Source organism: Roseomonas acroporae, from assembly GCF_023223525.1.
Taxonomy (GTDB): domain Bacteria; phylum Pseudomonadota; class Alphaproteobacteria; order Acetobacterales; family Acetobacteraceae; genus Roseomonas_E; species Roseomonas_E acroporae.
Map to the genome: position 1 here is coordinate 1 of NZ_JALPRX010000001.1, position 56213 is coordinate 56213.

Annotated in this window: 54 protein-coding genes and 3 tRNA genes (1 of these 57 running past the window's edge); 46 read left to right on the top strand and 11 right to left on the bottom strand. The window is 71.1% G+C overall.

Features of this window, described 5'->3' with window-relative positions; genetic code table 11:
* Positions 1-117 precede the first annotated feature (117 nt).
* On the top strand, positions 118-987 hold the full coding sequence (speE, locus tag M0638_RS00005; protein WP_248664892.1) for a polyamine aminopropyltransferase: 870 nt from the start codon (positions 118-120) through the stop codon (positions 985-987).
* A gap of 208 nt (positions 988-1195) precedes the next feature.
* Here the strand turns inward: speE and fliP are convergent, their stop codons facing one another.
* From fliP to M0638_RS00020, 3 genes are read right to left on the bottom strand one after another with little or no spacing between them, the layout of a single operon-like run.
* Positions 1196-1924 (bottom strand): flagellar type III secretion system pore protein FliP, encoded by a 729-nt coding sequence (gene fliP / locus M0638_RS00010; protein WP_248664893.1) that lies wholly within the window; start codon positions 1922-1924, stop codon positions 1196-1198.
* Positions 1921-2211: a flagellar biosynthetic protein FliO gene (locus M0638_RS00015; RefSeq protein ID WP_248664894.1), complete on the bottom strand. Its 291-nt coding sequence runs from the start codon at positions 2209-2211 to the stop codon at positions 1921-1923. Before M0638_RS00015 ends, fliP begins: the two co-directional genes overlap by 4 nt.
* A gap of 30 nt (positions 2212-2241) precedes the next feature.
* Positions 2242-2484 (bottom strand): hypothetical protein, encoded by a 243-nt coding sequence (locus M0638_RS00020; RefSeq protein ID WP_248664895.1) that lies wholly within the window; start codon positions 2482-2484, stop codon positions 2242-2244.
* A gap of 98 nt (positions 2485-2582) precedes the next feature.
* On the opposite strand from M0638_RS00020, the gene flgB reads away from it, so the two are divergent.
* The 18 genes from flgB to M0638_RS00110 all read left to right on the top strand — a co-directional run bounded on the left by flgB (position 2583) and on the right by M0638_RS00110 (position 19864).
* The gene (flgB, locus tag M0638_RS00025) at positions 2583-2990 is read left to right on the top strand and encodes a flagellar basal body rod protein FlgB (RefSeq protein WP_248664896.1); all 408 of its coding nucleotides are present in this window, start codon (positions 2583-2585) and stop codon (positions 2988-2990) included.
* A 31-nt stretch (positions 2991-3021) separates the two neighbouring features.
* A complete protein-coding gene (flgC, locus tag M0638_RS00030) occupies positions 3022-3432 on the top strand; it encodes a flagellar basal body rod protein FlgC (protein ID WP_248664897.1) in 411 nt (136 codons plus the stop codon).
* The gene (gene fliE, locus M0638_RS00035; RefSeq protein WP_248664898.1) at positions 3429-3734 is read left to right on the top strand and encodes a flagellar hook-basal body complex protein FliE; all 306 of its coding nucleotides are present in this window, start codon (positions 3429-3431) and stop codon (positions 3732-3734) included. The genes flgC and fliE overlap by 4 nt, the downstream gene beginning before the upstream one ends.
* A 45-nt stretch (positions 3735-3779) precedes the next feature.
* The gene (locus tag M0638_RS00040; RefSeq protein ID WP_248664899.1) at positions 3780-4055 is read left to right on the top strand and encodes a flagellar biosynthetic protein FliQ; all 276 of its coding nucleotides are present in this window, start codon (positions 3780-3782) and stop codon (positions 4053-4055) included.
* A gap of 22 nt (positions 4056-4077) precedes the next feature.
* Entirely contained in the window at positions 4078-4854 is a 777-nt protein-coding gene (locus tag M0638_RS00045; protein ID WP_248664900.1) for a flagellar biosynthetic protein FliR, read from the top strand.
* A gap of 3 nt (positions 4855-4857) precedes the next feature.
* The gene (locus M0638_RS00050; protein ID WP_248664901.1) at positions 4858-5916 is read left to right on the top strand and encodes an EscU/YscU/HrcU family type III secretion system export apparatus switch protein; all 1059 of its coding nucleotides are present in this window, start codon (positions 4858-4860) and stop codon (positions 5914-5916) included.
* Between the two features lie 88 nt (positions 5917-6004).
* Positions 6005-7765 carry a PAS domain-containing sensor histidine kinase gene (locus M0638_RS00055; protein ID WP_248664902.1) on the top strand — a complete coding sequence of 587 codons (1761 nt, stop codon included), beginning with the start codon at positions 6005-6007 and terminating at the stop codon, positions 7763-7765.
* A 174-nt stretch (positions 7766-7939) separates the two neighbouring features.
* Entirely contained in the window at positions 7940-8977 is a 1038-nt protein-coding gene (recA, locus tag M0638_RS00060) for a recombinase RecA (protein WP_248664903.1), read from the top strand.
* Between the two features lie 227 nt (positions 8978-9204).
* Positions 9205-9411, top strand: coding sequence for a cold-shock protein (locus M0638_RS00065; protein WP_248664904.1), 207 nt, complete (start codon positions 9205-9207; stop codon positions 9409-9411).
* Positions 9412-9667: 256 nt separating this feature from the next.
* Positions 9668-9823 (top strand): hypothetical protein, encoded by a 156-nt coding sequence (locus tag M0638_RS00070; protein ID WP_248664905.1) that lies wholly within the window; start codon positions 9668-9670, stop codon positions 9821-9823.
* A gap of 639 nt (positions 9824-10462) precedes the next feature.
* Positions 10463-13111, top strand: a complete 2649-nt coding sequence (gene alaS, locus M0638_RS00075; protein ID WP_248664906.1) for an alanine--tRNA ligase — start codon at positions 10463-10465, stop codon at positions 13109-13111.
* A gap of 337 nt (positions 13112-13448) precedes the next feature.
* A complete protein-coding gene (locus M0638_RS00080; RefSeq protein ID WP_248664907.1) occupies positions 13449-14210 on the top strand; it encodes an ABC transporter ATP-binding protein in 762 nt (253 codons plus the stop codon).
* A 43-nt stretch (positions 14211-14253) separates the two neighbouring features.
* Positions 14254-14946: an ABC transporter ATP-binding protein gene (locus M0638_RS00085; protein ID WP_248664985.1), complete on the top strand. Its 693-nt coding sequence runs from the start codon at positions 14254-14256 to the stop codon at positions 14944-14946.
* Between the two features lie 32 nt (positions 14947-14978).
* Entirely contained in the window at positions 14979-16223 is a 1245-nt protein-coding gene (locus M0638_RS00090; RefSeq protein ID WP_248664986.1) for an ABC transporter substrate-binding protein, read from the top strand.
* A gap of 146 nt (positions 16224-16369) precedes the next feature.
* The gene (locus tag M0638_RS00095) at positions 16370-17602 is read left to right on the top strand and encodes an ABC transporter substrate-binding protein (RefSeq protein ID WP_248664908.1); all 1233 of its coding nucleotides are present in this window, start codon (positions 16370-16372) and stop codon (positions 17600-17602) included.
* A 5-nt stretch (positions 17603-17607) separates the two neighbouring features.
* Positions 17608-17934 (top strand): hypothetical protein, encoded by a 327-nt coding sequence (locus tag M0638_RS00100; protein ID WP_248664909.1) that lies wholly within the window; start codon positions 17608-17610, stop codon positions 17932-17934.
* Between the two features lie 40 nt (positions 17935-17974).
* Positions 17975-18859: a branched-chain amino acid ABC transporter permease gene (locus M0638_RS00105; RefSeq protein WP_248664910.1), complete on the top strand. Its 885-nt coding sequence runs from the start codon at positions 17975-17977 to the stop codon at positions 18857-18859.
* 3 nt (positions 18860-18862) lie between these two features.
* Complete coding sequence (locus M0638_RS00110) at positions 18863-19864, top strand: branched-chain amino acid ABC transporter permease (RefSeq protein ID WP_456316017.1); 1002 nt, start codon at positions 18863-18865, stop codon at positions 19862-19864.
* A 144-nt stretch (positions 19865-20008) separates the two neighbouring features.
* Here the strand turns inward: M0638_RS00110 and M0638_RS00115 are convergent, their stop codons facing one another.
* Positions 20009-20620, bottom strand: a complete 612-nt coding sequence (locus tag M0638_RS00115) for an HAD family hydrolase (RefSeq protein WP_248664911.1) — start codon at positions 20618-20620, stop codon at positions 20009-20011.
* 210 nt (positions 20621-20830) lie between these two features.
* Here M0638_RS00115 and M0638_RS00120 point away from each other — a divergent pair, with 210 nt between their 5' ends.
* The 5 genes from M0638_RS00120 (at position 20831) to M0638_RS00140 (ending at position 26341) form a co-directional block, all read left to right on the top strand.
* Positions 20831-23026: a VTT domain-containing protein gene (locus M0638_RS00120; protein WP_248664912.1), complete on the top strand. Its 2196-nt coding sequence runs from the start codon at positions 20831-20833 to the stop codon at positions 23024-23026.
* A gap of 168 nt (positions 23027-23194) precedes the next feature.
* Positions 23195-23935 carry an endonuclease/exonuclease/phosphatase family protein gene (locus M0638_RS00125; protein ID WP_248664913.1) on the top strand — a complete coding sequence of 247 codons (741 nt, stop codon included), beginning with the start codon at positions 23195-23197 and terminating at the stop codon, positions 23933-23935.
* 212 nt (positions 23936-24147) lie between these two features.
* Positions 24148-24285: a hypothetical protein gene (locus M0638_RS00130; RefSeq protein ID WP_248664914.1), complete on the top strand. Its 138-nt coding sequence runs from the start codon at positions 24148-24150 to the stop codon at positions 24283-24285.
* Positions 24285-25106 (top strand): hypothetical protein, encoded by an 822-nt coding sequence (locus tag M0638_RS00135; RefSeq protein ID WP_248664915.1) that lies wholly within the window; start codon positions 24285-24287, stop codon positions 25104-25106. Before M0638_RS00130 ends, M0638_RS00135 begins: the two co-directional genes overlap by 1 nt.
* Complete coding sequence (locus tag M0638_RS00140; protein WP_248664916.1) at positions 25103-26341, top strand: toxic anion resistance protein; 1239 nt, start codon at positions 25103-25105, stop codon at positions 26339-26341. The genes M0638_RS00135 and M0638_RS00140 overlap by 4 nt, the downstream gene beginning before the upstream one ends.
* A gap of 168 nt (positions 26342-26509) precedes the next feature.
* On the opposite strand, the gene M0638_RS00145 is transcribed toward M0638_RS00140, so the two are convergent.
* Complete coding sequence (locus tag M0638_RS00145; protein ID WP_248664917.1) at positions 26510-27430, bottom strand: LysR substrate-binding domain-containing protein; 921 nt, start codon at positions 27428-27430, stop codon at positions 26510-26512.
* Between the two features lie 80 nt (positions 27431-27510).
* Between M0638_RS00145 and M0638_RS00150 the strand changes: the two genes are divergently transcribed.
* Positions 27511-27753 carry a DUF1127 domain-containing protein gene (locus M0638_RS00150; protein WP_248664918.1) on the top strand — a complete coding sequence of 81 codons (243 nt, stop codon included), beginning with the start codon at positions 27511-27513 and terminating at the stop codon, positions 27751-27753.
* A 97-nt stretch (positions 27754-27850) separates the two neighbouring features.
* Here M0638_RS00150 and M0638_RS00155 read toward each other — a convergent pair whose 3' ends face one another.
* Positions 27851-28606, bottom strand: a complete 756-nt coding sequence (locus M0638_RS00155; RefSeq protein WP_248664919.1) for an SDR family oxidoreductase — start codon at positions 28604-28606, stop codon at positions 27851-27853.
* A 356-nt stretch (positions 28607-28962) separates the two neighbouring features.
* Between M0638_RS00155 and M0638_RS00160 the strand changes: the two genes are divergently transcribed.
* Positions 28963-29727 carry an SDR family oxidoreductase gene (locus tag M0638_RS00160; RefSeq protein WP_248664920.1) on the top strand — a complete coding sequence of 255 codons (765 nt, stop codon included), beginning with the start codon at positions 28963-28965 and terminating at the stop codon, positions 29725-29727.
* 72 nt (positions 29728-29799) lie between these two features.
* Here the strand turns inward: M0638_RS00160 and M0638_RS00165 are convergent, their stop codons facing one another.
* From M0638_RS00165 to M0638_RS00185, 5 genes are all read right to left on the bottom strand, one after another.
* Positions 29800-31692 (bottom strand): nidogen-like domain-containing protein, encoded by a 1893-nt coding sequence (locus tag M0638_RS00165; RefSeq protein WP_248664921.1) that lies wholly within the window; start codon positions 31690-31692, stop codon positions 29800-29802.
* A 187-nt stretch (positions 31693-31879) separates the two neighbouring features.
* The gene (locus M0638_RS00170; protein WP_248664922.1) at positions 31880-32788 is read right to left on the bottom strand and encodes a carbohydrate ABC transporter permease; all 909 of its coding nucleotides are present in this window, start codon (positions 32786-32788) and stop codon (positions 31880-31882) included.
* On the bottom strand, positions 32781-33740 hold the full coding sequence (locus tag M0638_RS00175; RefSeq protein WP_248664923.1) for a carbohydrate ABC transporter permease: 960 nt from the start codon (positions 33738-33740) through the stop codon (positions 32781-32783). Before M0638_RS00175 ends, M0638_RS00170 begins: the two co-directional genes overlap by 8 nt.
* A 22-nt stretch (positions 33741-33762) precedes the next feature.
* Entirely contained in the window at positions 33763-35094 is a 1332-nt protein-coding gene (locus tag M0638_RS00180) for an ABC transporter substrate-binding protein (RefSeq protein WP_248664924.1), read from the bottom strand.
* A 72-nt stretch (positions 35095-35166) separates the two neighbouring features.
* Complete coding sequence (locus M0638_RS00185) at positions 35167-36234, bottom strand: ABC transporter ATP-binding protein (RefSeq protein WP_282571746.1); 1068 nt, start codon at positions 36232-36234, stop codon at positions 35167-35169.
* Positions 36235-36724: 490 nt separating this feature from the next.
* Here M0638_RS00185 and M0638_RS00190 point away from each other — a divergent pair.
* The 20 genes from M0638_RS00190 to nuoL form a co-directional block, all read left to right on the top strand.
* A tRNA-Leu gene (locus M0638_RS00190) sits at positions 36725-36809 on the top strand.
* 84 nt (positions 36810-36893) lie between these two features.
* On the top strand, positions 36894-38228 hold the full coding sequence (gene tig, locus M0638_RS00195) for a trigger factor (protein ID WP_248664989.1): 1335 nt from the start codon (positions 36894-36896) through the stop codon (positions 38226-38228).
* 381 nt (positions 38229-38609) lie between these two features.
* Positions 38610-39263 carry an ATP-dependent Clp endopeptidase proteolytic subunit ClpP gene (gene clpP / locus M0638_RS00200; protein ID WP_282571747.1) on the top strand — a complete coding sequence of 218 codons (654 nt, stop codon included), beginning with the start codon at positions 38610-38612 and terminating at the stop codon, positions 39261-39263.
* A gap of 193 nt (positions 39264-39456) precedes the next feature.
* Complete coding sequence (clpX, locus tag M0638_RS00205) at positions 39457-40713, top strand: ATP-dependent Clp protease ATP-binding subunit ClpX (protein WP_248664925.1); 1257 nt, start codon at positions 39457-39459, stop codon at positions 40711-40713.
* Positions 40714-40874: 161 nt separating this feature from the next.
* The gene (gene lon / locus M0638_RS00210; protein ID WP_248664926.1) at positions 40875-43289 is read left to right on the top strand and encodes an endopeptidase La; all 2415 of its coding nucleotides are present in this window, start codon (positions 40875-40877) and stop codon (positions 43287-43289) included.
* A gap of 369 nt (positions 43290-43658) precedes the next feature.
* On the top strand, positions 43659-43931 hold the full coding sequence (locus M0638_RS00215) for an HU family DNA-binding protein (protein WP_248664927.1): 273 nt from the start codon (positions 43659-43661) through the stop codon (positions 43929-43931).
* Positions 43932-44150: 219 nt separating this feature from the next.
* A tRNA-Val gene (locus tag M0638_RS00220) sits at positions 44151-44222 on the top strand.
* 115 nt (positions 44223-44337) lie between these two features.
* Positions 44338-44414: transfer RNA gene (locus tag M0638_RS00225), tRNA-Asp, on the top strand.
* 346 nt (positions 44415-44760) lie between these two features.
* Entirely contained in the window at positions 44761-45129 is a 369-nt protein-coding gene (locus tag M0638_RS00230) for an NADH-quinone oxidoreductase subunit A (RefSeq protein WP_282571748.1), read from the top strand.
* A 94-nt stretch (positions 45130-45223) separates the two neighbouring features.
* Entirely contained in the window at positions 45224-45781 is a 558-nt protein-coding gene (locus M0638_RS00235; RefSeq protein ID WP_248664928.1) for a NuoB/complex I 20 kDa subunit family protein, read from the top strand.
* Positions 45774-46463: an NADH-quinone oxidoreductase subunit C gene (locus tag M0638_RS00240; protein WP_408902659.1), complete on the top strand. Its 690-nt coding sequence runs from the start codon at positions 45774-45776 to the stop codon at positions 46461-46463. The genes M0638_RS00235 and M0638_RS00240 overlap by 8 nt, the downstream gene beginning before the upstream one ends.
* Before the next feature lie 107 nt (positions 46464-46570).
* Positions 46571-47743, top strand: a complete 1173-nt coding sequence (locus M0638_RS00245) for an NADH-quinone oxidoreductase subunit D (RefSeq protein WP_248664993.1) — start codon at positions 46571-46573, stop codon at positions 47741-47743.
* 107 nt (positions 47744-47850) lie between these two features.
* Positions 47851-48447, top strand: a complete 597-nt coding sequence (locus tag M0638_RS00250; protein ID WP_248664994.1) for a complex I 24 kDa subunit family protein — start codon at positions 47851-47853, stop codon at positions 48445-48447.
* Between the two features lie 4 nt (positions 48448-48451).
* Entirely contained in the window at positions 48452-49765 is a 1314-nt protein-coding gene (gene nuoF / locus M0638_RS00255) for an NADH-quinone oxidoreductase subunit NuoF (RefSeq protein ID WP_248664929.1), read from the top strand.
* A 7-nt stretch (positions 49766-49772) separates the two neighbouring features.
* The gene (gene nuoG, locus M0638_RS00260) at positions 49773-51833 is read left to right on the top strand and encodes an NADH-quinone oxidoreductase subunit NuoG (protein WP_248664930.1); all 2061 of its coding nucleotides are present in this window, start codon (positions 49773-49775) and stop codon (positions 51831-51833) included.
* 6 nt (positions 51834-51839) lie between these two features.
* Positions 51840-52850: an NADH-quinone oxidoreductase subunit NuoH gene (gene nuoH / locus M0638_RS00265; protein WP_248664931.1), complete on the top strand. Its 1011-nt coding sequence runs from the start codon at positions 51840-51842 to the stop codon at positions 52848-52850.
* An 80-nt stretch (positions 52851-52930) separates the two neighbouring features.
* Positions 52931-53419: an NADH-quinone oxidoreductase subunit NuoI gene (nuoI, locus tag M0638_RS00270; protein ID WP_248664932.1), complete on the top strand. Its 489-nt coding sequence runs from the start codon at positions 52931-52933 to the stop codon at positions 53417-53419.
* A gap of 77 nt (positions 53420-53496) precedes the next feature.
* Positions 53497-54249 (top strand): NADH-quinone oxidoreductase subunit J, encoded by a 753-nt coding sequence (locus M0638_RS00275; RefSeq protein ID WP_248664933.1) that lies wholly within the window; start codon positions 53497-53499, stop codon positions 54247-54249.
* A gap of 1 nt (position 54250) precedes the next feature.
* Entirely contained in the window at positions 54251-54559 is a 309-nt protein-coding gene (gene nuoK, locus M0638_RS00280; protein WP_248664934.1) for an NADH-quinone oxidoreductase subunit NuoK, read from the top strand.
* Positions 54560-54564: 5 nt separating this feature from the next.
* Positions 54565-56213, top strand: the 5' portion of a protein-coding gene (gene nuoL, locus M0638_RS00285; protein ID WP_248664935.1) for an NADH-quinone oxidoreductase subunit L. It continues 268 nt past the right edge of the window; 1649 of the gene's 1917 nt are visible here — the first part of the coding sequence; it begins with the start codon at positions 54565-54567; its stop codon lies off the right edge, out of view.

Below are 56213 nucleotides of genomic sequence, written 5' to 3' on the forward strand. Positions count from 1 at the left end.
AGCGCGTGCAGCTCGCCGAGCACAAGCGCGGCATGGTCGGCTGAGACGCCGCCACACGCGGTGCTGAGCGGAGCCGGCCCCCGGGGGCCGGCTCTCCTTCGTGCAAGGAGATTTCGGATGGCGACGGATTCCTGGGTCAACGAGACCCTGTACCCGGACTGGGGCCAGCGCTTCCGCGTCGTGCGCGAGCTGGCCCGCGTGCAGAGCGACTTCCAGGACATCATGGTGTTCGAGAGCGCCTCGCACGGCCGTGTGATGCTGCTCGACGGCGTGACTCAGATCACCGAAGGCGACGAGTTCGTCTACCAGGAGATGCTGACGCACGTACCGCTGCTGGCGCATGGTGAGGCGAAGCGGGTGCTGATCATCGGCGCTGGCGATGGCGGCGTGTTGCGCCGCGTGCTGCAGCACCGCGGCGTCGAGCGCGCCGTGATGGTGGAGATCGACGGCGAGGTGATCCGGCTCGCCAAGGAATTCCTGCCGGGGATCGGCGGCGATGCGTGGCACGATCCGCGCGCCGAGGTGATCGTGGGCGACGGCATCGACTATGTCCGGCGGGCCGAGCCCGCTTCCTTCGACGTGGTGATCGTGGACAGCACCGACCCGATCGGCGTCGGCGAGGTGCTCTTCACCGACGAATTCTACGCCGGCTGTGCCCGGCTGCTGACGCCGCGCGGCCTGGTGGTGAACCAGTGCGGCGTGCCGTTCATGCAGTCCGACGAGCTGCGCGAGACCTCGGTGCGCCGCGGCAAGTCCTTCCCCGACGTGTGGGCCTACGTCGCCGCCGTGCCGACCTATGTCGGCGGCTTCATGACGCTGGGCTGGGCCGCGAAGGACGGTGCCGCCCGCCTTGCCGACGTCGCGACGATCCGCACGCGGGCGGAGGCGGCCGGCATCCTGGGCGCCACGCGCTACTGGACGCCCGAGATCCATGTCGGCGCGTTCAACCTGCCGCCCTACATCGCCGAGGCACTGCCCAAGGCGTAGGGCGAGCAGCGCTTCGTCCGGGCGGAGGCTCCGGGAGCACGCCGCCCCGTTGAGGGCCGGCGTGGCTCTTCCGGTCGCCGTTGGCTTCGGCGCCGCATCCCACCGACTCCCGCGCGGTCGCCGCAAGGCGGCCTGGGGAAGGCCCCGTTGGAGCACGGGGGATGCGGCGCCGCTTCCCGATGCGAGCCGAGGCGCTTCGCCGCCGGCCTCAGGTCGCGAAGCCCTGTACCAGGCTGCCGGCGATCAGCCGCCAGCCATCGACCAGCACGAAGAAGATCAGCTTGAAGGGCAGCGCCACCACCGAGGGCGGCAGCATCATCATGCCCAGCGACATGAGCAGCGACGCCACCACCATGTCGATCACCAGGAAGGGCAGGAAGAGCAGGAACCCGATCTCGAAGGCGCGCCGCAGTTCACTGACCATGAAGCCGGGAACGAGGGCGCGCCAGGGGGCCTGATCCGCGGTCGGCGGGGCGGCGAGGTGGCCGAGGTCGAGGAAAAGCGTCAGGTCGCTCTCGCGGACGTTGGCGGCCATGAATTTGCGGAACGGCTCGGCCGCGGCCTGCAGTCCGGCGATCTCGCCGATCCGCCCCTCGGCCAGCGGCGCGAGGCCCTGTGCCCAGCTCTGCTCCATCACCGGCTGCATGACGAAGGCGGTCAGGAACAGCGCCAGGCCGATCAGCACCGCATTGGGCGGCACGCCCTGGGCACCGATCGCGGTGCGCAGCAGCGACAGCACGATGGCGATGCGTGCGAAGGCGGTCGCCATCACCAGCAGCGACGGTGCCAGCGAGAGCAGCCCGATCAGCGCGGTGAGCTGCACCAGGCGCGAGGTGGCGCCGGCCTGCCCGGCGGTGCCGAGGTCGATGCTGACGCTCTGTGCCAGGGCGAGGCCGGGGCAGAGCAGCAGGACGACGACGAGGACGAAGCGCCTCATGTCAGGACGGCCGCGGCGCCGTCATCCGGCCGCCCCGCCTCCAGCCAGCCCAGCATCGCGTCCTGCGTGCCGCCGGTCAGCAGCAGCAGCTCGCGCCCGTCGCAGCGGATCAGCAGCAGCCGGCGGCGGGCGTCGAGCGGCAGCATGTCCTGCACGGAAAGCCGCCTGGCACCGGGCCGTGCGGCGATCCCGACGCCGCGCAGCAGCCGGGCCAGCAGCCAGAGCAGCGCCAGGACAGCCAGGAGCGCGCCTCCTGCCATCCAGGGAGAGATGATCTCGGTCGTCATCGCGGCCTCTTGCCGGCGGTGGGTGCGGCGTCATGCCGCGAGCAGCAATCCGAGTTGTTCGACCTGGAGCAGCAGGTGCTCCAGGGAAGGTCGCAGCGGAGCGGCCATGCCTTTCGGCAGACGCATCGCCGCGTCGCAGATCGACGCCATCTCCGCATCGAGCCCGGCGAGGTCGATGCGGCGGCCGCCCTGTGCCAGTCCGCCCGCCATCGCCAGCGTGCGTGCCATCGCCTCGATGGCGTCCTGGACTGCCTGAAGCTGGGGTACCGACATGCTGCAAGGACAGCATGGGAACGGTTACCGAAGCGTTGCCGCGTGGTGTCGCGCCGCGCTTAAGGGTTCGTTCGCTCTCCTCGGGCAGTATCGGCGGCATGAGCTCTTCCCCGACCGCCGCCGATCCGATCGCGCTGGCCGAGCGCCGGCTGCAATACCTGGACCGCCGCCAGCAGGTGCTCGCCCGCAACGTCGCCAATGCGGACACGCCCGGCTATCGCGCGCAGGATCTGCAACCCTTCGCGGCGCTGCTGGCAGCCTCCGGCCGGAGCGGCGGCGCCACGTTGACGCGCACCAGCGCGCGTCACCTCGAGGGCGGTCGGGACGGGGAGCCGCTCGCGGTGAATGATGCCGACGCCGCCGAGCGTTCGCCCGACGGCAACACCGTCACGCTCGACCGGCAGGCGATCAAGGTCGCCGAGACCGATTCGGCCCACGCGCTCGCGACCAGCCTGCGGACCAAGTATCTCGGCCTGTTCCGCGCGGCGCTGGGACGCGGTGCCTGACCGTCAGCCAAGGGAAGCGAGGAGCAGCGGGATGGATATCGAACGGGCGTTGCGGATCTCCGCCGCCGGCATGCAGGCGCAGACGACGCGGCTGCGCGTCGTCGCCGAGAACCTGGCCAACGCCGACTCCACCGGCGGTTCGGCCGGTGCCGATCCCTATCGGCGCAAGACCGTCACCTTCGAGAACCGGCTGGACCGCGCCATCGGCGCCAGCACGGTACGCGTGCGCCGCGTCGGCGTCGACCGCAGCGAGTTCCCGACCCGCTACGATCCGTCGCATCCGGCCGCCGACGCCCGCGGCTACGTGCGGATGCCGAACCTCGACACCGTGTCCGAGACGATGGACATGCGCGAGGCGCAGGATACCTACAGCGCCAATCTCGCGGTGCTGGAGACCTCGCGCGGCATGCTGACCCGCACCATCGAGGCGCTGCGCGGATGACCGCGCCGGTCCTCGCGCCCGCCGGCGCCGCCGCCTACCGGGCGACCCAGGCGATCGGTGCCGGCACCGAGGCATCCTCCTCGTCCGGCGGCTTCGGCGCCGTGCTTCAGCGGGCCGTGGAGGGCGCCATCGATGTCGGCCATGCGGCCGACACCGCCTCCACCAGGGCGCTGGTCGGGCAGGGCAGCGTGAACGACGTGGTGGTGGCGGTCTCGCGTGCCGAACTCGCCCTGCAGACGGCCGTCGCGGTGCGGGACCGCGTCGTCTCCGCCTACCAGGAAATCATGCGGATGCCGATCTGACGGCGCGTCGCGCCGTCCGTTCCTTGCCGCAGGAGGCGGCGGGCCATGACCAGTGACGCGGTGCCGCTGGCGGCACAGGAATCCCTCTGGCTCGCGCTGCAGCTCGCCGGGCCGCTGCTGCTGGCGCTGCTGCTGGTCGGCCTCGCCGTCGCCGTGTTCCAGGCGCTGACCCAGATCAACGAGCAGACCGTCTCGTTCCTGCCGAAGCTCGGCGTGCTGCTCGCCTTGCTGCTGCTGCTCGGCCCGAACATGGCGGGTTCGCTACGCGCCTACGCGACGACGCTGTTCGACCGGATCGTGTCGGTCGGTGGCGCCCCGTGATCGGGCCATCCAGGAACGGGCCATGACCGAGGCGGCGCTGCTGGCGATGCTGCCGGCCTTCGCCTTCCACGGCATGCTGGTCTTCGCCCGTCTCGGCGCGGCGGTGATGCTGCTGCCGGGGCTGGGCGAGGCCGAGATCCCGGCGCGGATCCGGCTGGGCCTCGGCCTCGGCCTCGTCGTGCTGCTGCTGCCGGTGTTGCAGCCCACCCTGCCGGCCCCCGCCGATTCGGTGCCGGAGTCGGCGCGGCTGCTGGTGCTGGAGGCCGCGGTCGGGCTCTGGCTCGGCGGGCTGGCGCGTCTGGTGGCGGCGGCGCTCAGCGGGGCGGGGCAGGTCGCGGCGCTGATGCTGGGGCTCGCCAGCGTGCTTCAGCCGGACGCCACCTTCGGCGGGCAGCAGGCCGTCACCGCGCGCCTGTTCGGTCTGGCGGGCACGGTGCTGGTGCTGTCCACGGGCCTCTACGCCCTGCCGCTGCGGGCGCTGGCGGAGAGCTATGCCGTGCTGCCGGTGGGCGATCCCTGGCCGGCGGGCGCCGCGGCCGAGGCGCTGTCGCAGGCCGTCGCCGACAGCCTGGCGCTTGCCCTGCGGCTCGCCGCGCCGTTCGTCCTCGGCTCGGTGGTGCTTCAGGGAGCGCTCGGGATGATGGCGCGCGTGGCGCCGCAGTTGCAGATCTATTTCCTGGCCGTGCCCGGGCAGATCCTGGGGGGGCTGCTGCTGCTCGGCCTGCTGCTGCCGCCGCTGCTGGGCGACTGGTCCGATGCGGCGCGTGCCGCCTTTTCCCTGCTGCCGGGGCAGCGCTGAGCCGTGGCCGAGGGCGGCGAGGCCGAGGACAGGACGGAATCCCCGACCGCACGCCGGCTGGAGCAGGCGCGCGAGGAGGGACAGGTGCCGCTCTCGCGTGAGGCGGTGAGCTGCGCCGTGCTGCTCGCCGCCAGCCTGGCCGCGCTCATATCGCTGCCCACGGCCGGGCAGTCGCTGCTGCGCGAACTGCGTGGCGTGCTGGAGCGGTCGCACGAACTGGACTGGCGCTCGGGCGCGGTGGAGGCGCTGTTCCTGCTGCTGCGCATCACCCTGCCGGTGCTGGGTGCCGCCGCGTTGGGGGCCGTGGCCTCGACGCTGCTCCAGACCGGCATGCTGGTCTCGGCGCGTGGCCTGAAGCCCGATTTCGGCCGCCTCAACCCGTTGGCCGGGCTGAAACGCCTGCTCGGGCCCGACCATCTGGTGGAGTTCGGCCGTACCCTGCTGAAGCTCGCCATGGTGGCCGGGGCCGTCTGGCAGGCGCTCGGCAGCCCCGGCGTGCTGCAGTCGGTGCTGCACCAGTCGCCGGGCGGGCTGCTGGGGGCGCTCGGCGAGGAGGCGCGGCGCCTGCTGCTCGCGGTGCTCGGGGCCTTCCTCGTCCTCGCCGGCATCGATGTCTTCTGGGTGCGCCTGCGCCTGCTGCGCCGGCTGCGCATGAGCCGCGAGGATCTGCGCCAGGAGATGCGCGACAGCGAGGGCGACCCGCACATCAAGGCGCGGCTGAAGCGGCTGCGCCTCAGCCGTGCCCGTCGGCGCATGCTGGCCGCGGTGCCCAAGGCGACCGTCGTGGTCACCAACCCGACCCATTATGCCGTGGCGCTGCTCTACGAGCAGGGCAGGGCGGCGGCGCCGAAGGTGGTGGCCAAGGGCGTGGACGCGATGGCCGCGCGCATCCGTGCCGTGGCGGAGGAGCATGGCGTGCCGCTGGTCGCCAACCCGCCGCTGGCGCGCGCCCTGTACCGGCTGGAGCCGGACACCGAGATCCCGGCCGAGCATTACCAGGCGGTGGCGGACATCATCGCCTATGTCTGGCGCCTGCGACGGCGCGCCCCCGGCCGGCTGTGACCGATGCGCCCTGGCGGACAGGAAGCTGTGGCCGATCGGGCAAATTCCCTCTAAGATAGAATTATATCGGCGAATAAGTGATCGCAGGTTGTCATACACCGATCCTCCCGCTCAGTCGGCCGGCCTGTGGCATCGCCTGGCCACGTGGCTGGCGGGTCTTTGGCCGCCCGGCCCGCGGCGCGGCGACCGGCTGGCCGAGGCCGAGGCGCTCCGCCTCGTCTTCGACCGAGCCCCGGCCGGCCTGGCGCTGCTCGATGCCGACGGTACCGTCCTGGCCGCCAACCCGACGCTGCGCCGCTTCGCGGGACCCGCCGTGCTGCTGCGTGGCGGCGTCGCGGTCACTGCGCTGGTGCCGCCGGAGGAGCGGGGGGAGGTGCTGGACCGCATCGCCGCCGCGCGTCTCGGCCTGCCGGTCCCGCCGCTGGAGAGCGGGCTGAGCAACCCTGCCGCCCCTCCCGATGCCTGCTACGCGCTCACCTGCGAGCCGCTCCTGCCGGACCGTGACCCGCGCTTCCTGCTGCGGGTGGTGGAGCTGACGGCGCGGCGGCGGCTGGAGGCGCAGCTCGGCCGGGGGCGGCAGTTGCAGGCGGTGGGACAGCTCGCCGGCGGTGTCGCCCACGACTTCAACAACCTCCTGACCGCGGTGATCGGCAGTGCCGAGTCCGCTCTGCAGCGCCCGCAGGACCCGGACAGCGCCGCCGACCTGCGGCAGATCCTCGACAGCGCCGAGCGCGGCGCCGCGCTGGTGCGCCAGCTCCTCGCCTTCGCCCGGCAGCAGGCGCTGCAGCCGCGCGTGGTGGCGGTGAACGAGCGCATCGCCGGCATCGCCGGGCTGCTGCGTCGCCTTCTGGGCGAGCGGGTGCGGCTGGAACTCGAGCTGGAGCAGCCCGGCCGCGCGGTGCGGGTCGATCCCACCCAGCTCGACCAGGTGATCGTCAACCTGGCGGCCAATGCCCGCAACGCCATGCCGCATGGCGGGCGGCTCACCCTGCGCACCCATCACGAGGTGGTGCTGTCGCCCCGCGCGATCGGCCACGACACCGTGCCGCCCGGCCGCTACGTGGTGCTGGAGGTGGCCGACACCGGCTGCGGCATCCCGCCCGAGGTGCTGCCGCGGCTGTTCGAGCCCTTCTTCACCACGCGGCGGGAGAGCGGCGGCACCGGGCTCGGCCTGTCCACCGTGCACGGCATCGTCCGGCAGTCCGGTGGCTATCTCGGCGTGGAGAGCGAGGTCGGGCGAGGCACCGCCTTCCGCGTCTACCTGCCCCGGCACGAGGGAGCGGCCGAGCCGGAGGTCGCCGCCGCGCCGCTCGCCACGTCTCCCGCCGCCCCCTCCTCTGGCCCCCCCTCTGGCTCCCCCTCTGGCCCCTCCTTTGGCCCCCCCACCGCCGTCCCGTCCGCCGCGCCGCCCATCGCCGCGTCCGCCGTGCCTTCCGTCGCCCGGGCCGCCGCGCCGGCGGCCGGGGAGGGGCGGACCGTGCTGCTGGTGGAAGACGAGTCGCCGGTCAGGCGACTCGCCGAGCGGAGCCTGCAGGCAAGCGGCTGGTCCGTCGTCCCGGCCGATTGCGGCGAGACGGCGCTGGACCTGCTGCCGGAGGGCGCGCCGGCGCCCGCCATCCTGGTCTCGGACGTGGTGATGCCGGGCGAGGTGGACGGGCTCGACCTTGCCCGCGCCCTGCGCCGGCGCTGGCCGGGCCTGCCGGTGGTGCTGGTTTCCGGATACGCGGAGACTACCTTGGGGCAGGATCTCGGCGGCGAAGGCCTGCGACTCCTGGCCAAGCCCTACACCCAGAAGGAACTGGCCGGGATCGTGGCCGAACTCGCGGGCAACGATGTTCACGTTCGCTAAATGTTCTTGTGTTCCGGCATGCCCGCGCCGATATTGCCTGCATCGCACCGCCCACCGCGGGAGGGTGCCGACCCCGGGTTCCGGCAGGGCCCGACCCGGGCGGCACCGCCCGGCCTAGATCGAGCGGACATCACGACGGCCCGGCCGGGCCGGCGCAGCATCGGGGATACCAGGATGGAAAAGGGAAAGGCGCTCGACGCCGCGCTCAGCCAGATCGAGCGGGCCTTCGGCAAGGGCTCCATCATGCGCCTCGGCGCCCGGCAGCAGCAGGACGGCGAGATCGAGGTGGTCTCCACCGGCTCGCTCGGCCTCGACCTCGCGCTCGGCATCGGCGGCGTGCCCAAGGGCCGGATCATCGAGATCTACGGGCCGGAAAGCTCGGGCAAGACCACGCTGGCGCTGCACGCCATCGCCGAGGCGCAGAAGAAGGGCGGCACCTGCGCCTTCATCGACGCCGAGCACGCGCTGGACCCCGGCTATGCCCGCAAGCTCGGCGTCGACGTGGACAACCTGCTGATCTCGCAGCCGGATGCGGGCGAGCAGGCGCTGGAGATCGCCGACACGCTGGTCCGCTCGGGCGCCATCGACGTGCTGGTGGTGGACAGCGTGGCCGCGCTGGTGCCGCGCGCCGAACTGGAGGGCGAGATGGGCGACAGCCATGTCGGCCTGCACGCCCGGCTGATGTCCCAGGCGCTGCGCAAGCTGACCGGCTCGGTCAGCCGCTCCAACTGCCTGCTGGTCTTCCTCAACCAGATCCGCCTCAAGATCGGCGTGATGTTCGGCAACCCGGAGACCACCACGGGCGGCAACGCGCTGAAATTCTACGCCTCGGTCCGCATGGAGATCCGCCGCATCGGCGCCATCAAGGAGCGCGACGAGGTGGTGGGCAACCAGACCCGCGTGAAGGTGGTGAAGAACAAGATGGCGCCGCCCTTCCGGGTGGTCGACTTCGACATCATGTACGGCGAGGGCATCTCCAAGGTCGGCGAGCTGATCGACCTCGGCGTGAAGGCCGGCATCGTCGAGAAGTCGGGCGCCTGGTTCTCCTGCGACAGCCAGCGCATCGGCCAGGGGCGCGAGAACGCCAAGCAGTTCCTGCGTGACAACCCGGCCATGGCCGAGAGCATCGAGAAGCGCATCCGCGGCCAGGCCACCGCCGTCACCAACCAGATGATGGAGGCCGGGGAGTCGGAGGAGGCCGCCGCCGAGTGAGTTGATGGCCCGGCCGGGCCGCGACCCCGTCGGTCGGGGGTTGCGGCGCGGTGCGGGTGCGTCCATATGGGTGGTGTCAACGCCGTCTGTTGGTCCGCTCCGTTCTCCGTGCCTTCCCCCGAGGGTTTTCCCCCGGATGGTTGCCGAGCTGGTGTCGCTCCTCACGTCGATTGGTTGATCCGGCGACCATTCCCGGCCGTCGGTTCTTTGTTAGCAGGAGCGATGCCATGGCGATCGGCACCGTGAAGTGGTTCAACGCAACCAAGGGCTACGGCTTCATCCAGCCCGAGGATGGTTCGAAGGACGTGTTCGTGCACATCTCCGACGTCCAGCAGGCCGGTCTCGGCGGCCTGGACGAGGGGCAGCGCGTGCAGTTCGAGGTCCAGGCCGGCCGCCAGGGCAAGAGCTCGGCCACCAACCTCAAGCTCGTCTGAGCCGGGCGGCGCGGTCGGTTCCGGCGGTCTGCCGCGAACCGACCGCGCCGGCCCTGTCCGGCCGCGGCGCCCTCCAGGCGCACCGGCCGGCCAGCGAATTCTTCCGGCGCGGTGCCGGGTCGGGGTCGGGATGTCGACGCCGCCGAGGCCGATGCCGTCGAACCGGCGTGGCCGCCAATCCGCGGCCATTGTCCCAACGAACAACGAACGAAAGGCACGCGCCCCGCTTCGGCGCCAGGCCGTGTGATCGCACATCATGATTTCTCACCAAATTCCCGCCCACCATGCCGCCCCCGACCCTCTGGCCGAGGTTGACGGCAAGGTGCCCACGCCTCTCGCCGGTCCCGTGACCGAGCTGCCCGGCTTCTCCCAGGAGGAGTTGCGCCGCCTCGTCATGGAAGTGGTCGGCTAGCGCGTTCCCAGGCTGGGCGCACGCGCCCGGCGGTTCCGGGAAACGCGCCAGGTCAGAAGGCTCCAGGATGCTGCCGGGCCGGGCGCGGCAGCCCGGCATCCCGAAGAGTGCACTAGAGCGGAACGCAGACCAGTTGGGACTGCATGCCGCCCCATCCATTGTTTCCCGAGCGGATTCACGCCTCCGGGCGTAGCCGCCCTCCGGCGATCCGCTCTGGAAACGATGGCCGGAGCGGATCGCCGGCGGGCCGAGAGGCCTGCGGGCGTTCAGCGGTGCCGGCCACGATGGACCGAAGGCGGCATGCGGCCGCAGCCGGTCTGGCCCCGGCCGAGGAAGGCACCGGGCCGCCCACGGTCTCCGGCGTCGATGCCACCCGGGGCATGGCAGGTGTCCCCCGCCGCCGTCGGATGTCCATTCCTTCGCCCGCCCCCGCTGCCCCGCGTTCCGCCGCCGACCCCGCGTCGCCGCACCATGCCGCCTCTCGACGTCATCAGGCGCAGCGGCTACGAGACTCGGCCGCTTCGGCCGGGGCAGGCCGGGTCCGGGGATGGCCCGGGGAATACGGTCCAGGGGTGTCTCCCAGGGGCAGGGCCCGGGGGACGGGAAGCGGGCGGCAGAGCGGGGCACACGCAGCGGACCATGACCAGCAGCAACGACATTCGCGCCACCTACCTCGACTTCTTCGCCCGCAACGGCCACCAGGTGGTCGAAAGCTCGCCGCTGGTGCCGCGCAACGACCCGACGCTGATGTTCGCGAACTCCGGCATGGTCCAGTTCAAGAACGTCTTCACCGGGCAGGAGCGGCGCCCCTACAACCGCGCCACCACGGCCCAGAAATGCGTCCGCGCCGGCGGCAAGCACAACGACCTCGACAATGTCGGCTACACCGCCCGGCACCATACCTTCTTCGAGATGCTGGGGAATTTCTCCTTCGGCGACTACTTCAAGGAACAGGCCATCGCCTATGCCTGGGATCTGGTGACGAAGGACTTCTCGCTGCCCGCGGAGAAGCTGCTCGTCACCGTGTTCTCCGAGGATGACGACGCGGCCGCCTACTGGAAGAAGATCGCCGGGCTGCCGGACAGCCGGATCATCCGCATCCCGACATCCGACAATTTCTGGCGCATGGGCGATACCGGCCCGTGCGGCCCCTGCTCCGAGATCTTCTACGACCACGGCCCCTCCATCCCGGGCGGCCCGCCCGGCTCGCCGGACGAGGACGGGGACCGCTTCATCGAGATCTGGAACCTCGTCTTCATGCAGTACGAGGAGGGGCCGCCCGGCGTCCGCGCGCCGCTGCCGCGCCCCTCGATCGACACCGGCATGGGGCTGGAGCGCTTCGCCGCCATCCTCCAGGGCGTGCACGACAATTACGACACGGACACGCTGCGCGCCCTGATCCTGGCCAGCGCCGAGGCCACCGGGCAGGACCCGGACGGGCCGTTCAAGGTCAGCCACCGCGTCGTCGCCGACCACCTCCGCGCCTCCGCCTTCCTGATCGCCGACGGGGTGCTGCCCTCCAACGAGGGCCGCGGCTACGTGCTGCGCCGCATCATGCGCCGTGCCATGCGCCACGCGCACCTGATGGGCACGAAGGAGCCGCTGCTCTACCGCCTGGTGCCGGCGCTGGTGCGGCAGATGGGCGTCGCCTATCCCGAGTTGGGCCGTGCCGAGGCGCTGATCGTCGAGACTCTGCGGCTGGAGGAGACGCGCTTCCGCTCGCTGCTGGAGCGCGGCCTCGGCCTGCTGGCCGAGGAGACCGGGCGGCTCGGCGGCGGGCAGACCCTGCCCGGCGAGGTGGCGTTCCGCCTCTACGACACCTACGGCTTCCCGCTCGACCTGACCCAGGACGCGCTGCGCGCCGAGGGCCGCGCCGTGGACGTGGAGGGCTTCAACGCCGCCATGGCCGAGCAGCGCCGCCGCGCCCGCGCCGCCTGGGCCGGCTCCGGCGAGGCCGCCACCGAGACGGTGTGGTTCGACCTCAAGGAGAAGCTCGGCGCCACCGAATTCCTCGGCTACTCGACCGAGACGGCCGAGGCCGAGATCACCGGCCTGGTCGTCGCCGGCCAAGTGACGGACCGCGCCTCGGTCGGGCAGGAGGTCGCCGTCATCCTGAACCAGACGCCCTTCTACGCGGAGAGCGGCGGCCAGGTGGGGGATACCGGCACCATCACCGCCGGCGATTCGCTGTGCATCGCCGTGCGCGACACGCAGAAGAAGCTGGGCGGGCTGTTCGTGCATCTCGGCTTCGTCGAGCAGGGCGAGGCGACGGTCGGCATGGCGGTGCAGGCCGAGGTGGACCATGGGCGGCGCACCGCGATCCGCGCGCACCACTCCGCCACCCACCTGCTGCACGAGGCGCTGCGCCGCCGGCTCGGCGAGCACGTGACGCAGAAGGGCAGCCTGAACGCGCCGGACCGGCTGCGCTTCGACGTCTCCCACCCCGCGCCGATGTCGGCCGAGGACCTCGCCTGGGTGGAGAACGAGGTGAACGCCCGCGTGCGCGAGAACGCCGAGGTGACGACCCGGCTGATGACGCCCGAGGCGGCGGTCGAGGCCGGCGCCATGGCGCTGTTCGGCGAGAAGTACGGCGATGAGGTCCGCGTGGTCGGCATGGGCCAGGACCCGGCGGCGACGGCCAAGCACGGCATCTATTCGCTGGAGCTGTGCGGCGGCACGCATGTGCGGCGCACCGGCGATATCGGCCTGTTCAAGATCGTCTCGGAAGGCGCCGTGGCTGCCGGCGTTCGGCGCGTGGAGGCGGTGACCGGCGATTCGGCGCTGCGCCGCATCGAGGAGGGCGACCGTCGGATGCAGGAGGTGGCGGCCGCGCTGCGCGTCTCGCCCGCCGAGGTGCCGGGGCGCGTCGCCGCGCTGGTCGAGGAGCGGCGCAGGCTGGAGCGCGAGCTGGGCGAGCTGCGGCGCAAGCTCGCCACGGGCGGCGGCGCGGCCGAGGTGGAGCAGGTGGCCGGGCTGCGCCTCGCCGCGCGCGACCTGGGCGAGACGCCGGCGCGCGACCTCAAGGGGCTGGCGGAAACCATCCTGAAGGGCGGCACCGCCGACGTGGTCGCGCTGGTCTCCAGCGCCGAGGGCAAGGCGAGCATCGTGGTCGGCGTCGCACCCGAGGCGAAGGGCAAGGCGGACGCGGTGGCGCTGGTGCGCGCGGCGAGCGCCGCGGTCGGCGGCAAGGGCGGCGGCGGCCGGCCGGACATGGCGCAGGCGGGCGGGCCGGACGGGGCGCGCACGGCCGAGGCGCTGGACGCGGTGCGCGCGGCGCTGGCGGGCTGAAAAGGCGGGGAGGGCGTTGCCCTCCCTGCGACCCTCTCACCAAAGGGCGAAGCCCCTTTGGAAACCCCGTTCGGATTCAGGCCTCGACGGCTGAACCGTCGGGCCGGAAAACGCCGGCGGAGGTCCAGGAACCTGAGGTTCCTGGCGGAAGGGTCCAGGGAAGGCGGCGCCTTCCCTGGCGGGGTCCGGGGCGGAGCCCCGAACGGCGCGCGCCCGCTCCCGATGTCATCGCAAAGCCACGGATAACCCAAAGTAATTTCCTTGCGCTGCACTGCACCGCTCGGCATACCTGCGTCACCAGACCTGCATGGGTCGCAAAAAGGGGAGCGCGTCCGGGTTGTCAGACTGCATCCTGGAAACGGAAGGGCTGACCAAGGAATTCCGGGGCTTCGTCGCGGTGAGCGACGTGGCGCTGCGGGTTCGCCGCGGCTCGATCCATGGGTTGATCGGCCCGAACGGCGCCGGCAAGACCACCTGTTTCAACCTGCTGACCAAGTTCCTGCAGCCGACGCGCGGCACCATCCGCTACGACGGGCGCGACATCACCTCCATGAAGCCGGCCGAGGTGGCGCGGCTCGGGCTGGTGCGCTCCTTCCAGATCTCGGCGGTGTTCCCGCACCTGACGGTGCTGGAGAACGTGCGCGTGGCGCTGCAGCGCGAGCGCGGCGGTTCCTACGACTTCTGGCGCTCCGAGACGCTGCTGCGCCGCTACGACGCGCGGGCGCGCGAGCTGCTGGAGGATGTGGGGCTGTCCGCCTATGCCGGCGCGCTGGCGGGCTCGCTGCCCTATGGCCGCAAGCGCGCGCTGGAGATCGCGACGACGCTGGCGCTGGAGCCGGTCATGATGCTGCTCGACGAGCCGACGGCGGGCATGACGCACGAGGACGTGGACCGCATCGTGACGCTGGTGCGCCGCGTCGCGCAGGGGCGCACCGTGCTGATGGTCGAGCACAACCTCAAGGTGGTGGAAGGCCTCTGCGACCGCATCACCGTGCTGACGCGCGGCAAGGTGCTGGCGGAGGGCGACTACGCCACCGTCTCCCGCAATCCCGAGGTGGTCGCCGCCTATCTCGGCTCGGATGCCCCGGCCCATGCCTGACGCCGTCCTCGACCGCGCCGCCCCCGCCGAGGCGGGCGGCAACATGCTCGCCGTGCGCGGCCTTCAGGCCTGGTACGGCGAGAGCCACGTGCTGCACGGCATCGACATCGACGTGAACCAGGGCGAGGTGGTGACTCTGCTCGGCCGCAACGGCGCCGGCAAGACCACCACGCTGCGCTCGATCATGGGGCTCGTGCCGAAGCGCGCGGGCTCGATCCGCTTCGAGGGGAAGGAGACGATCAACCTCCGCTCCGACCTCGTGGCGCGCGCTGGCATCGCCCTCTGCCCGGAGGAGCGCGGCATCTTCGCCTCGCTCGACGTCACCGAGAACCTGATGCTGCCGCCGGTGGTGCGGCCGGGCGGGCTCGACCTGCCCACCATCTACCAGCTCTTCCCGAACCTGAAGGAGCGCGCGAACAGCCCGGGCACCAAGCTCTCGGGCGGCGAGCAGCAGATGCTGGCCATCGCGCGCATCCTGCGCACCGGCGCGCGGCTGCTGATGCTGGACGAGCCGACCGAGGGCCTCGCCCCGGTGATCGTGCAGCAGATCGGCCGCACCATCCGCGAGATCAAGGCGCGCGGCTTCACCGTGCTGCTGGTGGAGCAGAATTTCCGCTTCGCCCAGACGGTGGCCGACCGCCACTACGTCGTGGAGCACGGCAAGGTCGTGGACATGGTGCCGAACGACCAGCTCGCCTCCTCCATGGACCGCCTGCACGAATATCTCGGCGTCTGAACGCGCGCCGGAACGAGGGAGTGACGAATCCGATGACGCTGGACCGCCGCAGCCTGATCCGCACGGCCGCCCTGGCTGCCGCCGTGCCCGCCCTGGGTGCGCTGCCCTCCGGCCGTGCCCGCGCGCAGGCGGGGACCACGTTGAAGATCGGCGTGCTGACCGACATGAGCGGCACCTACCGCGACATCTCCGGCCCCACCTCGGTGGCCTGCGTGCGCCAGGCGGTGCAGGATTTCGGCAGCCACGGCTTCAACGTCGAGGTGCTGACCGGCGACCACCAGAACAAGCCCGATGTCGGCTCCAACATCGCCCGGCAATGGTTCGACCGCGACGGGGTGGACGTGGTGGTGGACGTGCCGACCTCCTCGGTCGGCCTCGCCATCGCGGGCGTGGCGCGCGAGAAGAACAAGGTGTGCCTGAACTCCACCAGCGCCACCTCCGACCTGACCGGCTCCGCCTGCACGCCCAATACCATCCACGTCACCTACGACACCTACATGCTGGCCAGGTCCACCGGCGGCGCGATGGTGAAGGCCGGCGGCGACACCTGGTTCTTCATCACCGCCGACTACGCCTTCGGCCACGCGCTGGAGCGCGACACGACGCGCTTCGTGCAGGCGGCGGGCGGGCGCGTGGTGGGCAGCGTCAAGCATCCCTTCCCCGGCACCACCGACTTCTCCTCCTTCCTGGTGCAGGCGCAGGCCAGCCGGGCCAAGGTGATCGGCCTCGCCAATGCCGGCGTCGACACCGTCAACGCGGTGAAGCAGGCGGCCGAATTCGGCGTCACCCGGCGCGGCACCAAGATCGCCGTGCTGCTGATGTTCATCAACGATGTGCACGGCCTCGGCCTGCGCACGGCGCAGGGTCTGGTCTGCACCGAGACCTTCTACTGGGACCTCAACGACCGCACCCGCGCCTTCACCAGCCGGGTGAAGGACAAATTGAACAACAACTACCCGGCCATGTCCTCGGCCGGGAACTACGCCTCGGTGCTGCACTACCTCAAGGTCGCGGCCGAGATGGGCGCCGACAAGGCGAAGGTCTCGGGCGCCGAGACGGTGAGCCGGATGAAGGCGATGCCGACCGACGACGACGTGTTCGGCCAGGGCAGGATCCGCGAGGACGGGCGCTGGGTTCACCCGGCCTACCTCTTCGAGGTGAAGAAGCCCGAGGAATCGAAGGGGCCCTGGGACTACTACAAGCTGCTGCAGACCACCGCGGCGGACGAGGCGTTCCGGCCGCTCTCCGAGGGCGGCTGCCCGCTGGTGCGCGGCTGAACGCTGCGCGCTGGCAGGGCGGCACGCCCGCGGGCGCGCTGCCGCGCCGTGAGCAAGGCGCGCTGCCGCGCCGTGAGCAAATGGCCGGCGGGGCAGGGGAGGCGGGTGCCTGCCGGCCCCGCCATCGGTTCGGGGAAGGGACGGGAATGACGGGTATCAGCAGGCGTGGGGTCCTCGCCGCCGGTGCCGCCGCCACGTTGGCCGGTGGCCGGACCGGCGGCGCGCGGGCGCAGTCGGCCAACACGATCCGGATCGGCGTGCTGAACGACCAGTCCGGCACCTACCGCGACGTGGGCGGCCCGACCGGCGTCGCCTGCGCGCAGCAGGCCGTGGCCGAGTTCTCGGCGCAGGGCTTCAACGTCGAGGTGCTTTCGGCCGACCACCAGAACAAGCCCGATGTCGGCGTCGCCATCGCCCGGCAGTGGATCGACCGCGACGGCGTCGACATGATCCTCGACGTGCCCACCTCCTCGGTGGCGCTGGCGATCGCCGGGGTGGCGCGGGAGAAGAACAAGGTCTTCGTCAATTCGGGCGCCGCCACCGCCGACCTCACTGGCCCGCAATGCTCGCCCAACACGGTCCACTGGACCTACGACACCTACATGCTGGCGAGGTCCACCGGCGGCGCCATGGTGCGGGCGGGCGGCGATTCCTGGTTCTTCATCACCGCCGACTACGCCTTCGGCCACGCCATGCAGCGCGACGCGACGCGCTTCGTGGAGGCGGCCGGCGGCCGCGTGGTGGGCTCGGCGCGCTACCCGTTCCCGGCCACCACCGACTTCTCCGCCTTCCTGCTCCAGGCGCGCGCCAGCCGGGCCAAGGTGATCGGGCTGGTCAATGCCGGCGCCGACACGGTGAACAGCATCAAGCAGGCGCGGGAATTCGGCGCCACGCGCAGCGCCAGGCTCGCGGCGCTGCTGATGTACCTCAACGACGTGCACGCGCTGGGGCTGGAGACGGCGCAGGGCCTGGTGATGACCGAGACCTTCTACTGGGACCTCAACGACCGCACCCGCGCCTTCACCCGCCGCGTGCTGCCGCGCACGCCGAACAACTACCCCAACATGAACCACGCCGGGAATTACGCCGGCACGCTGCACTACCTGAAGGCGGTGCAGGACATGGGCGTCGCCGCCGCCAGGGCGTCGGGCGTCGAGACGGTGAACCGCATGAAGGCGATGCCGACTGACGACGACTGCTTCGGCCCCGGCCGCATCCGCGAGGACGGGCGCAAGCTGCATCCCGCCTACCTGCTGGAGGCGAAGAAGCCCGCCGAGAGCCGCGCGCCGTGGGACTACTTCAAGGTGGTGCAGACCACCCCGGGCGACGAGGCCTTCCGGCCGCTCTCCGAGGGCGGCTGCCCGCTGGTGCGGAGCTGAGCGCCATGGCGGCCGGTACCCTGGCGCCGCACGGCGCGCCGGCGTCGCCCATGGCGCTGCGCATGCCGTCCATCCCCGTGGCGCTGCGCATGCCGTCCATCCCCGTGGCGCTGCGCTTGCCGTCCATCCCCGTGGCGCTGCGCTTGCCGTCTATCCCCGTGGCGCTGCGCGCCGGCAGCCTGCGCACCGGCATGCATGGCGGGCCGTTCGGCCAGCGCGCGGGCACGCTCCGCGCCGGCGCCGCGAGCCCGGCCGCCACTTCCGTCTGCACCCTCCCGGCCCATCCTGCCGAGCCGTCGGCGGGCGGGCCGGACCACCCGCCCCCTCGCTGACATCGCCCGAGCCGCCCGAGGGAACCACCAGGAACAACCAATGGACGACATCTTCGGCATACCCGCGCCGCTGCTGTTCGGGCAATTGCTGCTCGGGCTGATCAACGGCGCCTTCTACGCGATGCTCTCGCTGGGCCTCGCGGTGATCTTCGGGCTGCTCAACATCATCAACTTCACGCACGGCGCGCAGTTCATGATGGGCGCCTTCGTGGCGTGGATGCTGCTGAACTGGCTCGGCATCGGCTACTGGTGGGCGCTGCTGCTCTCGCCGCTGATCGTGGGCGCCATCGGCGTGGTGCTGGAACGGCTGCTGATCAGCCACCTCTACAAGCTCGACCACCTCTACGGCCTGCTGCTGACCTTCGGCCTCGCGCTGATCATCGAGGGGCTGTTCCGCAACTACTTCGGCTCCTCGGGCCTCGCCTACCGCATCCCGGAGGCGCTCAGCGACAGCTGGGACCTCGGCTTCATGTTCCTGCCCGTCTATCGCGGCTGGGTGGTGGTGGCGGCGGCGGTGATGTGCCTCGGCACCTGGCTGGTGATCGAGAAGACGCGCCTCGGCGCCTATCTGCGCGCCGCCACCGAGAACGCGGCGCTGGTGCAGGCCTTCGGCGTCAACGTGCCGCGCATGGTCACGCTGACCTACGGCGCGGGCGTGGCGCTGGCCGCCTTCGCCGGCGTGCTGGCGGCGCCGATCTACTCGGTGAACCCGCAGATGGGCTCCAACCTCATCATCGTGGTCTTCGCCGTGGTGGTGATCGGCGGCATGGGCTCGATCATGGGCGCCGTGCTGACCGGCTTCCTGCTCGGCGTGATCGAGGGGCTGACCAAGGTCTTCTGGCCCGAGGCCTCCGCCACGGTGGTGTTCGTCATCATGGTCATCGTCCTGCTGGTGCGACCCGCCGGCCTGTTCGGGAGGGCCTGAGACATGGCGTCCGGCTCGGTTACTTCCCCCTCCGGCGTTCCGGCCACGGCCGCCGCCGGCCATTCGATGAGCATCCTGGGCTATTCCGGGCCGCAGCTCGCCGCCCTCGCGGTGCTGCTGGCGCTGATCGCGGTGGGGCCCTTCGTGCTCTACCCGGTCTTCCTGATGAAGCTGCTCTGCTTCGCCCTGTTCGCCTGCGCCTTCAACCTGCTGATCGGCTATGTCGGCCTGCTCTCCTTCGGCCACGCCGCCTATTTCGGCATGGGCAGCTACATCGCCGGCTACTGCGCCAAGCAGCTCGGGCTGACCCCGGAGATCTCGATCCTGGCCGGCACGCTGGTCGCCACCCTGCTCGGCGTCGCCTTCGGCTGGCTGGCGATCCGGCGGCAGGGCATCTACTTCGCCATGATCACCATGGGCCTCGCCCAGATGGTGTACTTCTTCTGCGTGCAGGCTCCCTTCACCGGCGGCGAGGACGGCATCCAGGCTATCCCGCGCGGCCGGCTGTTCGGGATCTTCGACCTCGCCCCGGACATGCACATGTACTGGCTGACGGCGGCGGTGTTCCTGATCGGCTTCTTCCTGGTCCATCGCATCGTCCACTCGCCCTTCGGCCAGGTGATGAAGGCGATCCGCGAGAACGAGCCGCGCGCCGTCTCCCTCGGCTACCGCGCCGACGACTACAAGCTGCTCGCTTTCGTGCTCTCCACCGCCCTCGCGGGACTGGCCGGCGCCACCAAGTCGCTGGTCTTCGGCATCGCGACGCTGACCGACGTGTACTGGGCCATGTCGGGCGAGGTGGTGCTGATGACCCTCCTCGGCGGCCTCGGCACCATCTTCGGGCCGGTGGTAGGCGCGGCCGTCATCATCACCATGGAGAACTATCTCGCCGAATTCGGCGCCTGGGTGACGGTGATCCAGGGCGTGATCTTCTGCCTCGCCGTGCTGCTGTTCCGCCGCGGCATCGTCGGCGAGATCGGGCGCTTCCTGAAGGTCCAGCTCTGACGGGGCGCGGGAGGGTAGGCGGCATGCCCCGGACCGGGAGGACCGGCCCTCCCTGAAGCCCACCCGCCGGCGCCGGCGGGAGGCTGGGGAGGCCCGGACCCCGTCCGTTCCGCCGCGCCCGGCCGGCACGCCGCCCCCGTGGCGTCAGCCACGTCCCGGCGGCGTGCTCCCCCGCAGGATCGCCACGTCGACGGGGCGCATGCCGGCCCGGCGCGCGGCTTCCAGCCCCTCCGCGCTGTCCTCGAACACCACGCAGCCCGCCGGCGGCACGCCGAGGCGGCGCGCCGCCTCCTGGAACAGCGCCGGATCCGGCTTGGCACGGCCGACATCGTCGAAGGTCACCACCGCATCGAACAGCGGCGCGAGGCCGGTCGCGCGCAGCGTCGCCGCGACGATCTCGCGCGAGCCGCCCGAGGCCACCGCCATCGGCAGTCGCCCCCGCTGGCCCCGGACGATGGCCGTGACCGTCGCGATCTCGGCGAGCCGCCCCAGCCCTGCCAGGAAGGCCGCCCGCATCCGCGCCACCACCGCCGCGCGGTCCAGGGCGACGCCGTGCTCGGCCTCGAAGGCGTCCAGCAGCGTGGACTCCGACAGGCCGGCCCGCCGCATGTACCAGTCGCGCGCCATCTCCCGTCCGGAGAGCCGGAAGCCGGCCGCCCAGGCGGCGGCGTAGACGGGTGGCGTGTCCACCAGCGTGCCGTCGCAATCGAAGATCAGGCCGCGCGTGCCGGGGGGCAGCAGGTCGTCGTCGGGCATGCCCCCGAATAGGCCGGATGGGGCCGGACCGGGGAGGGGGGCGGAGGAACGGCGGCAGGGGGCGGGCATCCGGCCGGACGGCGCCGTGCCCCCGCCGGGGCCGCCCCGTGCCACGCCCCGTACCGCACCACGCACGGTCGGGACCGAACGGCGGCTGCTTTGCTGCGTTGCGGCAGGCATGATGGCCGTTCGGGAAGCCGCGAATTGGGCATGACGGAAACCCTGGGACGGGACGGGACCGATGCCGCCCCCACCGCCGGCGCTCCGGCCGGGGCCACGGTGCTGCGCGAGGGCCGCAACGTCTGGCGTGTCGCCCGCGCCGGGCGGGCCACGGTGCTGTCCAACGGCGACGCCTACTTCGACGCGCTGCGCCGGACCCTGCTGAACGCCCGTTCCACCATCCACGTCGTCGGCTGGGACATCGACAGCCGCACCCGTCTGGTCGGCCCCGACGCCGAGGCGACGGACGGGCTGCCGGAGACGCTGGGCGAGTTCCTGGCGGCGCTGGTGGCGCGCCGCCCCGGGCTTTCGGTCAAGCTGCTGCTCTGGGACTACGCGATGCTCTACGCGCTGGAGCGGGAGCTGCTGCCGGTGCTGAAGCTGCGCTGGCGCACCCCGCCGCAGGTGGAGCTGTGCCTCGACAACGTGCTGCCCTTCGCCGCCGCCCAGCACCAGAAGATCGTGGTGGTGGACGACGCGGTGGCCTTCTCGGGCGGGCTCGACCTGACCATACGCCGCTGGGACCGCGCGGCGCACGAGCCGCGCGACCCGGACCGGGTGGACCCCGGCGGCCGGCCCTACCCGCCCTTCCACGACGTGCAGATGATGGTGGACGGCGAGGCCGCCGCCGCCCTGGGCGAGCTGGTGCGCGAGCGCTGGCGCCGCGCCGCCTGCGAATCCCTCGCGCGCCCCGCCCCGCCCGGCTCCGATCCGTTGCCCGACCCCTGGCCCCGGGCGGTGGCGCCGGACCTGCGCGACGTCGCCGTCGGCATCGCCCGCACCTGGCCGGCCTGCGGCGGCGAGCCCGAGATACGCGAGGTGGAGGCGCTGTACGCCGACATGATCGCGAGCGCCGAGCGCACCATCGTGATCGAGAACCAGTTCCTCACCAGCGCCGCCGTCGCCCGCGACCTGATCGGGCGGCTGCGCGGGCGGCCGGGGCTGGAGGTGCTGATCGTGGCGCCGCGGACGCACCACACCTGGCTGGAGCACCGCACCATGCTCGCCGGCCGGATCCGCTTCATGTGCGCGATCCGCGAGGCGGGCTTCGGGAAGCAGGTGCGCCTCGTCTACCCGAAGGTCGGCCTCGGCCGGCACGGCAGCGCGGTGATGGTGCATGCCAAGGTGATGGTGGTGGACGACCGGCTGCTGCGGGTCGGCTCGGCCAACCTCGCCAACCGCTCCATGGGCACGGATTCCGAGTGCGACCTCGTCGTGGAGGCGGCGCCCGGCCCGGCGGGGCGGGAGACGCGCATCGGCATCGCCCGCGTGCGCGACCGGCTGCTCGGCGAGCATCTCGGCCAGCCGCCGGAGCGCGTGGCGGCCGAGATCGGCCGCGCCGGCTCCCTGTTCGCCGCGCTGGACCGGCTGGCGCGGGTGCGGCGCGGCCTGCGCCGGATCGAGGACGGCACGCTGGAGGACTGCCCGACCGTGCCCGGCATCGAGGCGGCGGCGGATCCGAACCGCCCGATCGACCCCGGCGAATTCCTGGCCGATTTCTCCGAGGACCCGCCCCGCCGGCGCATGCCCTGGCTGCTGATCGGCCTGCTGGGGTTGCTGCCGGTGCTGCTGCTGGTGCTGGCCTGGCGCTACACGCCGGTCCCCGGCCTGCTCCGGCCCGGCGCGGTGCGGTCGGCGCTGGAAGCGGGCGGGCACTGGGGGCCGCTGGTGGCGCTCGGCCTGTTCCTGCTGCTGGGCTTCGTGGCCTTCCCGGTGAACCTGCTCATCATCGGCACGGCGGCGGCCTTCGGCACCTGGCCGGGGCTGGCCTACGCGGCGGGCGGCGCGCTGCTCAGCGCCGCCGCGACCTACGCGCTGGGGCGCTGGCTGGGCCCGAACCTGCTGCGCCGGGTGGCCGGGCCGCGCATCAACCGCGTCACCCGGCAGATCGGGCGCAACGGCATCATGGCGGTCACCGCGATCCGGCTGATCCCGGTGGCGCCCTTCACCCTGGTCAACCTCGTGGCGGGTGCCATCCGCATCCGCTTCCCGGACTACATGGCGGGCACGGCGCTGGGCCTGCTGCCCGGGGTGGCGCTGATGACGGCATTGGGCGACCGGCTGACCCGCATGATCCTGCACCCCTCGCTGCGCGGCGTGCTGGAGCTGTCGGCGATACTGCTGGCCTGGATCGGCCTGACCTGGGTGCTGCAGAAGGCGGTCCGCCGCGCGCGGCATGAGGACTGAACCGCCCGCCCCCGGAGCGGGGGGACCGGCGCGGCGCGCGCGCCCTCGCGGGTCGGGGCCGGGGAGGGGCGGCGCCCTTCGCAGCGAGGGCCGGGGCGGAGCCGCCCCGACGGCGATGCGCGACGCGGGCGGCACGGGCCGCCGCGACGGGGCCGGCGCATGCGCGTGATGACCTGGAACATCCATGCCGGGATCGGCGCCGACCGGCGCTACGACCTGGGACGGGTGATCGCGTTGGCCCGCCGGCACGATCCCGACATCCTGGCGGTGCAGGAGGTCGAGTCGCGCGGCCACGGCGGCGCGGACGATCCGTTCCGCCTGCTGCGCCATGCCTTCGGGCCGCACGCCGTCGAGGCGCCGACGCTCTGGGGAGAGGGCGGCCGGTACGGCCACATGCTGCTCAGCCGCTGGCCGATCCGCGACGCCGCGCTGCACGACCTCTCCTTCGCGGGCCGCGAGCCGCGCGCCGCCATCGCCGCGACGGTGGCGACGCCGGGCGGGCCGCTGCACGTCCTGGCCGCGCATCTCGGCCTGCGGGCGCCGGAGCGCCGTTTCCAGGCGGCACGGCTGGCGGCGCTGGCGGCGGCGGCGCCCGATCCGGTGATCGCGCTCGGCGACTTCAACGAATGGGCGTGGCGCGGCGTGGTGCAGCGATCGCTGGCACCGGTGCTGCCGGGGCGGACGCGGCTGCGCAGCTTCCCGGCGCGGCACCCGGCCCTGGCGCTGGACCGCATCCAGACCCGGCCGGCCGGCCTGCTCGGACGCGGCTGGACCGACCGCGCGGCCTGGGTCGCCTCCGACCACCTGCCGGTCATCGTCGAGCTCCGCTTCGCGCCCCTCGCCCAGCCGGTCGGCGGTGCGCCCGGTGCCGCGGCCGCCGCCCTGCCGGCCGATCCGGCGCCGGCGTGACCGCCCCGCGCCGCACGGCCGCCGCCGGCACCCGGCGCGGGCCGGCCACCGCACGGCTGGCCCCATTTGCGGGCCGGCGGGAGGGCGCGGCCTTGATCCGGCCCGGTCGGAACGCGATCTAGCGGGCTGACATGACCACGCGCCCGATGGGTCCGACCGCCATGAACCCGCGCCCAGCCAGAGCAGTCCCGGAGCCGGCCCCGAGGCCGGCGATGATCGTGCCGCGGCCCCTGCTGCCCTCGCTGCCGCTGCCCTTCCGGCGCGGCGCGGGGATGCTGCTGCTGATGCTCACCTTCTGGCTGGCCGGCATGGCGGCCTTCTTCCACGTCGTCGCCTCCGTGTTCGACTGATGCGCGCCGACTCCCTCCCTCCCGGCGCGGCGCGGGGCGCGGCCCCGCGGGAGGCGCGCCAGCCCTGGAACCGGCTCTGGCTGGAGACCCGGCTGCGCTACCGCGGCCTCGGCCTGCCCCTGCTGGCCCTGCCGCTCGTTCCCACCGCGCTGATCGCGCTGCTGGACGGCCAGGAGAAGCGTCTCGCCGGCGCGCTGCTCGGGATCGGGCTCGCCGTGCTGGCGGCGCGACGGCTCAACCGGGGCCGGCGCGGCGACACCAACCGGGCGGCGATCCTGCTCGGCGTCGCGACCGGGCTGGTGGCGGGGCTGTCGGCGCACTGGCACGGCGCCATCCCGGTGCTGCTCGGCGCCGGCGCCTGGCTCGGCACCCGCCTCGCCTATGACGGTCTGCCCGAGTCGGTGCCGCCCGCGCCGCCGCCGCCCGCCCCGGTGCCGGTGCCGGCACCCGCCCTGCCGCCCGCACTGGCCGAGGCGCGCGCCCGGCTGGGCCGGCTGCTGGCCGATGCGACGCCGCTGGGCGATCCCCGGCTGGACGAGGCCGTCTCGTCCATGGCCGGCCTCCTGGACGAATTGTCGGCGCGGCCCGACCGGCTGCCCCAGGCCCGCCGCTTTCTCGCCCTGCATCTGGACGGGCTGGACCGCATCGTGGGCCGGCTGCGGGCCGGCGCCGTGCCGCCCGCCGGCCTGCCCGCGCTGCTCGGGGACCTCGCCCGCAGCGCGGAGGAGTTGCGTCTGAACCTGCGCCGCGAGGAGTCCGAGGCGCTGGAGATCCAGGTCAAGGTGCTGTCCGACAGGCTGCGCCAGGAGGGCTACGCGTGAGCGACATCCCCGGTCGAGGCGTGATCGCCGGCCTTCGTCGTGGCGCCGTCTCCACCGTCACCCCGCCGGGCACCCCGCTGGGTGCCCCGCCGGGCGCCCCCGCCGTGCCGGCGGGCGACGTCGCCGCCGACCTGCGCGCGGCCGATCCGGCCGCCGGCACGCCGACCGTCGTCTCGCCGGAGATCGTGGCGCTGGCCGGGCAGATCGAGCTGACCGATCCGGGTTCCATCCTGCGCTTCGGCGCGGCGGCGCAGAGCCGGGCCGTGGCCGCCGCCGACGCCATGCTGGAGGGGGCCCGCAACCGCGAGACCGGCGAGGCGGGCCAGACGCTCTCCAGCCTGCTCTCGACGCTGAAGGGCTTCGACGTCACCAGCCTCGGCACCGAGCGGCCCCGGCTCCTGCAGCGCCTGTTCACGCGCGGCGGCGCCGAGGTGACGCGCATCCTGCACCGCTACGAGGGCGTGCGCGAGCAGGTGGAGCAGATCGGCGACCGGCTGGACGGCCACCGCACCCGGCTGCTGGAGGATGTGGAGCGGCTGGAGCGGCTCTACGGCGCGACGCTGGACTGGTTCCACGGCCTCGGCGAGCACATCCAGGCCGGCGAGCTGGTGCTGGCGCGCACCGACAGCGAGGTGGTCCCGGCCGCCGTGCGCCGCGCCCAGGACCCGAACGACCTGGTGGCGCCGCAGCACCTGCGCGACCTGCGCGCGGCGCGCGACGAGCTGGAGCGGCGCGTGCACGACCTGAAGCTGACGCGGCAGGTGGCGATGCAGGCGCTGCCCTCGATCCGGCTGATCCAGGAGAACGACAAGGCGCTGGCCAGCAAGATCCACTCGGTGCTGGCCAACACCGTGCCGCTGTGGCGCCAGCAGCTTGCCCAGGCGCTGGCCATCCACCGCATGCGCGAGGCGGGCGACGCGGTGCGCGCCGCGACGGACCTGACCAACGAGCTGCTCACCGCCAACGCCGAGACGCTGCGCCAGGCCAATGCCGAGGCGCGGCGCGAGGTGGAGCGCGGCGTGTTCGACGTGGAGGCGGTCAAGCGCGCCAACGCGGCGCTGGTCGGCACCATCGAGGACAGCCTGCGCATCGCCGACGAGGCGCGCTCGATGCGCGCCCAGGCCTCCAAGGCGCTGGAGGCGTGCGAGAACGAGATCCGGCGCGCGCTGGTGGCGGCCAAGGCGTCCTCCGGCGGCGGGCGTGACGGCGATGCCGGCGGGGTGCGGCGCGGGTAGGGCATTTTCAACCCGGGCAAACTCGCCCGGCGACTCGGAAAATGCGATGAATCAAGGGCTGGCGACCACCTCGCCGGCCGCCTTCGGCGGGAGGGCCGGTCGGGTCGCGGCGGTGGCCGACGCGGCCGGGCCGGGCCGGGCCAGGGGCCGGGAAGGAGGGGCGGCAGGCTACGCCGCCTCCCGCAGCTGCGCCGCCGCGAAGCCCTCCTCGATCGACCGCGCCAGCGCGTCCGCCACCGCCTGCCGCGCCCCGGCGAGCGGCGGCCGCACGAGCTGGATGCCGAATTCCGGCAGCGCCGGCATCCCGTCCTCGACCCGCAGCACCCGCAGCCCGGGCGGCAGCGAGGCCGGCAGCCCCACCGTCACCGCCAGCCCCGCGATGGTCGGCGCGTAGGTGCCGACCTGGGTCTTGCTGGCATAGGCGAGCCGCCAGCGGCGCCCGGCCTCGGACAGCGCCGCCTCGGCGCTGCGGCGCCAGGCGCAGTCCTCGTGCGCCATGGCCAGCGGCAGCGGGTCCCGCCGGTGCGCGTGGTGCGTCGTCGAGCCGATCCAGACCAGCGGCCCGCGCCACAGGTGCCGGGTCAGCAGGCCGCTCGTGTCCTGCCCCTCGGACATCAGGGTGAGGTCGAGCCGGTTCTCCCGCACCTGGCCGATCAGCTCGCTGGAGGGCGCGCAGAACACCTCCACGTCCACCGCCGGGTGCGTCTCCGCGAAGCGGCCGAGGATGCCGGGCAGGTAGTGCAGCGCGTAGTCGTCCGGAGAGCCGAGGCGGACCAGCCCGCTCACCGCCGGGGCATGGAAGGCGGCCACGATCTCGTCGCTGAGGTCGAGCACGCGGCGGGCACGGTCCAGCAGCCAGATGCCATGTGGGGTCGGCGCCACCCCGTCGCTGGTGCGCAGCAGCAGCTTCTGGCCGAGCAGCTCCTCCAGCCGCCGCATCTGCATGGAGATGGCCGACTGGGTGCGCCCGACCTGCCGCGCGGCGCGGGTGAAGCTGCCGCTCTCGACGATCAGCACGAAGGAGCGCAGCAGGTCGGCGTCCAGGCCGGTGGGCACGGTGAGCATGGTCATCAGGATGATTGATGCCATGCCTCAATACAATGCATTTCCCTTATGTGTCGGGCGGCCATAGTTGGTGCGGGCAACGCCGAACCCCGAGGAGGCTCCCGATGCCCGTCCATGTCGCCACCCGTGCCACCGCCCTGGAGGCGCACGCCTTCCGTCCGGCCGTGCCGTCGGTCTGGCGCGGCGCCCTGGACTGGTTCCGCCGTGCCCGCACCGCCATCGTCACGCGGCGCGAGCTGGCCGCGATGGACGAGCGCATGCTGGCCGATATCGGCCTCTCGCGCAGCGACGCGGCGCGCGAGGCGAACCGGCCCTTCTGGGAGATCGAGGCGCCGCCGCGCGGCTGAAGGCCGGCCGCACGGCGCCGGGGCGCTCGCCGCGCCCCGGGCCGTGCGGCGTGCCCGTTCCGCCGGCCCGTTCCGCCGGGGCGTGCCCGGCGCCGGTTCAGCCGCGCCCGATGAAGGGCATCTTGTTGGCCATCACCGTCAGGAACGGCACGTTGGCGTCCAGCGGCAGGCTGGCCATGTAGCAGACGGCGGTGCCGACATTGGCGACGTCCATCGTCGGCTCGACCTCGACGCGCCCGTCCGCCTGCTTCACGCCGCGCTGCATGCGCTGCGTCATCGGCGTCGCCGCGTTGCCGATGTCGACCTGGCCGACGGCGATGTCGTACTTGCGCCCGTCCAGCGAGAGCGACTTGGTCAGGCCGGTGATGGCGTGCTTGGTCGCCGTGTAGGGGGCGGAATCCGGCCGCGGCGCGTGCGCCGAGATCGAGCCGTTGTTGATGATGCGGCCGCCCTGCGGGCTCTGCTCCTTCATCATCCGGAACGCCGCCTGCGCGCAGAAGAAGGAGCCGTTGAGGTTGACGCCGACGATCTCCAGCCACTTCTCGGCCGGCAGGTCCTCGACCAGCACGCCCGGGGCGTTCATGCCGGCATTGTTGAACAGCAGGTCGAGCCGGCCGAACTCGGCGCGGAGGCGCTCGAACAGGGCGTTCACCGAGTCGGGGTTCGACACGTCGGTCGAGACCGGCAGGGTGCGCGCCTCGGCGCCGGCGAGCGACGCGGTCTCCTCCAGCGCGTCCAGGCGCCGCCCGGCCAGCGCCACGGCATAGCCTTCGCCCGCCAGCGCCAGCGCCACGGCGCGCCCGACGCCCGAACCGGCGCCGGTGACCAGCGCGAACTTCCCTTTGCCTCGCATGCGCGGAACTCCTCCCATTGATGTGCGGACGGACGATAGTGCGTTCCCGGGCCGAGTGCAGTCGCCCGGGGGTGCGAAAGACGCGCAAGGGCGGAGCCCTGGCGCGGCTTCCGTCTGATCGTGGCCGAGCTGATCGTGGCCGGGCGGAATCCGCTCCAGCCGACGCGGGTCGCCGGCAGGGGGCGACCGCGCCGGGGACGATGCGCCATGGCCGATCGCGTCTCATGCGACTGCGATATGCCATAGCATCATTTCGGCGGACGCATACCCCCTCGGGCCGGACTTCCCTGTCCGCTTCCGCCGCGCCGCCCGCCCCGGCACACTCGGCATCGACGAAACGGGAAGGGGAGGACGGCATGGCCGGAGCGCTGGACGGCAAGGTGGCATGGGTGACGGGGGCGGGCAGCGGCATCGGCGAGTCCGCCGCGCTGAAGCTGGCCGGGGCCGGGGCGGCGGTCATCCTGACCGGCCGACGCGCCGCGCCGCTGGAGGATGTCGCGGCGCGCATCCGCGCGCAGGGCGGCAGTGCCGAGGTCCGGCCGGCCGACCTGATGGTGGCGGCCGAGGTGCGCGCCGTCGGCGAGGCGATCGCGGCGGCGGGCGGGCGGCTCGACATCCTGGTCAACAATGCCGGGCTGAACATCCAGGCGCGCGACTGGACGACGCTCCAGCCCGAGGGCGCGGCCGAGGTGATCGGCGGCAACCTGCTCAGCGCCTTCCACTGCGTCACCGTGGCGCTGCCCTTCATGCGGGCGCGGCGGGACGGGCTGCTGATCCACACCGCCTCCTTCGCCGGGCGCTTCGTCAGCCCGCTGAGCGGCCCGGCCTATACGGCGGCCAAGCACGGCGTGGTGGCGATGAGCCACAGCCTGAACATGGAGGAGTGCGTGAACGGCATCCGCTCCACCGTGATCTGCCCCGGCGAGGTGGCGACGCCGATCCTCGACCGGCGGCCGAAGCCGGTGACGGCGGAGGAGCGCGCGCGGATGGTGCAGCCGGAGGATTGCGGCGACCTGATCCTCTACGTCGCCTGCCTGCCGCCGCGCGTGGTGCTGAACGAGGTGCTGATCAGCCCGACCTGGAACCGCAGCTACGTGGCGCAGCTTCGCAACCGGCCATGAGCGTGCGGCCGGCGGGCGCCGTTTCCGGCGGCCGCCGGCCGAGCCGTGCCGGCCCGAGGCTGCCGGCGGTGCCTACTGGAGATGCCAGTCGCCGTTGACCGTGGCGACCGCGCCGCCGCCGATGATCTGCGTGCCGTTCATCTCCCAGACCACCACCTGGCCGTTGGTGTTGTGGAGCAGGATGTCGGACTTGCCGTCACCGTTGTAGTCACCGACCTTCTCGATCTTCCAGCTGGCATCGAGGGCGGCGACCACCCCGCCGCCGGCCACCTGGGAGCCGTTCATCTGCCATTCGACGATGGCGCCGTTGGCGTTCTGCAGCAGGAGGGCGGCGCGGCCGTCGGCGTTGAAGTCGCCGGTTCCCGTGATGCTCCAGCTGCTGTCGAGGGGGGCGACGAGCCCGCCGCCGTTCACCTGGGAGCCGTTCATCTGCCCTTCGACGATGGCGCCGTTGGCGTTCTGCAGCAGGAGGGCGGCGCGGCCGTCGGCGTTGAAGTCGCCGGTTCCCGTGATGCTCCAGCTGCTGTCGAGGGGGGCGACGAGCCCGCCGCCGTTCACCTGGGAGCCGTTCATCTGCCACTGGACGATGGCGCCGCCGGCGTTCTGCAGCAGGATGTCGGCGCGGCCGTCGGCGTTGAAGTCGCCGGTTCCCCTGATGCTCCAGCTGCTGTCGAGGGAGGCGACGCTGCCGCCGCCGACGATCTGCGAGCCGCTCAACAGCCACTGGACGATGGCGCCGCCGGCGTTCTGCAGGAGGAGGTCCGACCGGCCGTCGGCGTTGAAGTCGCCGGGTCCGCTGATGCTCCAGCTGCTGTCGAGGGTGGCGACGAGGCCGCCGCCGACGATCTGCGAGCCGCTCATCTGCCACTGGACGATGGCGCCGCCGGCATTCTGCAGGAGGAGGTCCGACCGGCCGTCGGCGTTGAAGTCGCCGGTTCCCCTGATGCTCCAGCTGCTGTCGAGGGTGGCGTCGAGGCCGCCGCCGACGATCTGCGAGCCGCTCATCTGCCACTGGACGATGGCGCCGCCGGCATTCTGCAGGAGGAGGTCCGACCGGCCGTCGGCGTTGAAGTCGCCGGTTCCCCTGATGCTCCAGCTGCTGTCGAGCGCGGCCACCGTGCCGCCGTCGACGAGTTGCGGGCCGTTCATCATCCAGTCGACGATCGTGCCGGCATCGTTCCGCCAGAGCAGGTCGGAATGGCCGTCATTGTTGAAGTCGTAGCCGGGATGGTAGGTGTTCGCCACCACGCCGTTGGTGACCTGGAAGACGTAGGCGCCGGGGATGTTGACGTTGCTGGCGCCGGGGAGCGACACCAGCGCGCTGTCGTTGCCGGATTGCGACAGCTCGTAGTAGTGCACGCCGTCGCCGGCGGAGTAGCCGGCATGGGCGGAATAGCCGCCGAAGCCGCCATTGCCGTTCGAGGCGTCGCCGGTCACCCAGTTGATCGACTCGTAGCGGAAGACGATGGCGAAATTGCCGCTGCTGCCGGTCGGGTCGGTGTTGACGATCTGGAGCTGGAACGCGTTGAGCTTGTCGGTGTGCCGGCTGTAGTAGCCGACATCGTCCCAGGTCGCGACGAAGCTGTGGGTCGCGGCATCGAGGTGGTACCAGAGCAGGTCCGAGCCGGTCGAGGTGCCGCCCTGGGTCGGGCTCACGACGCCGGGGCCGTTGGCCGGCGTCGACGAATCGGTGCGCGTGTCCACGTCCGCCCAGAGCGGCGCGATGATCGGGACGCTGGTGTTGCCGGTGATCGAGGTCGGCGTGTAGGTCCCGAGCGACGTGCCGAAGGTGACGCTGCCGTTGTTGTTGAGGTAGAGCGTCGTGTAGGTGTGGCCGTAGAAGTTCAGCCCGTGGGCGAAGATCGTGGTGAGGTCGATGGCCGCGGTCGAGCCGTCGTCGTTCCGCGCGAGATAGTCGGTGCCGAAGCCGGAGGGCCCGCCGAGCCCGTTGATGAGATCCGCCATCGCGCGCCGTTCCTTGCTCCGGGTCCGGGCCCGGGAATCCGGGCCTCGTGGGGCGGCGTCCGGGAGTCCGGGTGGGCCCGCCCGGCGCCGTTGATACGGCGGGATCGCTTACAATACGGAACGTCCTGCCGGGCTTCGTATATTAAATTTCATACATGATGCCGCCTCTCCGGCCGGGTCGTGTGCCCTATTCCTTCACCGCTCCCGTCAGCGAGGACACGTAGTAGTCCACGAAGAACGAGTAGAAGATCGCGACGGGCAGCGAGCCCAGCAGCGACCCCGCCATCAGCGAGCCCCACTGGTACACGTCGCCCTGCACCAGCTCGGTCAGGATCGCGACCGGCACGGTCTTGTTCTCCGAGGAGGAGATGAAGGCCAGGGCGTAGATGAACTCGTTCCAGGACAGGGTGAAGGCGAAGATGCCGGCCGAGATCAGCCCCGGCACGGCGAGGGGCAGGGTGATGCGGCGCAGGATCTGCAGGCGCGTCGCGCCGTCGATCAGCGCGCACTCCTCCAGCTCGTAGGGGATCGACTTGAAGTAGCCGATCAGCAGCCAGGTGCAGAACGGGATCAGGAAGGTGGGGTAGGTGAGCACCAGCGCCAGCGGGCTGTCGAACAGGCCGAGCTGGTAGACCATGGTGGCGAGCGGGATGAACAGGATCGAGGGCGGCACGAGGTAGGCGAGGTAGATCGCGAGCCCGACATAGGCCGAGCCGCGGAAGCGCAGCCGCTGGATCGCGTAGGCGGCGAGCACGCTGGAGACGAGCGAGAGCACCGTGGCGCCGATCGCGACGCCCATCGTGGTCATGATCCAGCGCGGGTAGCTGGTCTCGAACAGCAGCTTGGAGATGTTCTGCAGCGTCGGCGAGTGGATCCAGAACGGGTTGTAGCGGTCGTAGTCGTACATCTCGTTGTTGGGTTTGAACGCCGTGATGCCCATCCAGTAGAAGGGGAAGAGCAGGATGAACAGGAAGCAGGCCAGCGGGAGATAGACCGTCACCACGCGCCGGCTGCGGGACTCCCAGGAGAGCAGCGCGCCGGGATTCTCGATCGCGGCGGCGGATGGCTGCGGCGAGGGGACGAGGGCCTCAGTCATTGCTCTCTCCCTGCTGCCACTTGCGCCGGGCGAGCGCGAAGTAGCTGAACAGCGTGGCGAAGATCAGGAACGGGATCATCGAGACGGCGATCGCGGCGCCCTCGCCGAGATGCCCGCCCGGGATGCCGCGCTGGAAGGCCAGGGTCGCCATCAGGTGGGTGGAATTCACCGGGCCGCCGCGCGTGATGGCGTAGACGAGCTGGAAGTCGGTGAAGGTGAACAGCACCGAGAAGGTCAGCACCACGGCGAGGATCGGCATCAGCAGCGGCGCGGTGACGTGGCGGAAGCGCTGCCAGGGCGAGGCGCCGTCGAGCAGCGCCGCCTCGTAGAGCGAGGGCGAGATGGTCTGCAGCCCCGCCAGCAGCGAGATGGCGACGAAGGGGATGCCGCGCCAGACATTGGCGACGATCAGCGACCAGCGCGCCGCCCAGGGCGTGCCGAGGAAGTCGATGTAGGTGTCGCGCCAGCCCAGCACGTCCACCAGCACGTAGGAGATGATCGAGAACTGCGCGTCGTAGATCCACCAGAAGGCGATGGCGGAGAGCACGGTGGGCACGATCCAGGGCAGCAGGATGATGGCGCGGATGATCGACTTGAACGGCACGTGGTGGTTCAGCAGCAGCGCCAGCCACAGGCCGAGGCCGAATTTCAGCGCCGTCGCCGCGGCCGTGTAGAAGACCGAGTAGAACACGGCCGACCAGAACACCCGGTCCTCGAACAGGTCCTGGAAGTTCTCCAGCCCGACCCAGACGCCGGAGCGGCCGATCTGCGTGTCGGTGAAGGCCAGCCAGACGCCGAGGCCGAGCGGGTAGGTGAGGAAGACCAGCAGCAGCCCGACCGCCGGGAACAGGCAGGCGACGATCAGGAACGGCTTGCTGTCGAACAGACGGGCCAGCCAGCCCGGCCGGGTGCGGGGGCGGGCCCAGCCGGGCGTCGCCGTGGTGACGGACATGGCGGGGCCCCTTCCGTTCGGCTCAGCGGCGGTAGTAGCGGCGGATGCGCCGCTCGGCCTCGCGTGCCGCCTCCTCGGGCGTGGCCTGGCCCGTCGCCACGGCGGCGAACATCTGCACCACCACGTAGTCGGCCGTCACCGCGCCGGAGGCGGCCGAGATCGGCCCCTTGTAGCCGTCCCAGAAGCGGCTCTCGCAGGTGTCGCGGTAGACCGCGATCTTGGGGTCGGAGGTCCAGACCGCGCTCTCGCCGTAGGCGCGCAGCGGGTGCGCCCAGTAGCCGAGGCAGCCGGTCAGCCAGCGGTCGTACTGCTCGGCCTCCATCATGAAGCGCAGGTATTCCTTGGCCGCGTTCGGGTAGCGCGTGTGGCGGAACACCATGGCGTTGAGCAGCAGCGGTGCCTCGGGCGGCGAGGTGGCGCGGCCGAGCGGCATCAGCGCGTGCTCGGTGTCGGCGGCGATGGCGGCCGTCGCCGGGTCGTTCTTCAGCGAGAAGTAGAGCGAGACGCCGTTCGAGGTGAGGGAGATGTCGCCCGCCGTGTAGGCGCGGTTGTTGCTGATGTCGCCCCAGGAGACGGTGCCCTGGATGAAGGTCCCGTACAGCTCCTTGGCGTATTTCAGCGCCTCGACCGTCTGCGGGCTGTTGATGCCCGGCTTGCCCTCCTCGTCCACGGTGAAGCCGCCATGCGACCAGAGCGCCCAGTTGCAGAAGCTGTTGGCGTCGCCCACCGCGTTGCCCAGGGCGAAGCCGGGCGGGTGGTTCTTCGCCTTGAGCTTGCGGCAGAGGTCGAGGAAGCGGTCGTGCTCCTTCGGGATGGTGTCGTAGCCCGCCTCCTTCACCCAGGAGCCGCGGTAGACGCAGGGGCCGCGCGAGGCGCCGACCGGGATCGCGATCCAGGTGGCGGTGCCCTGCTTCCGGCCGTAGCGCTCGGCCAGCGGCATCCAGCCGCCGTACTTCTGGCCGAGGTAGTTGGCGACCTCGGAGAGGTCGAGCGTCTTCTCCGCGTAGAGGTGCGGGTCGTCGCGCCAGCCCACCACCACGTCCGGCCCCGCGCCGGTGTTGGCGGCGACGGCGGTCTGCGGCCGCACATCCTCCCAGCCGGCGAAGTCGACGCGCACCTGCACGCCGGTCGTCTCGGTGAACCGGCGGGTGTTCTCGCGGAAGATCACCTCGTCCGGATCGACGAACTTGGTCGGTCGCAGCACGCGCAGCGAGGCGCCCTGCTCGACCGGCTGGCGCGGCGGCTGCACGTTGGCGACCGGGATCGCCGCCTGGCCGCGCCGCGCCGGCAGCGCGGCGGCGGCGAGGGCCCCGGCGCCGAGGGCGAGCGCGTCGCGCCGCGTGGTGTGGGTCATTCCTGGTCCTCCTCCGTTGTCGTTCTTCGTCGCGCGCCACCCTTCCGGGCGGTCGGCGTTCGGGCAGGGCACTCAGGCGGAAAGGCGCCGGCCGGTCTCCACGTCGAAGAGATGCGCGAGCGCCGGGTCGGGCTCGATGCCGATGGTCTCGCCGGGCCGCGCGGCGATCCGCTCGCGGAAGGCGCAGAGCACCGGCGCGCCGCCGACCCGCGCCAGCACCTGCATCTCGGCGCCCGTGGGCTCCACCACCTGCACCTCGGCCGGGATGCCGCCGGTGGCGGGGAAGAGGTGCTCCGGCCGGATGCCGTACACCGCCGGCCGTCCCTCGCCGGCGCCGCCGCGCGCCGCGGGCGGCGGCAGCGGCCAGTCCACCGCGCCCTCCGAGACGAAGCGGTCGCCCCGCACCGTGCCGCGCACGAAGTTCATGGCGGGCGAGCCGATGAAGCCGGCGACGAACATGTTGGCCGGCCGGTCGTACAGGTCGAGCGGCGCGCCGATCTGTTCCACCCGCCCGGCATGCATCACCACGATCTTGTCGGCCATGGTCATGGCCTCGATCTGGTCGTGGGTGACGTAGACGGTGGTGGTGCGCAGCCGCTGGTGCAGCTCCTTGATCTCGGCGCGCATCTGCACGCGCAGCTTGGCGTCGAGGTTGGAGAGCGGCTCGTCGAACAGGAAGACCTGCGGGTTGCGCACGATGGCGCGCCCCATGGCGACGCGCTGCCGCTGCCCGCCCGAGAGCTGGCGCGGGTAGCGGTGCAGCAGCTCGGAAAGGCCGAGGATGCGGGCGGCGCGCTGCACCTCCGCCTCCTCCACCTCGCGCGGCGCCTTGGCCAGCCGCAGCGAGAAGGCCATGTTCTCGCGCACCGTCATGTGCGGGTAGAGCGCGTAGTTCTGGAACACCATGGCGATGTCCCGGTCCTTCGGCGCCACGTCGTTCACCACCCGCCCGCCGATGTCGATCTCGCCCGCGGTGATGTTCTCCAGCCCCGCGATCATGCGCAGCAGCGTGGACTTGCCGCAGCCCGAGGGGCCGACCAGCACCACGAACTCGCCATCCGCCATCCCCACATCCACCCCGTGGAGGATCTCGGTGCTGCCGAAGGATTTCCGCACGTTGCGCAGCGTGACCGTCGCCAATCGCGTCTCCTCCCCTGGGGCCAAGCGTGGCCGGCGTGGCCCGGCGGGGGCCCGCAGGCGCCTCCTGGGGAGCGTGGCGGCGGGGTATCAGCCCGGCCGCCGCCGCCCCCCGGCCGGCGGGCCGTCGGGGAGGGGTGGCGGAAGCAGGGGCGCCGCCCGTCACTGGTCCGTCTCGTCCCGGCAGGCGGCCTTGCCCGGCCATCCCTTGTGAATTGCCCCAGCCTAGGGGTCGCGGCACGGCACGGGCAACCAACTCGGTTCGCAGTGCAGCGAAGCCGGCCGGCGGCAGCATCGGGCGGCGAATCCGGGCCGAAAGGCGCGGGGGAGGGGGTTTTCGGCCGCCCGCGCCGCTGCCCGACCTTGGAAAGCGCGGGCGGCTGCGCTACACGCCCGCCTTCACCGCCGCGGCGGCCACCCGGTGGCCACCGGGTGGCTCTCTGCCGGATCGCCCCGCCGGACCGCCCGGACCGGGCGGGCCCGGGGAGCCAGCGCGGGCGTGGTGGAATTGGCAGACACGCCGGATTTAGGTTCCGGTGGCGCAAGCCGTGGGGGTTCAAGTCCCTCCGTCCGCACCACCGTCGCCCCCTCCGGCACCCCGGGACGCGCCTCCCGCACGAGGACGGCCCCCGGTACCTACTCAGGAACAGGTGCATAAGACGATGCAGGTGACCGAGGTCGCGTCCGAGGGGCTGAAGCGGGCCTACTCCGTCGTGGTTCCCGCCAGCGAGATCGCGGCGACGCGCGACCGTCGCCTGGCGGCGCTGGCCAAGGACCTTCGCCTGCCGGGCTTCCGCCCCGGCAAGGTGCCGGCGAGCGTGGTGCAGAAGCGCTACGGCCAGGCGGTGCTGGGCGAGGTGCTGGAGCAGTCGGTGAACGACGCCACCCGCCAGGTGGTGACCGACCGCGGCCTGCGCACGGCGCAGCAGCCCAAGATCGAGGTGGTGAACTTCGCCGACGGCGCGGACCTGGAGTTCAAGGTCGATCTCGAGGTGATGCCCGAGATCCCGATGCCGGACTTCTCCGCCGTCCGGCTCGAGCGCCTGAAGGCCGTCCCGGGCGACGAGGCGCTGAACAAGGCGCTGGAGACGCTGGCCGAGCGCAACCGCACCCTGGAGGACGTGGCGCCGGGCCGCTACGCCGAGCCGGGCGAGGTGGTGGTGGCCGACTTCGTCGGCCGCATCGACGGCGAGGCCTTCGAGGGCGGCAGCGCCCAGGACGTGAACATCGAGGTCGGCGGCCCGGGCTTCATCCCCGGCTTCACCGACCAGATCGCCGGCATGTACATCGGCGACACCCGCACCATCACGGCGACCTTCCCCGAGGATTACGGCGCCAAGGAGCTGGCCGGCAAGACGGCCGAGTTCGAGCTGACGGTCAAGGCCATCAAGTACAAGGTGCTGCCGGCGATCGACGACGCGCTCGCCCAGAAGCTCGGCTTCGAGGACCTGGAGAAGATCAAGGACCTGCTGCGCGAGCAGATGCAGCGCGAGTACGACCAGCTCTCGCGCATGAAGGTCAAGCGCGCCCTGCTGGACCAGCTCGCCGACCAGGCCGGCTTCCCGGTCCCCGAGGGGCTGGTGCAGGCCGAGTTCGACCAGATCTGGCAGCGCGTCGAGGCGGACCGCAAGGCCGGCAACCTTGACGAGGACGACCAGGGCAAGGACGAGGAGACGCTGAAGGCCGAGTACCGCGGCATCGCCGAGCGGCGCATCCGCCTCGGCCTGCTGCTCTCCGAGATCGGCCGCACCAACAACATCCAGGTCGGCAGCGAGGAGATGGCCCGGGCGATGCGCCAGGAGGCCTCGCGCTACCCGGGCCAGGAGCAGGCGGTGCTGGACTTCTTCCGCAAGAACCCCCAGGCCGCCGACGGCCTGCGGGCGCCGCTCTTCGAGGAGAAGGTGGTGGACTTCATGCTGGAGCTCGCCCAGGTGACCGACCGCGAGGTGACGCCGGAGGAACTGGCGGCGCCCCCGGCCGACGCCGCCAGGGCCTGACGCCGGCTACCTTCCCGGCGCCCCGTCCGGGGGAGGCGCCGCCCTCCCCGGACCCGGTCCGTCCGGGCGGGGTGGCCCACCCGGATCTCCCAGGTCCGGGAGGGGCGCCGGCGCCGCGATGGCCCTGCCCGGCCAGGGAATCCCCTGGGAATCCGAGGGATGTTCCGTCCCCCGGCGGGTGCCGCGGCCCTCTGCCCGCCTCCCGCCGGCCGCCGAGAGAAACCCCTTTCCCGGTTGCGCTCGCTACCCCACATTAGGCGGCTCAGGCAGGTCGCGCCGATCCGGGCGGGACGGTGCCGGGGCCGATCCCGCATGGTCGGCCCGGTTGCCGCCGCGGTCCCCCTCCCGACGCGCGCCTGCCCCAGAAAAGGGGCCACACGCATGTTCCGGGACCGCGATCCGATCGAGATCCACAGCAACAACCTCGTCCCCATGGTGATCGAGCAGACCGCTCGGGGCGAGCGTTCCTTCGACATCTATTCGCGCCTGCTCAAGGAGCGGATCATCTTCCTGACGGGGGCCGTATACGATCAGGTCTCCTCGCTCATCTGCGCCCAGCTGCTGTTCCTGGAGAGCGAGAATCCGAACAAGGACATCGCCTTCTACATCAACAGCCCGGGCGGCGTGGTCTCGGCCGGCCTCGCGATCTACGACACGATGCAGTACATCCGCGCCCCCGTGAGCACCGTCTGCATCGGCCAGGCGGCCTCGATGGGCTCGCTGCTGCTCTGCGCCGGGGCGAAGGGCAAGCGCTACGCCCTGCCGAACGCCCGGGTGATGGTGCACCAGCCCTCGGGCGGCGCCCAGGGCCAGGCCACCGACATCGAGATCCAGGCGCGCGAGATCCTGACGCTGCGCAAGCGGCTGAACCAGATCTACGTCAAGCACACCGGCCAGCCGCTGGAGGCGATCGAGCGCAAGCTGGAGCGCGACAGCTACATGGCCGCCGAGGAGGCCCGGGACTTCGGGCTGGTGGACCACGTGGTCGAGGAGCGGCCGGCCGCCCCCGGCGCCGCCGAGGCGCCGAAGGGGTGAGGCGCGGGGCGGCGGAGCGGCGGCCGTGCCCGGCCCGGCGCCGCTCGCCGGCCTCGCCGCGAGCCTTCCTCGGGACCGGCTTTCCTCAACTATTCGTGAGGTTACGCTTTCGCGTCGGCGAAAGCGTGGCTAGAATACCCTTTGGCGCGCCAGCAGGCCCCCTCGCCGGGGCGACTGGGAGCGAGGAGTGCCCATGAGCAAGTCCGGCGATTCCAAGAACACCCTCTACTGCTCGTTCTGCGGCAAGTCGCAGCACGAGGTGCGCAAGCTGATCGCCGGGCCGACGGTGTTCATCTGCGACGAGTGCGTCGAGCTCTGCATGGACATCATCCGCGAGGAGCACAAGACGCACCTCGTGAAGTCGCGCGACGGGGTGCCGACGCCGAAGGAGATCTGCAAGGTCCTCGACGACTACGTGATCGGCCAGGACCACGCCAAGAAGGTCCTCTCGGTCGCGGTGCACAACCACTACAAGCGCCTCGCCCACGGCGGCAAGAGCAACGACGTCGAGATCGCCAAGTCCAACATCATGCTCGTCGGCCCCACCGGCTCGGGCAAGACGCTGCTGGCGCAGACCCTCGCGCGCATCCTCGACGTGCCCTTCACCATGGCCGACGCGACGACGCTGACCGAGGCGGGCTATGTCGGCGAGGATGTCGAGAACATCATCCTCAAGCTGCTCCAGGCCGCCGACTACAACGTCGAGCGGGCGCAGCGCGGCATCGTCTACATCGACGAGATCGACAAGATCTCCCGCAAGTCCGACAACCCCTCGATCACCCGCGACGTCTCGGGCGAGGGCGTGCAGCAGGCCCTGCTGAAGATCATGGAGGGCACCGTCGCCTCCGTGCCGCCGCAGGGCGGGCGCAAGCACCCGCAGCAGGAATTCCTGCAGGTGGACACCTCGAACATCCTCTTCATCTGCGGCGGCGCCTTCGCCGGGCTGGAGAAGATCATCTCCGGCCGCGGCAAGGGCTCGGGCATCGGCTACGGCGCCGAGGTCCGCGCCCCCGACGAGCGCCGCACGGGCGCGATCCTGCGCGAGGTGGAGCCCGAAGACCTGCTGAAGTTCGGCCTGATCCCCGAGTTCATCGGCCGCCTGCCGGTGGTGGCGACCCTGGAGGACCTGGACGAGAAGGCGCTGGTCGAGATCCTGACCAAGCCGAAGAACGCCCTGATCAAGCAGTACCAGCGCCTGTTCGAGATGGAGGGCACCAAGCTCTCCTTCACCGACGACGCGCTGCGCTCCGTCGCCAACCGCGCCATCCAGCGCCGCACCGGCGCCCGCGGCCTGCGCTCGATCATGGAGTCGATCCTGCTCGGCACCATGTTCGAGCTGCCGGGCCTGGAGGAGGTCGACGAGGTCGTGGTCAACCGCGAGGTCGCGGAGGGCCGGGCCACGCCGCTGTTCATCTACGGTGAACGTGCCGCGGAGCAGAATTCCGCCTGACCAGCCGCCCGCCCCGACCCCGATGGGGGGAGGGCGGGCCCCACTTCCACCGTGCCTTGTGTGACCCCCGGGGGTCCACCATCTAAGACACGTGCCATGGTGCCGTGGCGCGTGCCGATCCCCGGGCGCGCTGGGTGCCGACTGTCCTTAGCGAGGTCCCAATGGCGGATAAGCCCGAAACAGTCCCCGCGGAATTGCTGCCCGTCCTGCCATTGCGGGACATCGTCGTCTTTCCGCACATGATCGTTCCCCTCTTCGTCGGTCGCGAGAAGAGCGTGCGTGCCCTGGAAGCGGTGATGCGGGAGGACAAGCAGATCCTCCTCGTCGCCCAGAAGAACGCGGCCCAGGACGACCCCTCGGCCGAAGACCTGTACGAGGTCGGCACGGTCTCCACCGTGCTGCAATTGCTGAAGCTGCCCGACGGCACCGTGAAGGTGCTGGTCGAGGGCGGCCGCCGCGCGCGGATCGAGGGCTTCAAGGAGACCGAGAGCCACTTCGAGGTCTATGCCACCCCCTTCGAGGAGCCCGCGGTCGAGAAGCGCGAGACCGAGGCGCTCTCCCGCACGGTGGTCAGCCAGTTCGAGCAGTACATCAAGCTCAACAAGAAGATCGCGCCCGAGGTGCTGGTCTCGATCAACCAGATCGACGACCCGGCCAAGCTCGCCGACACGGTGGCGAGCCACCTCTCGCTCAAGATCGTCGAGAAGCAGGAGCTGCTGGAGACGGTCGGCGTCACCGCCCGCCTGGAGCGCGTCTTCGCGCACATGGAGAGCGAGATCGGCGTCCTGCAGGTGGAGAAGCGCATCCGCAACCGCGTCAAGCGGCAGATGGAGAAGACGCAGCGCGAGTACTACCTGAACGAACAGCTCAAGGCGATCCAGAAGGAGCTGGGCGAGGGCGAGGACGGCAAGGACGAGGCCGCCGAGCTCGAGGCCAAGATCAAGGCCACCAAGCTCTCCAAGGACGCGCGCGAGAAGGCCCTGGCGGAGCTGAAGAAGCTGCGCACCATGAGCCCGATGAGCGCCGAGGCGACGGTGGTGCGCAACTACCTCGACTGGATGCTCTCCATCCCCTGGAAGAAGAAGAGCAAGGTCCGCAACGACATCGTCGAGGCGGAGAAGGTGCTCGACGCCGACCACTACGGGCTGGAGAAGGTCAAGGAGCGGATCATCGAGTACCTGGCGGTGCAGTCGCGCTCGCCGAAGATCCGCGGCCCCATCCTGTGCCTGGTCGGCCCGCCCGGCGTCGGCAAGACCTCGCTCGGCAAGTCGATCGCCAAGGCCACGGGCCGCAACTTCGTGCGCATGTCGCTCGGCGGCGTGCGGGACGAGGCGGAGGTGCGCGGCCATCGCCGGACCTATATCGGCTCCATGCCCGGCAAGGTGATCCAGGGCATGAAGAAGGCGAAGACCTCGAACCCGCTCTTCCTGCTCGACGAGATCGACAAGCTCGGCGCCGACTGGCGCGGCGACCCGTCCTCGGCCCTGCTGGAGGTGCTCGACCCCGAGCAGAACGCGACCTTCGCCGACCACTACCTCGAGGTCGACTACGACCTGTCGGACGTGATGTTCGTCACCACCGCGAACAGCCTGCGCATGCCCGGGCCGCTGCTCGACCGCATGGAGATCATCCGCATCCCCGGCTACACCGAGGATGAGAAGGTCGAGATCGCCAAGCGCCACCTGATGCCCAAGGTGACCGAGGCGAACGGGCTGAAGCCGGAGGAGTGGTCGGTCACCGAGGATGCGATCCGCGATCTCGTGCGCTACTACACGCGCGAGGCGGGCGTGCGGAGCCTGGAGCGCGAGATCGGCGGCATCGCCCGCAAGGCGGTGCGCGAGATCGTCGCGAAGAAGGTCAAGAAGGTCGCGATCAACCGCAAGAACCTCGACAAGTTCGCCGGCATCCGCAAGTTCCGCTACGGCGAGGCGGAGGCCGAGGACATGGTGGGCGTGGTCACCGGCCTCGCCTGGACCGAGGTGGGCGGCGAGATCCTGACCATCGAATCCGTGCTGCTGCCCGGCAAGGGCGCGGTGAAGCACACCGGCAAGCTCGGCGACGTGATGCAGGAGAGCGTCTCCGCGGCGCTCAGCTACGTCCGTTCCCGCTCGGTCCAGTTCGGCATCAAGCCGACCCTGTTCGAGAAGCGCGACATCCACGTGCACGTGCCCGAGGGTGCCACGCCGAAGGACGGGCCGAGCGCCGGCGTCGCCATGGCGACCACCATGGTGTCGATCCTGACCGGCATTCCCGTCCGCAAGGACGTGGCCATGACCGGCGAGATCACGCTGCGCGGCCGGGTGCTGCCGATCGGCGGCCTGAAGGAGAAGCTGCTGGCGGCGCTGCGGGCGGGCGTCACCACCGTCTTCATCCCGAAGGAGAACGAGAAGGACCTCGCCGACATCCCGGAAAGCGTGAAGAAGGCGCTGACGATCATCGCCGTCAACCACGTCGACGAGGTGATCGCGCAGGCCCTGGTGCGGCGCCCCGAGGCGATCACCTGGGAGGAGCCGGCCGAGCCGCAGCCCGCGCGGACCGCGGATGCGCCTGCCGCCCTGCCTGGTCTGCCGCACTGACCCTGCGCACGCGGCCCCGGAGTCGCTCCAGCCCGAGACGGTCGGGACGGAACGGCTCCGGCGGTTGATGCGACGCGTCTTCCGAACTGCCGGGCACTTCCGCCCGGCCTGAGAATGTCCCTGATCCGGAAAAGGGTCGGCACCATGGTGCCGACCCTTTTTTCCTGGCGAATCGCGGGGCCGATACCTGCCGACATGCCCTGCCATGCGCCGGCGTTGTTTCATTGCATCATGTGCCCGCCGAATTGCCACAGCGCCGGGGGCTCGATTGACGCTCCTGAATCGCGGCCCATACAGTTTCGCGACCAGCAGGAGCGTGGTTCCCCAACGCGCTCCGCCTCCCCCCAGCACGGTTAAAGGAAGCGGCGTGTGAACAAGCAGGATCTGATCGCCACGGTCGCCGAGGCGGGTACCTTGCCGCGCGTCAAGGCGGCCGAGATCGTCGATGCAATCTTCGAGGCGATCGAGACGGCGCTGAAGGACCGGCAGGAGGTGCGTCTGGCTGGCTTCGGTACCTTCACCCGGTCGTCACGCAAGGCCGGCGTCGGACGCAATCCGCGTACCGGCGCGCAGATCGCGATTCCCGCCTCGAACTCGGTCCGCTTCAAGCCCGGCAAGAGCCTGCGCGACGCGGTGAACTGACGCCGATGCCCGGCGGTGGCGACCCGGCCTTGGCGACCCGGGCGGGATGACCTCGCGGGCGGGTCGGAGGCAGGCGCCGCCATCCTCGCGTTCCGGACGTGCATGCGCGACCGCTGCGGCGTTGCCTCTCGGCGCCACGGTTTTCCCGGGATGCGGATTCGTCCTAGCATGCGTCCGGCGGAGCACGGCGCGGCGTTGCCGGACCGGGCCCGGCGGGAGGGGCACTTAGCTCAGCGGTAGAGCGCCTCGCTTACACCGAGGATGTCGGCGGTTCGATCCCGTCAGTGCCCATTCGTCCTTCCGTCCGACGCCCGCGCGGCGACGGCGCGGAAGATCGGGACGAGCGGCGGAAACGGGCCGCTTGACACCATCGCGGGCCGGCGATACATCCGGCGCCCTGTCGCAAGCGGGTGTAGCTCAGTTGGTTAGAGCGCCGGCCTGTCACGCCGGAGGTCGCGGGTTCGAGCCCCGTCACTCGCGCCATGCGACGCGGAAGAATGCGGAAACGGCGTCCCGGCCTCGGGGCGCCGTTTCGCGTTTCGGCGGCAATCGCCGGTCCGGTTCGTCCGTGAGCGGGCGGCCGTCGCGATGCTTGCATCCGTTGCGCCGCAGTCTTGCGCTTCCCTCGAAGCACGGCATCGCCGCGTGGCGGCGTCGCGGGCGCGACCAGGCGACGGGCCCCGGCACCGCTTCCGCCCGCCCCTGTCAGGATAGGCCCTTGGCGCTTTGTGCGGCGCGGGAGTAGTGTTCGGTCCGCGGCGCGCTGGGGAGACACCCCGGTGTGCCGTCGCGCGGCCGAGGGGGCTGCGCCAACACGGATGCGCATGCCATGATCCAGCCGCTGCTCGCGGACTACTTCCCGATCCTGGTCTTCCTGGCGATCGCCGTGGTGATCGCCTGCGCCATGGTCGGCGGCAGCATGCTCGCCGCCAGGCAGAAGCCCTACGCGGAGAAGCTCTCCACCTACGAATGCGGCTTCGAGCCCTTCGACGACACGCGCCGTCGTTTCGACGTCCGCTTCTATCTGGTGGCGATTCTTTTCATTATCTTCGATCTGGAAGTTGCCTATCTGTTCCCGTGGGCGGTCAGCCTCTCCGGGATCGGGTGGTTCGGCTTCCTGTCGATGTTCGCCTTCCTCGGCGTGCTGACGGTTGGCTTCGTCTACGAGTGGCGCAAGGGCGCGCTGGACTGGGAGTGAGCCGCGTCGAACGCCGCCCCGGCACGATCCGGGGGCGGTGCGGCGACGGGGCTATCTGGACGTCGTGCCTGAGCGCACGCGGAGGTATGAGCCGATGAGCGGGACGACCGATGTCATCGCCTGGAACCGCGAGAACCTGCCGCCGGGGCCGGCGCAGGACGCGGTGATCAAGGGGATCACCGGCGAGATCGAGGACAAGGGCTTCGTGATCGCCAACCTGGACAAGGTGGTGAACTGGGCCCGCACCGGCAGCCTGTGGCCGATGACCTTCGGCCTGGCCTGCTGCGCCGTGCCGATGATCCACGCCTACATGGCGCGCTACGACCTCGACCGCATGGGCATCATCCCGCGCGGCTCGCCGCGCCAGTCGGACGTGATGATCGTGGCCGGCACGCTGACCAACAAGATGGCGCCCGCCCTGCGCAAGGTCTACGACCAGATGTCGGAGCCGCGCTGGGTCATCTCCATGGGCTCCTGCGCCAATGGCGGCGGCTACTACCACTACTCCTACAGCGTGGTGCGCGGCTGCGACCGCATCGTGCCGGTGGACGTGTACGTGCCGGGCTGCCCGCCGAGCGCCGAGGCGCTGGTCTACGGGATCATGCAGTTGCAGAAGAAGATCCGCCGCACGGGGACGATCCTCCGTGGCTGAGCCGAGCACCGAATCCCTTCCCGTCGCGGCGCAGGCGGCGGCGCCCTTGGCCGCCATCGTGCCGACCGACCTCAAGGCGCTCGGCGAGTCGATCGCGGCCGCCGTGCCGGGCGGCATCGTCGTGTCGCACGAGGTGGCGCTGGGCGAGCTGACCGTCACCGTCCGCCGCGAGGGGCTGATCGAGGCGATGACCGTGCTGCGCGACTCGCCGGCCTTCGCCTGCGAGCAGTGCATGGACATCTGCGGCGTGGACTGGCCGGACCGCGCCGAGCGCTTCGAGGTCGTCTACAATCTCCTCAGCCTGACCCACAACCACCGCATCCGCGTGGTGACGAGCACCGACGAGTCGACGCCGGTGCCGAGCGTGCACGGCATCTGGCCCGCCGCGAGCTGGTACGAGCGCGAGACCTGGGACATGTACGGCGTGGTCTTCTCCGGCCAGCCGGATCTGCGCCGCATCCTCACCGACTACGGCTTCGAGGGGCACCCGCTGCGTAAGGACTTCCCGCTCACCGGCTATGTCGAGGTGCGCTACGACGAGGAGCGCAAGCAGGTCGTGTACGAGCCGGTGCAGCTGACGCAGGACTTCCGCAGCTTCGACTTCCTCTCGCCCTGGGAGGCGATGACCACCCTGCCCGGCGACGAGAAGGCGCACCGCACGCAGCCGGAGCCCCAGAAATGAGCGGCAGCGCAGTTCCCGAGGTGAAGGTCGGCCACGAGCTGATCGCCGACGACGCCGCCACCGCCGCGACCGAATTCGTCGAGGCGCTGGAGGCGCCGGCGACGCGCATGGTCGAGGTGGACAGCCACACCATCAATTTCGGCCCCCAGCACCCGGCCGCGCACGGCGTGCTGCGGCTGATCCTGGAGATGAAGGGCGAGGCGGTCGAGCGCGCCGACCCGCATATCGGCCTGCTGCACCGCGGCACCGAGAAGCTGATCGAGTACAAGACCTACCTGCAGGCGCTGCCCTACTTCGACCGGCTCGACTACGTCTCGCCGATGTGCATGGAGCACAGCTTCGCGCTGGCGACCGAGCGGCTGCTCGGCATCCAGGTACCGGAGCGGGCGATGTACATCCGCGTGCTGTTCGCCGAGATCACGCGGATCCTGAACCACCTGCTGAACGTCACCACCTACGTGCTCGACCTCGGCGCGACCACGCCGCCGCTCTGGGGCTTCGAGCAGCGCGAGCACCTGCTCGAATTCTACGAGGCGGTGAGCGGCTCGCACTACCACGCCAACTACTTCCGCCCGGGCGGCGTGGCGAAGGACCTGCCGGCGGGGCTGGAGCAGCGCATCGCCACCTGGCGGAAGAGCTTCCCGCTCTTCCTCGCCGACCTGAAGCGTCTCGTGGACGGCAACCGCATCTTCAAGCAGCGCACGGTCGATATCGCGATCATGAGCGCCGAGCAGTGCTTCGCCTGGGGCTTCTCCGGGCCGAACCTGCGTGCCTCCGGCTGCGCCTGGGACCTGCGCAAGTCGCAGCCCTACGACGTGTACGACCGCATGGATTTCGACGTGCCGGTCGGCCGCCACGGCGACTGCTACGACCGCTACCTGGTGCGCGTGCTGGAGATGGAGCAGAGCCTGCGCATCATCGACCAGTGCCTGGAGCAGATGAAGCCGGGCCCGATCAAGCTGCAGGACAACAAGATCACGCCCCCGAAGCGCGCCGAGATGAAGCGCTCGATGGAGGCGCTGATCCACCACTTCAAGCTCTACACCGAGGGCTACCACGTGCCCGCCGGCGCCACCTACACGGTGACCGAGGCGCCGAAGGGCGAGTTCGGCGTCTACCTCGTCGCCGACGGCACCAACCGCCCGTACCGCTGCAAGATCCGCGCGCCGGGCTACGCGCACCTCCAGGCCATGGAGGTGCTGACCAAGGGGCACATGCTGGCCGACGCGGTCTCGGTGATCGGCAGCCTCGACATCGTGTTCGGAGAGATCGACCGGTGAGCAACGGCGAAACCGCCGCGCACGGCGAGCATGGCGCCCCAGGCGACGCCCATGGCGCGCATGCCGAGCCCGCGAGCTTCAGCTTCGACGAGGCCAGCGAGGCGCAGATCGCGACGATCCTGAAGCGCTACCCGGCCGGCAAGCAGGCCAGCGCCGTGATCCCGCTGCTCTACGTCGTGCAGAAGCAGATGGGCCGGCAGACGGGCAGCACCTGGGTGCCGCGCGTGGGCATGGACGCGGTGGCCGAGCGCCTCGGCATGGCGCCGATCCGCGTCTACGAGGTCGCGACCTTCTACTTCATGTTCAACACGAAGCCGGTCGGTCGCTACCACCTGCAGGTCTGCGGCACGACGCCCTGCTGGCTGCGCGGCTCGGACGAGGTGCTGCGCGCCTGCAAGGATGCCGGCAAGCTGAAGGGCTACGGCGACACCAGCGAGGACGAGCTGTTCACCCTGTCCGAGGTGGAATGCATGGGCGCCTGCGTGAACGCGCCGATGATCGCCGTGGACGACGACTACTACGAGGATCTCGACTACGACCGCACGGTGCGGCTGATCGAATCGCTGCGCCGCGGCGTGCGGCCGCCGCCGGGCTCGACCACCGGGCGCCAGACCAGCGCGCCGGAGGGCGGGCCGCTGGTGCTGACCGAGATCCCGCATTACGACGTGGCGGCCGCCCCGGCCGCCGGCAAGGCGGAGGAGTAGGCCCGTGGCGCTCTCCGACAAGGACCGCATCTTCACCAACCTCTACGGCGTCGAGCCCTGGAACCTCCAGGCGGCGCGCCGTCGCGGCAACTGGGACGGCACGGCCGGCATCATCGGCAAGGGCCGCGACTGGATCATCGAGGAGATGAAGGCGTCCGGCCTGCGCGGCCGCGGCGGCGCCGGCTTCCCGACCGGCATGAAGTGGTCCTTCATGCCCAAGACCAGCGACGGCCGCCCCTCCTACCTCGTCATCAACTCCGACGAGTCCGAGCCCGGCACCTGCAAGGACCGCGACATACTCCGCCACGATCCGCACACGCTGATCGAGGGCGCGCTGATCGCCTCCTTCGCCATGAACGCGCATGCCTGCTACATCTACGTGCGCGGCGAGTACTACAACGAGGCGGCCGTGCTGCAGGCCGCGATCGACGAGGCCTACGAGGCCGGGCTGCTCGGCGCCAACGCCGCCGGCTCGGGCTGGGACTTCGACCTCTACGTGCACCGCGGCGCCGGCGCCTATATCTGCGGCGAGGAGACGGCGCTGATCGAGAGCCTGGAGGGGAAGAAGGGCATGCCGCGCCTGAAGCCGCCCTTCCCGGCGGCGGTGGGCCTGTACGGCTGCCCGACCACGGTGAACAACGTCGAGACCATCGCCGTGGTGCCGACCATCCTGCGCCGCGGCGGCGCCTGGTTCGCGGGCTTCGGCCGGCCGAAGAATTCCGGCACCAAGATCTTCTGCATCCAGGGCCACGTGAACAAGCCCTGCAACGTGGAGGAGGAGATGAGCATCCCGATGCGGGAGCTCATCGAGCGCCATGCCGGCGGCGTGCGCGGCGGCTGGGACAACCTGCTCTGCGTCATCCCCGGCGGCTCCTCCACGCCGCTGCTGCCGAAATCGGTCTGCGACGACGTGCTGATGGATTTCGACGCGCTCCGCGAGCACAAGTCGGGCCTCGGCACGGCGGGCGTGATCGTGATGGACAAGTCCACCGACGTCATCAAGGCGATCGCCCGCCTCGCGCAATTCTACAAGCACGAGAGCTGCGGCCAGTGCACGCCCTGCCGCGAGGGCATGGGCTGGCAGAAGCGCATGATGGACCGGATGGTGGAGGGCAGGGCGGAGATCGAGGAGATCGACCTGCTGGAGAGCATCACCCGCCGCATCGAGGGCCACACCATCTGCGCGCTGGCCGATGGCGGCGTCTGGCCGGTGCAGGGGCTGATCCGCCACTTCCGCCCGCTGATGGAAGAGCGAATCGCCCAGTACAAGCAGCGGCACGGCGACCCGGAGAAGACGCTGCCGATGGCGGCGGAGTAGGCACGACATGGCGAAGGTCACGGTTGACGGGATCGAGGTCGAGGTCCCGAACGGCTCCTCGGTCATCCAGGCCTGCGAGGCGGCGGGGAAGGAGATTCCCCGCTTCTGCTATCACGAGCGCCTCTCGGTGGCCGGCAATTGCCGCATGTGCCTCGTGGAGGTGGAGAAGGTCCCCAAGCCCGTCTCCTCCTGCTCCTACCCCGTGGCCGACGGCATGGTGGTCAAGACCGACAGCCCGATGGCGCGCAACGGCCGCCGCGGGGTGATGGAATTCCTGCTGATCAACCACCCGCTGGACTGCCCGATCTGCGACCAGGGCGGCGAGTGCGACCTGCAGGACGAGGCGGTGGCCTACGGCGCCGACCACAGCCGCTACATGGAAGAAAAGCGGGCGGTCAAGGAGAAGCACTGGGGCCCGCTGGTGAAGACGGTGATGACGCGCTGCATCCAGTGCACGCGCTGCATCCGCTTCGCCACCGAGATCGCCGGCGTGCCCGAGCTGGGCGCCACCAACCGCGGCGAGAACATGGAGGTCGGCACCTACGTCGAGAAGGCGCTGACCACCGAGCTTTCCGGCAACCTGATCGATCTCTGCCCGGTCGGCGCGCTGACCAGCCGCCCCTACGCCTTCGTCACCCGTCCCTGGGAGCTGCGCAAGACCGACAGCGTGGACGTGCTGGACGCGGTCGGCGCCAGCATCCGGGTCGATGCACGCGGCCCGGAGATCCTGCGCGTGCTGCCGCGTACCAACGAGGCGGTGAACGAGGAGTGGCTCGCCGACCGCTCCCGCTTCGCGCCGGTGGACGCGCAGAAGCGCCGCCGGCTCGACCGCCCCTGGGTGAAGCGTGACGGCGCGCTGAAGCAGGCGGAATGGGTCGATGCCTTCAAGGCGATCGCCGACCGCCTGAAGGGCGTGTCGGGCGAGCGCATCGGCGCCGTGGCCGGCGACCTCGTGGACGCCGAGTCCGTGGTGGCGCTGAAGGACCTGATGACCGCCCTCGGCAGCGCCAATCTCGACTGCCGGCAGGACGGCGCCGCGATCAACCCGGTGCGGCGCGAGTTCTACACCTTCAACACCACCATCGCCGGCATCGAGGAGGCGGACGCGCTGCTGATCATCGGCAGCAACCCGCGCCTGGAGGCGCCGGTGCTGAACGCGCGCATCCGCAAGCGCAGCCTGCTCGGCAAGTTCCCGATCGGCGTGATCGGGGAGAAGGCGGATCTAACCTACGGCTACACGCATCTCGGCGACGGCCCCGGCGCCATCGGCAATCTCGGCGACTTCGCCGAGGTGCTGAGCAAGGCCGAGCGCCCGATGCTGATCCTCGGCCGCGGCGCCCTGGCGCGCCCGGACGGTGCCGCGATCCTCGGCGCCACCTGGCGGCTCGCGGAATCGAGCGGCATGCTCGAGGAAGGCTGGAACGGCTTCAACCTGCTGCACCGCTTCGGCGGCCAGGTCGGCGCGCTCGATCTCGGCTTCGTGCCGGGCGCCGGGCCGGGGGGCGGCAAGGATCTCGCCGACATGCTGGATGGCGGCGTGGACGTGCTCTGGCTGCTCGGCGCCGACGAATTCGACGTCTCGCGCATCCCGGCCGGCACCTTCGTCATCTACCAGGGCCATCACGGCGACCGCGCCGCGGCGCGCGCCGACGTGATCCTGCCGGGGGCGACCTACCTCGAGAAGGACGCGACCTACGTGAACACGGAGGGCCGCGTGCAGCGCGGCCGACTCGCCGTGCATCCGCCGGGCGAGGCGCGCGAGGACTGGCGCATCATCCGCGCCGCCAGCGAACTGCTCGGCCACAAACTGTCCTATGACGACCTGGCCGGCGTGCGCCGGCGGCTCGCCGCGGTGAACCCGGTCTTCGGCACGGTGGCCACGCTCGCCCGTCGCGGCTGGGCCGACACCGCCGCCCCCGGCAACGGTGGCGCCCTGGACGACACGCCCTTCGCGCCGACCCCGGCGAATTACTGGCAGGTCGGCACGATCGGCCGCGCCTCGCCCACCATGGCGGAATGCGCCGCCACCTACCTGCCGGCGGCCGCGCCGTCGCTTGCCGCGGAGTAGCGCCACGTGACCGCCTTCTTCGCCACGCCCCTCGGCCTGCTGATCATCACGCTGGCCCAGACCCTGGCCCTGCTGGTGCCGGTGCTGATCGGCGTCGCCTACCTCACCTATGCCGAGCGCAAGGTGCTGGCGGCGATGCAGCTCCGCCGCGGCCCCAACGTGGTCGGCCCCTTCGGCCTCCTGCAGCCCTTCGCCGACGCGCTGAAGATGCTGATGAAGGAGACGATCATCCCGACCGGGGCGAACCGCGCCCTGTTCATCATGGCGCCGATGCTCACCTTCATCCTGGCGATGCTCGCCTGGGCGGTGATCCCGGTGAACGACGGCTGGGCGATCGCCGACATCAACGTGGGCGTGCTGTACCTGTTCGCCATCTCCTCGCTCGGCGTCTACGGCATCATCATCGCGGGCTGGGCGAGCAACTCGAAGTACGCCTTCCTCGGCGCGCTGCGCTCGGCGGCGCAGATGGTGTCCTACGAGGTCTCGATGGGCTTCGTGATCGTCACCGTCCTGCTCTGCGTCGGCTCGCTGAACCTGACCGAGGTGGTGCGGGCGCAGCAGAACGTCTGGTTCTGCCTGCCGCTCTTCCCGATGTTCATCATCTTCTTCATCTCCATCCTGGCGGAGACGAACCGCGCGCCGTTCGACCTGCCGGAAGGCGAGTCGGAGCTGGTGGCGGGCTTCTTCGTGGAATACAGCGCCATGGCCTTCGCGCTGTTCTTCCTCGGCGAATACGCCAACATGATGCTGATGAGCGCGCTCACCACCATCCTGTTCCTCGGTGGCTGGCTGGCGCCGTTCAACATGGAGCCCTTCACCTGGATCCCCGGGCCCATCTGGTTCATCCTGAAGATCTGCTTCTGCCTGTTCGTGTTCCTCTGGGTCCGCGCCACCTTTCCGCGCTACCGCTACGACCAGCTCATGCGCCTCGGCTGGAAGGTGTTCCTGCCCTTCAGCCTCGCCTGGCTGCTGCTGACGGCGGTGGTTCTGAAGGTGATGGGCTGGCTGCCCGCATGAACGCCCCGAACCGCCCGCTTGCCGCGCCCCGCCTTGCCGAGACGGACGCCCGGGGCTATGCCCCGGCAACGAGGTAACCCATGGCCGCACTCGACCGCGCTGCGCGCAGCCTGCTGCTTGCCGAGCTCGTCTCCGGCATGGCGCTGACGCTGCGCTATTTCTTCAAGCCGAAGGTGACGATCAACTACCCCTTCGAGAAGGGGCCGATCTCGCCCCGCTTCAAGGGGGAGCACGCGCTGCGCCGCTACCCGAACGGCGAGGAGCGCTGCATCGCCTGCAAGCTGTGCGAGGCGGTCTGCCCGGCGCAGGCCATCACCATCGAGGCCGAGCCGCGCGAGGACGGGTCCCGCCGCACCACGCGCTACGACATCGACATGGTGAAGTGCATCTACTGCGGCCTCTGCGAGGAGGCCTGCCCGGTCGATGCGATCGTCGAGGGGCCGAATTTCGAGTTCGCCACCGAGACCCGCGAGGAGCTGATCTACCACAAGGAGAAGCTTCTCTCGAACGGCGACCGCTGGGAGCCGGAGCTGGCCAAGCGGCTCGAGCTCGACGCCCCCTATCGCTGAACCAAATCGGCCACACGCCCCGGATCCCGCACGATGAGCCCCCCGATGCGCCTTAGGCCCTGCCAGGAGCGCGCCCGATGATCGCGGCGCTCGCCTTCTACGTCTTCGCCGCCATCCTGATCGCCTCCGCGGTCATGGTGGTCACGTCGCGCAACCCCGTGCACAGCGTTCTGTTCCTGATCCTGGCCTTCTTCAACGCGGCGGCGCTGTTCCTGATCGCGGGGGCCGAATTCCTGGCGATGATCCTGGTCATCGTCTACGTGGGCGCGGTCGCGGTGCTGTTCCTGTTCGTCGTGATGATGCTGGACATCGACTTCGCCCAGCTCCGCGAGGGCTTCCAGCGCTACGCCCCGATCGGCGCGGTGGTCGGCGCGATCCTGTTCCTGGAGCTGGTTCTGGCGGTCGGCTCCTGGCAGTTCGCGGGCGACGCGCCCGGGCTGCGCATGGCGCCGATGCCGGGCAACATGACCAACACCCAGGCGCTGGGCCGGCTGATCTACACGGACTACGTGTTCCTGTTCCAGGCGGCCGGCCTCGTGCTGCTGGTCGCGATGATCGGCGCCATCGTGCTGACGCTGCGCGACAAGCCGCCCGGCTCTCGCCGCCAGGACATCGGCCAGCAGATCGCGCGAACCAACACGGTGCTGCTGCAATCCGTCCCCACCGGCGCCGGGCTGAAGCAGCTCGGCATCCGCCGCCCGCCGACGCCCGAGGAGCTGGCGCCGCGGAAGGCGCTGGCGCACGGCCACGACGACCACGGGCATGGCGCCCACGGGCACGACGGTCACGGGCACGACGACCACGCAACCAGCCAGGGCGGGCATCACTGAGATGGCGATCGGGCTCGGCCACTACCTGACGCTCAGCGCCATCCTGCTGGTGCTCGGCATCTTCGGCATCTTCCTCAACCGTAAGAACATCATCGTCATCCTGATGTCGGTGGAGCTGATCCTGCTCTCGGTGAACCTGAACTTCGTGGCCTTCTCGGCCGCGCTGCAGGACCTCGCCGGCCAGGTCTTCGCCATGTTCGTGCTCACCGTCGCCGCCGCCGAGGCGGCCATCGGCCTCGCCATCCTCGTCGTCTACTTCCGCAACCGCGGCACGATCGAGGTCGAGGACATCTCGACCCTGAAGGGCTGACAGGCATGTTCGTCGGCGCCGTCTTCTTCCCGCTGCTGGGGGCGACCCTGGCAGGCTTCTTCGGCCGCTGGCTGGGCGACAAGGTCAGCCAGTGGATCACCGTGGCCTGCATGGTGCTCGCCGCCATCTGCGGCGTCTCGGCCTTCGCGCAGGTCGCGATGGGCCACGCGCCCACCACGGTCCCCATCGTCACCTGGATGGACGTGGGCAGCCTGGAATTCTCCTGGGCGCTCCGCTACGACACGCTCTCGGTGATGATGGTGGCGATGGTCACCTGCATCTCGACGCTGATCCACCTCTACAGCGTCGGCTATATGAGCCACGACGCCACCATCCCGCGCTTCTTCGCCTACCTGTCGCTCTTCACCTTCATGATGCTGATGCTGGTGACGGCGGACAACCTCGTGCAGCTCTTCTTCGGCTGGGAGGGCGTGGGCCTCGCGAGCTACCTGCTGATCGGCTACTGGTACGAGCGCGAGAGCGCCAACCGCGCCGCGATGAAGGCCTTCATCGTCAACCGCGTCGGCGACCTGTTCTTCACCCTCGGCGTCGCGCTGACCTTCTGGACCTTCGGCACGGTCGAATTCCCGGCGATCTTCGCCGCCGTGCCGCAGCACGCCAACGATACCTTCATGGGCATCCGCTCGCTCGAGCTGATCGGCGTGCTGCTCTTCCTCGGTGCCTGCGGCAAGTCGGCGCAGATCGGCCTGCATGTCTGGCTGCCGGACGCGATGGAGGGCCCGACCCCCGTCTCCGCGCTGATCCACGCCGCCACCATGGTCACCGCCGGCGTGTTCCTGATGGCGCGCATGTCGCCGCTGATGGAGTACGCCCCGGTCGCGCTGACCGTCGTGACGATCGTCGGCGCCACCACCGCCCTGTTCGCCGCGACGATCGGTTGCGTGCAGAACGACATCAAGCGCGTCATCGCCTACTCGACCTGCTCGCAGCTCGGCTACATGTTCTTCGCGGTCGGGGTCGGGGCCTACCAGGGCGCGGTGTTCCACCTCTTCACCCACGCCTTCTTCAAGGCGCTGCTCTTCCTCGGCGCGGGCTCCGTCATCCACGCCATGTCGGACGAGCAGGACATCCGCCGCATGGGCGGCATCTGGACGAAGATCCCCGTCACCTACGCGGTGATGTGGATCGGCAGCCTAGCCCTGGCCGGCGTGCCCTTCTTCGCCGGCTACTACTCGAAGGACTTCGTGCTGGAGGCCGCCTACGCCGCGCACAGCGGCGCCGGCATGTACGCCTTCGCCTGCGGCATCGTGGCGGCCTTCCTGACCGCCTTCTACTCCTGGCGCCTCATCATCCTCACCTTCCACGGCACCCCGCGCGCGGACCATCACACGATGGAGCACGTGCACGAGAGCCCGCTGGTGATGCTGATCCCGCTGCTGCTGCTCGCGGCCGGCGCCATCCTGACCGGCTACCTGTTCGCGCCGCTCTTCATCGGCCACCACTGGCAGGAGTTCTGGAACGGCGCCATCGTCAACGGCGAGCACAACCACATCATGCACGCGGCGCACGAGACGCCGGAATGGGTGGGCCTGCTGCCCACCGTCGTCGGCGTCGCCGGCATCGCGCTCGCCTACGCGCTCTACATGTTCTTCCCGGAGGTGCCCGGTCGCCTCGCCCGCAGCTTCCGCGGCCT

Coding starts and splice junctions, on each gene's coding strand:
- nuoK (WP_248664934.1), top strand. CDS start 54,251: ATGGCGATCGGGCTCGGCCACTACCTGACGCTCAGCGCCATCCTGCTG.
- M0638_RS00040 (WP_248664899.1), top strand. CDS start 3,780: ATGACCAGTGACGCGGTGCCGCTGGCGGCACAGGAATCCCTCTGGCTC.
- M0638_RS00065 (WP_248664904.1), top strand. CDS start 9,205: ATGGCGATCGGCACCGTGAAGTGGTTCAACGCAACCAAGGGCTACGGC.
- M0638_RS00110 (WP_456316017.1), top strand. CDS start 18,863: ATGGCGTCCGGCTCGGTTACTTCCCCCTCCGGCGTTCCGGCCACGGCC.
- M0638_RS00095 (WP_248664908.1), top strand. CDS start 16,370: ATGACGGGTATCAGCAGGCGTGGGGTCCTCGCCGCCGGTGCCGCCGCC.
- M0638_RS00145 (WP_248664917.1), bottom strand. CDS start 27,430: ATGGCATCAATCATCCTGATGACCATGCTCACCGTGCCCACCGGCCTG.
- M0638_RS00090 (WP_248664986.1), top strand. CDS start 14,979: ATGACGCTGGACCGCCGCAGCCTGATCCGCACGGCCGCCCTGGCTGCC.
- M0638_RS00165 (WP_248664921.1), bottom strand. CDS start 31,692: ATGGCGGATCTCATCAACGGGCTCGGCGGGCCCTCCGGCTTCGGCACC.
- M0638_RS00070 (WP_248664905.1), top strand. CDS start 9,668: ATGATTTCTCACCAAATTCCCGCCCACCATGCCGCCCCCGACCCTCTG.
- M0638_RS00130 (WP_248664914.1), top strand. CDS start 24,148: ATGATCGTGCCGCGGCCCCTGCTGCCCTCGCTGCCGCTGCCCTTCCGG.
- flgB (WP_248664896.1), top strand. CDS start 2,583: ATGAGCTCTTCCCCGACCGCCGCCGATCCGATCGCGCTGGCCGAGCGC.
- M0638_RS00170 (WP_248664922.1), bottom strand. CDS start 32,788: ATGACTGAGGCCCTCGTCCCCTCGCCGCAGCCATCCGCCGCCGCGATC.
- M0638_RS00245 (WP_248664993.1), top strand. CDS start 46,571: ATGGTCGAGGTGGACAGCCACACCATCAATTTCGGCCCCCAGCACCCG.
- nuoI (WP_248664932.1), top strand. CDS start 52,931: ATGGCCGCACTCGACCGCGCTGCGCGCAGCCTGCTGCTTGCCGAGCTC.
- M0638_RS00275 (WP_248664933.1), top strand. CDS start 53,497: ATGATCGCGGCGCTCGCCTTCTACGTCTTCGCCGCCATCCTGATCGCC.
- M0638_RS00160 (WP_248664920.1), top strand. CDS start 28,963: ATGGCCGGAGCGCTGGACGGCAAGGTGGCATGGGTGACGGGGGCGGGC.
- speE (WP_248664892.1), top strand. CDS start 118: ATGGCGACGGATTCCTGGGTCAACGAGACCCTGTACCCGGACTGGGGC.
- M0638_RS00045 (WP_248664900.1), top strand. CDS start 4,078: ATGACCGAGGCGGCGCTGCTGGCGATGCTGCCGGCCTTCGCCTTCCAC.
- M0638_RS00105 (WP_248664910.1), top strand. CDS start 17,975: ATGGACGACATCTTCGGCATACCCGCGCCGCTGCTGTTCGGGCAATTG.
- M0638_RS00125 (WP_248664913.1), top strand. CDS start 23,195: ATGACCTGGAACATCCATGCCGGGATCGGCGCCGACCGGCGCTACGAC.
- M0638_RS00120 (WP_248664912.1), top strand. CDS start 20,831: ATGACGGAAACCCTGGGACGGGACGGGACCGATGCCGCCCCCACCGCC.
- tig (WP_248664989.1), top strand. CDS start 36,894: ATGCAGGTGACCGAGGTCGCGTCCGAGGGGCTGAAGCGGGCCTACTCC.
- M0638_RS00155 (WP_248664919.1), bottom strand. CDS start 28,606: ATGCGAGGCAAAGGGAAGTTCGCGCTGGTCACCGGCGCCGGTTCGGGC.
- clpX (WP_248664925.1), top strand. CDS start 39,457: ATGAGCAAGTCCGGCGATTCCAAGAACACCCTCTACTGCTCGTTCTGC.
- M0638_RS00180 (WP_248664924.1), bottom strand. CDS start 35,094: ATGACCCACACCACGCGGCGCGACGCGCTCGCCCTCGGCGCCGGGGCC.
- clpP (WP_282571747.1), top strand. CDS start 38,610: ATGTTCCGGGACCGCGATCCGATCGAGATCCACAGCAACAACCTCGTC.
- M0638_RS00175 (WP_248664923.1), bottom strand. CDS start 33,740: ATGTCCGTCACCACGGCGACGCCCGGCTGGGCCCGCCCCCGCACCCGG.
- M0638_RS00020 (WP_248664895.1), bottom strand. CDS start 2,484: ATGTCGGTACCCCAGCTTCAGGCAGTCCAGGACGCCATCGAGGCGATG.
- M0638_RS00100 (WP_248664909.1), top strand. CDS start 17,608: ATGGCGGCCGGTACCCTGGCGCCGCACGGCGCGCCGGCGTCGCCCATG.
- flgC (WP_248664897.1), top strand. CDS start 3,022: ATGGATATCGAACGGGCGTTGCGGATCTCCGCCGCCGGCATGCAGGCG.
- recA (WP_248664903.1), top strand. CDS start 7,940: ATGGAAAAGGGAAAGGCGCTCGACGCCGCGCTCAGCCAGATCGAGCGG.
- M0638_RS00085 (WP_248664985.1), top strand. CDS start 14,254: ATGCTCGCCGTGCGCGGCCTTCAGGCCTGGTACGGCGAGAGCCACGTG.
- M0638_RS00135 (WP_248664915.1), top strand. CDS start 24,285: ATGCGCGCCGACTCCCTCCCTCCCGGCGCGGCGCGGGGCGCGGCCCCG.
- M0638_RS00015 (WP_248664894.1), bottom strand. CDS start 2,211: ATGACGACCGAGATCATCTCTCCCTGGATGGCAGGAGGCGCGCTCCTG.
- alaS (WP_248664906.1), top strand. CDS start 10,463: ATGACCAGCAGCAACGACATTCGCGCCACCTACCTCGACTTCTTCGCC.
- fliE (WP_248664898.1), top strand. CDS start 3,429: ATGACCGCGCCGGTCCTCGCGCCCGCCGGCGCCGCCGCCTACCGGGCG.
- fliP (WP_248664893.1), bottom strand. CDS start 1,924: ATGAGGCGCTTCGTCCTCGTCGTCGTCCTGCTGCTCTGCCCCGGCCTC.
- M0638_RS00235 (WP_248664928.1), top strand. CDS start 45,224: ATGAGCGGGACGACCGATGTCATCGCCTGGAACCGCGAGAACCTGCCG.
- M0638_RS00150 (WP_248664918.1), top strand. CDS start 27,511: ATGCCCGTCCATGTCGCCACCCGTGCCACCGCCCTGGAGGCGCACGCC.
- M0638_RS00115 (WP_248664911.1), bottom strand. CDS start 20,620: ATGCCCGACGACGACCTGCTGCCCCCCGGCACGCGCGGCCTGATCTTC.
- nuoG (WP_248664930.1), top strand. CDS start 49,773: ATGGCGAAGGTCACGGTTGACGGGATCGAGGTCGAGGTCCCGAACGGC.
- lon (WP_248664926.1), top strand. CDS start 40,875: ATGGCGGATAAGCCCGAAACAGTCCCCGCGGAATTGCTGCCCGTCCTG.
- M0638_RS00230 (WP_282571748.1), top strand. CDS start 44,761: ATGATCCAGCCGCTGCTCGCGGACTACTTCCCGATCCTGGTCTTCCTG.